We start from the raw sequence: 57,671 nt of genomic DNA, 5'->3' as shown, positions 1-57,671 counted from the left end.
CCGCGACGGTGACGTTACCGCTGGTGGCGCCGGCGGCGATGGTGATCACCGCGCCGTTGCTCAGGGTCACGGTCACCGGAGTGCCGGCGGCATTAGTCAGGGTCGCGGTGTAGACAATCGAACCGCCTTCAGCGACCGAGTCAGTCGCGCTCAGGCTGAGGGTCGTGGTGTCTGGTGTGTCGGTAACCGAGGTGTCAGCCGGTTTGCCATCGACCTCCAGCTTCTCGTAGTTACCGCCCTTGGCGTCGTCAATCTTGACGCTCAGGGAGCCGCCGCCCGCCAAGGCATCGTTCGGTGCAACGAAATTCACGCTGCCGCTGCTCGCGCCGACCGGGATGGTGATGGTCTGGCCGTTGGACAGGGTGACGACGACAGGCGAATCGGTGACTGGCGCGCTGACGGATGCGGTGTAGACGACGGTACCACCCTCGGCGACGGTCGACGTCGCGGTCAGCGACACGGTGCTGGTGTCGATGGTGTCGGTGACCGTGGTCACTGCTGGCGCCGGGTCGTTAACCAGGTTTTCGAAGTTGCCACCGGTGGCATCTTTAATGGTGGTTTCGACTTTGCCGGCATCTTTGTAGACGTCGTCTTTCGGTGCATCGACGGTCACGGAACCGCTGGTGGCACCGGCGGCGATGGTGATGACGGCGCCGTTGCTCAGGGTCACGGTCACTGGTGCGCCAGCGGCGTTGGTCAAACTGGCGGTGTAGACAATCGAGCCGCCTTCAGCCACGGAATCCGTCGCGCTCAGGCTGAGGGTCGTGGTGTCCGGGGTGTCGGTGACGGTGGTGCTGACAGGTGTTTTGTCAGCGACCAGGTTTTCGTAGTTGCCACCGCTCACATTGGTGATCGAGTTGGTCAACGGCGCGTGGCCATTGAGCACGTCGTTCGGGGCAACAGCGTTGACCGTGCCGGTGGTTTTACCGATGTCGATGGTGATCGTCTGACCGTTGGCCAGGGTCACGACGACTGGGGCGCCAGTTACTGGAGCGCCAACCGATGCGGTGTACACGACAGTGCCGCCTTCGGCCACGCTGTCGGTGGCAGTCAGTTTGACGGTCGAGGTGTCGATGGTGTCGGAGACATTGGTCACTGCTGGAACGGTGCTTGGCACCAGGTTCTCGAAGTTGCCACCGGTGGTGTTGGAAATGGTTGCTTCGACTTTACCGGCGTCTTTGTAAACGTCATCGGCCGGGGCGGCGACGGTGACGGTGCCGGTGGTTTTGCCAGCCTCGATGGTGATCACGGCGCCGTTGCTCAAGGTCACGGTCACAGGTGTGCCGGCCGCATTGGTCAGGGTCGCGGTGTAAGTGATCTGGCCACCTTCAGCCACGGAGTCGGTAGCGCTCAGGCTGAGGTTCGTGGTGTCTGGTGTGTCAGTAACCGAGGTGTCAGCCGGTTTGCCATCGACCTCCAGCTTCTCGTAGTTACCGCCCTTGGCGTCGTCAATCTTGACGCTCAGGGAGCCGCCGCCCGCCAACGCATCGTTTGGCGCAACAAAGTTCACGGAACCGCTGCTCGCGCCGACCGGGATGGTGATGGTCTGGCCGTTGGACAGGGTGACGACCACGGGTTCGCCAGTGACCGGTGCAGAAACAGAAGCGGTGTAAACCACCGTGCCGCCTTCAGCCACGGTGCTGGTGGCCGTCAGGTTGACGGTCGAGGTGTCGACGGTATCCGTTACATCAGTCACCGCTGGCGCTGGATTGGTGACCAGATTTTCGAAGTTGCCGCCTGCTGCATCCTTGACGGTCACTTCGACTTTGCCGGCATCTTTATAGACGTCATCGGCCGGGGCGGCGACGGTCACGGAACCGCTGGTGGCGCCGGCGGCGATGGTGATCACCGCGCCGTTGCTCAGGGTCACGGTCACAGGCGTGCCAGCGGCGTTGGTCAAATTGGCGGTGTAAACGATTGAACCGCCCTCGGCGACCGAGTCGGTAGCCGACAGACTCAGGGTCGTGGTGTCCGGGGTGTCGGTGACGGCAGTGCTGACCGGAGTTTTATCGGCCACGAGATTTTCGTAGTTGCCACCGCTCACGTCGGTGATCGACGTGGTCAACGGCGCGTGGCCATTGAGGACATCGTTCGGGGCAACGGCGTTAACGGTGCCGCTGCTTTTGCCGATGTCGATGGTGATGGTCTGGCCGTTGGCCAGGGTCACGATGACCGGCGCGCCCGTTACTGGAGCACCGACCGAAGCGGTGTAAACCACTGTGCCGCCTTCAGCAACGGTCGAGGTCGCGGTCAGGGTCACGGTTGACGTGTCGATGGTGTCGGTGACGTTGGTCACCGCTGGCGCCGGGTCAGTGGCCAGGTTTTCAAAGTTGCCACCGGTGGCATCTTTGACCGTGACTTCCACTTTGCCAGCGTCTTTATAGACGTCATCAGCCGGGGCCGCGACGGTGACGTTGCCACTGGTGGCGCCGGCGGCGATGGTGATCACCGCGCCGTTGCTCAGGGTCACGGTCACTGGCGTGCCAGCGGCATTGGTCAGGGTCGCGGTGTAGACGATCGAACCACCCTCAGCCACGGAGTCGGTCGCGCTCAGGCTCAGGGTGGTGGTGTCGGCAGTATCAGTGACCGTGGTCGAAACCGGCGCCTTGTTGGCAACCAGGTTTTCGTAGTTGCCACCGCTTACGTCGGTGATCGAAGTGGTCAGCGGCGCGTGGCCATTGAGGACATCGTTCGGGGCAACGGCGTTAACGGTGCCACTGCTTTTGCCGATGTCGATGGTGATGGTCTGACCATTGGCCAGGGTCACGATGACCGGCGCGCCGGTGACTGGAGCACCGACCGAAGCGGTGTAAACCACTGTGCCGCCTTCGGCAACGGTCGAGGTCGCGGTCAGGGTCACAACCGACGTGTCGATGGTGTCAGTGACGTTGGTCACTGCTGGAGCCGGGTCAGTGGCCAGGTTTTCGAAGTTGCCACCGGTGGCATCTTTGACCGTGACTTCCACTTTGCCAGCGTCTTTATAGACGTCATCAGCCGGGGCCGCGACGGTGACGTTGCCACTGGTGGCGCCGGCGGCGATGGTGATCACCGCGCCGTTGCTCAGGGTCACGGTCACTGGCGTGCCAGCGGCATTGGTCAGGGTGGCGGTGTAAACGATCGAACCACCTTCAGCCACGGAGTCAGTCGCGCTCAGGCTCAGGGTGGTGGTGTCGGCAGTATCAGTGACCGTGGTCGAAACCGGCGCCTTGTTGGCAACCAGGTTTTCGTAATTACCGCCGCTTACGTCGGTGATCGAAGTGGTCAGCGGCGCGTGGCCATTGAGGACATCGTTCGGGGCAACGGCGTTAACGGTGCCACTGCTTTTGCCGATGTCGATGGTGATGGTCTGGCCGTTGGCCAGGGTCACGATGACCGGCGCGCCGGTGACTGGAGCACCGACCGAAGCGGTGTAAACCACGGTGCCGCCTTCGGCAACGGTCGAGGTCGCGGTCAGGGTCACAACCGAGGTGTCGATGGTGTCAGTGACGTTGGTCACCGCTGGAACTGTGCTTGGAACCAGATTCTCGAAATTACCGCCAGTGGCGGTAGAAATCGTCGTTTCGACCTTGCCGGCGTCTTTATAGACGTCATCGGCCGGGGCAGCGACGGTGACGGAGCCAGTGGTGGCGCCCGCCGCGATGGTGATCACTGCACCGTTGCTCAGGGTCACGGTTACCGGAGTGCCGGCGGCGTTGGTCAAATTGGCGGTATAGACAATCGAACCACCTTCAGCCACGGAGTCGGTCGCGCTCAGGCTCAGCGTGGTGGTGTCTTTCGAGTCGGTGATGGTGGTCAGCGCCGGCTCGGTGCTCGGGGTCAGTTGTTCGAAATTGCCGCCGGTGGTGCCGGTGATCGTGGTGCTGACGGTGCTGCCATTGTTATAGACGTCGTTCGCCGGGGTCTCGACGATAACGCTGCCGGTGGTCTTGCCCGCTTCGATGGTAATGACCGAGCCATTGCTCAAGGTCACGGTCATCGGCGTGCCGGCCGGGTTGGTCAGGGTCGCGGTGTAGGTGATCTGGCCACCTTCGACCACGGTGCCGGTGGCGGAGAGGCTCAGGCCGGTGTTGTCGATCGAATCGGTAATGGTCGTAACCGCTGGTGCTGGATTCGGCACCAGGTTCTCGAAGTTGCCGCCGGTTGCGCCGGTAATCGAAGTGCTGACGGTGCTGCCGTTTTGATAGACGTCATTGGCTGGGGTCGCAACGTCCACCGAGCCAGTGGTCTTGCCGGCTTCAATGGTGATGGTCGAACCGTTGGACAGGGTGACGGTAACCGGCGTCTGCGCCGGGTTGGTCAATGTCGCGGTGTAGGTGATCTGCCCGCCTTCAGTAACGGTGTTGCCTGCTGTCAGGGTAACGGTGGTGGTGTCGACCGAATCAGTGATGGTCGTGACCGCTGGCGCTGGATTCGGCACCAGGTTCTCGAAATTGCCGCCAGTAGTGCCGGTGATCGTGGTGGTGACGGTGCTGCCATTGTTGTAGACGTCATTGGCTGGCGTCGGAACGTCCACCGAGCCAGTGGTCTTGCCGGCTTCGATGGTGATGGTCGAACCGTTGGACAGGGTGACGGTAACTGGCGTCTGCGCCGCATTGGTCAATGTCGCGGTGTAGGTGATCTGCCCGCCTTCAGTGACGGTGGAGCCCGCTGTCAGGGTGACGGTGGTGGTGTCGACCGAATCAGTGATGGTCGTGACCGCTGGCGCTGGATTCGGCACCAGGTTCTCGAAGTTGCCGCCGGTAGTGCCGGTGATCGTGGTGGTGACGGTGCTGCCGTTTTGATAGACGTCATTGGCTGGCGTCGGAACGTCCACCGAACCGGTGGTTTTACCGGCTTCAATGGTGATAGTCGAACCGTTGGACAGGGTGACGGTAACTGGCGTTTGCGCCGGGTTGGTCAGCGTCGCGGTGTAAGTGATCTGCCCGCCTTCAGTGACGGTGCCGCCCGCCGTCAGGGTGACGGTGGTGGTGTCGATGGTGTCGGTGACTTGAGTCGTCGCCGGTACGGTCGGCTGCGTAACAATGATGCCGGCGCCGCCAGTGGTGCCGGTGACGGTGACGTCGATTTGGGTCGGGTCGTTATAGACGGTGTCGTTCGGCGCCAGTGGCACGTTGACGGTGCCGGTGGTTTGGCCAGCCTGGATCACGATCACCGAGCCGTTGGACAGGGTGATGGTCAGGTCGCTGGTCGGTGCCTGGGTCAGGGTCGCGGTGTAAACCAGTACGCCGCCGGCTTCGGTGATGGTCGGCGTGGCACTGAGGCTCAGGGTCGACGCCTGCACGATAGTGGCGTTATTGGTGGTCTGGCCGCCAACGGTGTTCTGGGTGGTCGCCCCGGCAGAGCCGATGCCCGCGGTCGGGAAACCAATGGTCGGGTCTACCCGGCCAGCGGTTGCGTCCAGCATGACGAAACTGTGGCCACCACCGGCCGCGCCATCGCCGCCTGCTGCGGTCGGGCCTGCTGCGGTGGCTTCGAGGTCTTTGGTCGGGTCGGCGCCGGCCGCGATGGCTTGCTGCAGTTCTTCAACCGATGGCGCGGCTTGTGCAGTGGCTTCTGCCAGATCGGTGCTGGAGTCCGGCGCGCTGCCACTCCACTGAGTGTCGCGGCCCAGGTCCAGGGTGCGGCCATCGGCCAGTTCGAGCGTGACGGCACCAGCGGCACCGGTGTCTACCTGATCGCCGACAAACAGCCGGTCGCCTTCAACGAGTACGCGGCGGACGCCCTCTGGGGACACCGCGAAAACTTGACCAACAATGCTTTTGACGATGGCAACAACACTGCTCATTGAAGACTCTCCGGGTGTCACGTTCAGTTGACTTCCATGGACCTGATGGCGAATTCGCCAAAGCAGTCTGGACGTACATTTTAAAATTTAGTGCATAAGCTTGACGCTGCAATCCGTCAATAATTTGGCTATATTTTTTCGCTATTTAGTTTATGCCAAACTATTGACCTTATGGGTGCCATCCTAAACAATCGCCCCAGTAATGTCACATTGATATTTAAGCGGCGACCTGTCCTACAGCGTGTGATCCAGTTCCTGTTTTGAACTTTCCGACATACGGTCATTCCGGTTGCCATCATCCGACGCAGCGCCCCTATTTGCTGTGACTCAAGACAAGAAGTTCTGGGATATTTCTTACATGCGTTCCTACTTGTTCAAGGCCTTACCTTTCGCCCTCGCCGCTAGTTTTGTCCAAGCTCAAAGCCTTCCTGAAGCCATGCAACAAGCGCTGGATGTCCATCCGGAGATCCAGGCTGCGGTCAATAGTCGATTGGCCGCGGATTATCAGTTAAAGGCCGCCAAAGGTGGATACCTGCCACGGGTCGATCTGCTGGGCGGTTATGGTCGTGAAGGCACGGATAACGTCACCACCCGTGCCGATACCGGTAACAATCACTGGGAAACCCTGAACCGCAGCGAGTCAAGTTTGCGTCTGTCGCAAATGGTTTTTGACGGTTTTGCGACGTCCAGCGAAGTGGGGCGTCAACAAGCCACCGTTAACTCCCGCGCCTATTCCCTGCTGGGAACTTCGGAGCGCACCGCGCTGACCGTGGCCCAGGTGTACCTCGATGTGCTGACCCGTCGCGAATTCGTGCGCCTGGCCGAAGAAAACCTGAAGAGCCACGAACGGATTTTCGACCAGATCAAACTGCGCACCTCCCGCGGTGTAGGCAGCGGTGCTGACCTTGATCAGGCCGAAGCCCGTATGGCCCAGGCCCGCAACAACCTGATCACCGAACAGACCAACCTGGCCGACGCCGAAACCAACTTCCTCAGCGCCGTGGGCCAGATGCCCGATCAGCTCGAGCGTCCTGCGCCGTTCCTGGCACTGCTGCCGGCCAACTTGAATGAAGCTCGCTCGCAGATGCTGGAAAACAGCCCGATCCTGCGTTCTGCCGAATCCGATATTTCCGCGGCGGAAAAACAGTACGAAGCCGCCAAGTCTTCGTTCTACCCACGTTTTGACGCCGAACTGGGTCGCTCTGCCGACAACGATGTCGACGGCCAGAATGGCCACAGCAACGAATGGCAGGCCATGCTGCGCATGCGCTTCAACCTGTTCGCCGGTGGCAGCAACAAGGCGGACCTGGAATCCAAGTCCTACCTGTCCAACCAGGCGCTGGATATCCGCAACAACGCCTTGCGCGTGTTGAACGAAGAGCTGGGCCTGGCCTGGAACGCCCTGAACAACGCCAACGCCCAAGTGCCGATCGCCCAGCAATATGTTGATCGCAGCACCGCCGTGCGCACGGCTTATCAGAAGCAGTTCAGCCTCGGCCAGCGCACCTTGCTCGACTTGCTCGACAGTGAAAACGAACTGTTTACTGCGTCCCGTCGTTTGGCGGACATCAAAAACATTCAGTTATTTACTCAGTACCGAATCAAGGCGACCATGGGCGAGTTGCTCAAGAGCCAGGGAGTGGTCGCACCGTTGGCATCCGTTGTGCAGAACGACGTGAAGCCAAAGGTCCAATTGCCCGGCATGAATTGAGCAGGACCTTCATTGTTCAATTGTTAGCCAAGAGTGCCGAGCGTGGAATCAGAAGTCAGTCGAGTTCATCTCATTAATGATCCACGCGCGCTGCACGACGATCCGTTACTGGATGGCCTGCTCGCCCTGTGCACGCTGCATCAGAAACCGGCCAGTGCCGCGATGCTGACCACCGGCCTGCCGTTGCCCAAGCAACGCCTGAGCGTCGAGTTGCTGCCCCGCGCAGCCGCTCGCGCCGGTCTGCAAGGCCGGGTGCTGCAACGCAAGCTGGAAGATATTCCGGCGATTGCGATGCCGGCGCTGTTGCTGCTCAAGGACGGTCGCAGTGCCGTGCTGCTTGGCTGGCAGGGCGACGACCAGGCCCGCGTGCTGCTCAGCGAAACCGATGGCGGCGAAAGTGTCGTCAGCCGCGAACTGCTGGCCGACGACTACATCGGCAAAGTGTTCTTCGCCCAACCCCAACACAAATTCGACGTCAACCACGGCACGCTGATCCCCCGTGCGCGTTCGTGGTTCCGTGACACCCTCAAGCGTTCGCGTTGGCTGTACGCCGACGCCATCGCCGCCAGTTTCCTGATCAACATCATCGCCATGGCCGCGCCGCTGTTCGTGATGAACGTCTACGACCGCGTGGTGCCGAACCAGGCGGAATCGACCCTGTGGGTGTTGGCGATCGGCATTACCGGCGCTTACCTGTTCGACCTGATCCTCAAGAGCTTGCGCAGCCTGTGCCTGGATTTGGCCGGCAAGAAAACCGACCTGATCATCTCGGCCACGCTGTTCGAGCGCATTGTCGGCATGTCCATGAAGTACCGCCCGGCTCGGGTCGGCAGCTTCGCCCAGAATATCCACGAATTTCAGAGCCTGCGGGATTTCCTCGCGTCGCTGACCCTCACCAGCCTGATCGACCTGCCGTTTACCCTGCTGATCTTCCTGGTCATCGCGATCCTCGGCGGGCATCTGGTGTGGATTCCAGTGCTGGCGTTCCCGATTGCGCTGTTGATCGGCTACGCGCTGCAAAAGCCACTCGTGGCGACCATGGAACGCACCATGGCCCTCGGCGCCGAGCGTCAGTCGAGCCTGATTGAAACCCTCGCCGGCCTCGATGCGGTGAAGGTCAACAACGCTGAAAGTGAGCGTCAGTACCAGTGGGAACAGACCATCGGCACCCTCAGCCGCCTCGAGCTGCGGGTGAAAATGCTCTCCGGCCTGGCGATGAACATCACGCTGCTGATCCAGCAACTGGCCGGGGTGATCATGATCGTCTTCGGCGTGTACCAGATCATCGACGGTCACTTGAGCATGGGCGGTCTGATTGCCTGCTACATGCTCAGCGGCCGTGCCCTCAGCCCGTTGGCCTCGTTGTCCGGCCTGCTGACCCGTTACCAGCAAGCGAAGGTGACGATGGTTTCGGTGGACCAGATGATGGAATTGCCGCAAGAGCGCAATTTCGACGAGCGCCCACTGAGCCGCAAGGTGCTGCAAGGCGCCATCGAGTGCCGTCAACTGAACTTCACCTACCCGAACCAGCAGAACCCGGCGCTGAAGAACATCAACCTGGTGATCAAGCCTGGCGAAAAAATCGGCATCATCGGTCGCAGCGGCTCGGGCAAAAGCTCCCTGGCCAAATTGCTGGTAGGCCTTTATCAACCGGACGACGGCGCCTTGCTGGTGGATGGCGTTGATATCCGTCAGATCGATGTCAGCGAATTGCGCCACAACATCGGCTACGTGCCCCAGGACATTCAATTGCTCGCGGGTACGCTGCGTGACAATTTGGTATCCGGTGCGCGCTATGTAGAAGATGAACTGGTGCTGCAAGCCGCGGAACTGGCCGGCGTGCACGAATTTGCCCGTTTGCACCCGCAAGGTTATGAACTGCAAGTGGGCGAGCGCGGGCAGAACCTGTCCGGTGGCCAGCGCCAGAACGTAGCCCTGGCCCGTGCGCTGCTGCTCAATCCGCCGATCCTGCTGCTCGACGAACCGACCAGCGCGATGGACAACACCGGCGAAGAACGCCTCAAGCAACGCCTGGCGGCGGTGGTCGAAAACAAAACCGTGGTGCTGGTGACGCACCGGGCGTCGCTGCTGTCGCTGGTGGATCGCCTGCTGGTGATCGACCGTGGCCAGATACTCGCCGATGGCCCGAAAGCCGCCGTGATGGAAGCGTTGAAGAAGGGGCAGATCAGTGTTGCTTAAGTCGGGTATCAAGGACTCTGTCCGTCGTTACTTCAAGGGCTCCGCGTCGCTGCAAGGCCAGCCGTTGCCGGAAGTGAACAAAGCGCTGATCGAAGATGCGCCGCGCGTGGTGCGGCTGACCATCTGGGCGATCATCGGCTTTTTCGTGTTCCTGATGCTCTGGGCCAACTTCGCCGTCATCGACGAAGTCACCAAGGGCGACGGCAAGGCGATTCCGTCGTCGAAGATCCAGAAAATCCAGAACCTTGAGGGCGGTATCGTCTCCGAACTGTTCGTCAAGGAAGGGCAGATCGTCGAGGCCGGCGCACCGCTGATTCGCCTGGACGACACGCGGTTCGCCTCCAACGTCGGCGAAACCGAAGCAGATCGCCTGTCGATGCTGCTGCGGGTCGAGCGCTTGAGCGCCGAGGTCGATGACCGTCCGCTGAATTTCCCGGCCGATGTGCTCAAAGCCGTTCCAGGCCAGGCTGCCAGCGAAGAGTCGCTGTACACCAGCCGTCGTCAGCAGTTGCACGATGAAATCGGTGGCTTGCAGGAGCAGTTGATCCAGCGTCAACAAGAGCTGCGCGAATTCACCTCCAAACAGTCCCAGTACCGCAATGGCCTGGCGCTGCAACGCCAGGAAATCAACATGTCTGAGCCGCTGGTGGCTCAGGGCGCGGTGTCACCAGTGGAAGTGCTGCGACTCAAACGCGCCGAAGTGGAAACCCGCGGGCAACTGGACGCGACCACCTTGGCGATTCCTCGCGCCGAGTCGGCGATCAAGGAAGTGCAGCGCAAGATCGACGAAACCCGCGGCAAATTCCGCAGCGAAGCCCTGACTCAACTCAACGAAGCCCGCACCGACCTGAACAAGGCCCAGGCCACCGGCAAGGCGCTGGAAGACCGAGTCAGCCGCACGCTGGTGACTTCGCCAGTGCGCGGCATCGTCAACAAGCTGCTGGTGAACACCATTGGCGGCGTGATTCAGCCGGGCGTCGACCTGGTGGAAATCGTGCCGTTAGACGACACCTTGCTGGTGGAAGCCAAGGTTCGCCCGCAAGACATCGCGTTCCTGCATCCGGGGCAAGAGGCGACGGTGAAATTCACCGCGTACGACTACACCATTTATGGTGGGCTCAAAGCCAAGCTTGAGCAGATCGGCGCCGACACCATCACCGATGAAGACAAGAAAACCACGTACTACATCATCAAGCTGCGTACCGACCGCAGTCACCTCGGGACGGATGAAAAGCCGTTGCTGATCATTCCGGGGATGGTGGCGTCGGTGGACATCATTACCGGCAAGAAGACCGTGCTCAGCTATTTGCTCAAGCCGATTATTCGGGCGCGGGCTGAGGCTTTGCACGAGCGATAGTCTTCGGTGCTGCTTCTGGCCTCTTCGCGGGCAAGCCTCGCTCCTACAAGGTTTGTGTCGTTCGCATCATGTGTGTACGACGCGGACCTGTAGGAGCGAGGCTTGCCCGCGAAGCCGTCCTCAAAAACACCACTTACTGATCGTTCCCACGCTCTGCGTGGGAATGCCGCCATGGACGCTCCGCGTCCACTATGACGCAGAGCGTCACGGGATGTATTCCCACGCAGGAGTGTGGGAACAATCGGTGGTATATCGTTATTCACTAACGGTATTTAAATTTCAATTCTTATACCTATAAAGTCACTCTCCTGCGTACCTGCCGACCATTCGGCGCGCCGCACGACACGAACCAACACGGGACCTCCGTGAGTTTCTGATCGACGCGCGCGCCCTTGAGCGTGCCGTGCGTGGGAGTGATTTAAATGTCAGCCGTCTCTGCATCTCAAAGCATCGCGCCGCAAACCTTCGACATCCGCCCATTCAGCGGCGCCGTCGGTGCCGAAATCATCGGCCTGGACCTGTCCCGCCCGATCAATGACCAGGATTTCGCGCGCATCCACCGCGCACACCTGGATCATCACGTCGTTGTCTTCCGCGACCAACGCATTACCCCCGACCAGCATATCGACTTCAGCCGCCGCTTCGGCGTGTTGCAAATCCATGTGCTCAAACAATTCCTGCTGGCCGGCCACCCGGAAATTCTCATCGTGTCTAACATCATCGAAAACGGCGTCTCCGTCGGCCTCGGTGATGCCGGCAAGTTCTGGCATTCCGACCTTTCCTATAAAGAATTGCCAAGTCTGGGCTCGATGCTGCACGCCCAGGAGCTACCGTCGGAGGGCGGCGACACCCTGTTCGCCGACATGCACAAAGCCTGGGACGGCCTGCCCGACGCACTGCGTAAAGCCGTTGAAGGCCGATCCGCCGCGCACTCCTACACCGCGCGTTACAGCGAAACCAAATTCGAAGGCAACTGGCGCCCGACCCTGACCCCGGAACAACTGGCCCAGGTCGCCGAAGTCGTGCACCCGATCGTGCGCACTCACCCGGAAAACGGCCGCAAGGCGTTGTTCGTCAGCGAAGGTTTCACCACCCGCATCGTTGGCCTGCCTACAGATGAGAGCCAGCAACTGCTGGCCGAGCTCTACGCCCACAGCGTGTTGCCGCAAAACATCTACCGCCATCAGTGGCAGCCCCACGATTTGGTGTTCTGGGACAACCGTTCGCTGATTCACCTTGCCGCCGGTTGCCCGAGCTACCTGCGCCGCAAGTTGTTTCGCACCACCATCCAGGGCGACGCGCCTTTCTGATTTGTCGGAGATTCATCATGTCCAAACGTCTTTCATTGGCACCGCTGGCCGCGGCCATCGGCCTGGGTTTCAGCCTGATCGCCGGCAGCCTGGTGGCGCCGACCGTGGCCCAGGCCGAGGGTGAAATCCGCATCGCCGAGCAGTTCGGCATTGTTTACCTGTTGCTCAACGTGGTCCGCGATCAAAACCTGATCGAGAAGTACGGCAAGCAGGAAGGCATCGACATTAAGGTCGACTGGACTCAGCTCTCCGGCGGTGCGGCGGTCAACGATGCGCTGCTCTCCGGTTCCATCGACATTGCCGGGGCCGGCGTCGGTCCGCTGCTGACCATTTGGGACCGCACCCACGGCAAGCAAAACGTCAAAGCCGTGGCTTCCCTGGGCAACTTCCCGTACTACCTGGTGAGCAACAATCCCAAGGTCAAAACCATCGCCGACTTCACCGAGAAGGACCGCATCGCGGTGCCGGCGGTCGGGGTGTCGGTGCAGTCGCGCTTCCTGCAATACGCGGCCGCCAAGCAGTGGGGCGACAAGGAATTCAATCGTCTCGACAAGTACACCATCGCTCTGCCGCACCCGGACGCTACCGCTGCGCTGATCGCGGGCGGCACCGAGTTGACCGGGCATTTCTCCAACCCGCCGTTCCAGGATCAGGCACTGGAAAACCCGAACGTGCACGTGGTGCTGAATACCTATGACCTGCTCGGCCCGAACTCGCCGACGGTGCTGTTCGCCACCGAAAAATTCCGCGACGAGAACCCGAAAACCTACAAGGCGTTCGTCGAGGCGCTGGCCGAAGCGGCGCAATTCGCCCAGAACGATAAAGGCGCGGCGGCGGACACTTACATCCGCGTGACCAAGGCCAAAATCGACCGCGCGGCGCTGCTGAAAATAATCGACAACCCGCAGTTCGAATTCAGCGTCACTCCGAAAAATACCTACCCGTTGGCCGAATTTCTCTACCGCGTCGGCGCGATCAAGAACAAACCGGATTCGTGGAAGGACTACTTCTTCCAGGACGCCAAACCGCTGCAAGGGAGCTGATCGACATGAACGCCCCTTTGCAAGGCCACACGGCCAGCAACCCGATCTCAGCAACCCAGGCATTGCTGTCTGTCGATCAAGTCAGCCTGGAATACCGCACGCCGCAGCGGGTGGTTCGGGCCACCCATCAGGTCAGTTTCGAAATTGATCCGGCGGATCGCTTTGTGCTGCTCGGCCCGTCCGGGTGCGGCAAATCGACGTTGCTCAAGGCCGTGGCCGGGTTCATCCAGCCGTGCGAGGGCGAGATTCGTCTTCAGGGGCAAACCGTCAATGCGCCGGGCCCGGATCGAATCGTGGTGTTCCAGGAGTTCGATCAACTGCCGCCGTGGAAAACGGTGAAGCAGAACGTGATGTTTCCGCTGCTGGCCTCGAAAACCCTCAAGCGTAAAGAGGCCGAAGAACGGGCGCTGCATTATCTGGACAAGGTCGGGTTGGCGGCGTTTGCCGATGCCTATCCGCACACCTTGTCTGGCGGCATGAAGGCGCGAGTCGCGATTGCTCGGGCCTTGGCGATGCAGCCGAAAATCCTCCTGATGGACGAACCCTTCGCCGCCCTCGACGCACTGACCCGGCGCAAGATGCAGGAAGAATTGCTGCTGCTCTGGGAAGAGGTGCGCTTCACGCTGTTGTTCGTGACGCATTCCATCGAAGAGGCGCTGGTGGTGGGCAATCGCATCCTGCTGCTGTCGCCGCATCCGGGTCGGGTGCGGGCGGAAGTCCACAGCCATCAATACGACTTGCACAGTCTGGGTGGCGTGGCGTTCCAGGAATCGGCGCGGCGAATTCACCGGTTGTTGTTCGATGAAGGCCAGTCCCCGGAAACCGAGCGCGAGCTGGATTTCGCTGACATTCGCATCGCTTATTGAGCCATTGAGAGGATTGCCCGATGAGCCAGTTGTCATCTGCGCGTAAAGAATTCGAAACCGTATTAGAGCCCCTGACGAGTGTACCGCTGGAGCGAGAATTGCCCCTTGGCCAGCGTGTATGGCAACAGGGTTGGGTTCGTAAAAGCCTGATCCTGATATTGCTGGCGGTGCTGTGGGAAGTCGTCGCTCGAATTCAGAACAACGACCTGCTGCTGCCGAGTTTTCTGCAAACCGCCAGCGCGTTGTACGACGGCCTGCTCAGTGGTGAGTTGCTGGGCAAGGTGTGGATTTCCCTGGTGGTTTTGCTCAAGGGTTACTTGATCGGCATTGTCCTGGCCTTTGCCCTGACCACGCTGGCGGTTTCGACACAGTTCGGTCGTGACCTGCTGAGTACGCTGACCTCGATGTTCAATCCGTTGCCGGCGATTGCGCTGTTGCCGCTGGCGCTGCTGTGGTTTGGGCTGGGGCAGAACAGCTTGATTTTCGTGTTAGTGCATTCGGTGCTCTGGGCCTTGGCCTTGAACACCTATGCCGGTTTTCTCGGCGTGTCGGAAACCCTGCGCATGGCCGGTCGCAACTATGGCCTCAAGGGCATGCGTTTCGTGCTGTTCATCCTGATTCCGGCGGCGCTGCCGTCGATTCTTGCCGGGCTGAAAATCGGCTGGGCGTTTGCCTGGCGCACGTTGATCGCGGCCGAGTTGGTGTTTGGTGCGACCAGCGGCAAGGGCGGGTTGGGTTGGTACATTTTTCAGAATCGTAATGAGCTGTACACCGACAAGGTGTTTGCCGGGTTGGCGGTGGTGATTCTGATTGGGTTGCTGGTGGAGAACCTGGTGTTCGACACGCTGGAGCGGGTGACGGTGAAGCGCTGGGGGATGCAGCGCTAAAACACCACACCCCGTAGGAGCAAAGCTTGCTCGCGATTGAGACGCCGCGGAGTATCAGGTAGACCGCGTCATCGTTCATCGCGAGCAAGCTTTGCTCCTACGGGGTGGATTCGCTGCTAGCATTGCGCCTGAATCAATCCTGATCAGCCAAGAGTGCTCAGCATGCAACTCCCGGACATGAACTTGCTGGTCGCCCTCGACGCCTTGCTCGACGAGGGCAGTGTGGTGGGCGCCGCGCGGCGGATGAACCTCAGCCCGGCGGCCATGAGCCGAACGCTGACCCGCATCCGCGAAGCCATCGGCGACCCGATCCTGGTGCGCGCCGGACGTGGCCTGGTGCCAACCCCCAAGGCATTAGCGTTGCGCGAGCAGGTGCGCGATGTCGTGGAGCAAGCCGCGCTGTTGTTCCGCTCCGCTGATGTGGTGGAACTGGGCACCTTGCGCCGTCGCTTCAGCATTCGCGCGAATGATTTTTTCGTCGGTGTGTATGGCGGCAAGTTGTTCGACACCATGGAGCGTCAGGCCCCGCATTGTGAACTGCGTTTTGTCCCGGAAGGCGATGGCGATGATGAGGCGCTACGCGAAGGGCGGATCGACCTGAGCGTCAGCAACAATCGCCCGTCGATGCCGGAAGTGAAGATCCAGAACCTGTTCTCCACCCACTTCGTCGGCCTGGCCCGGGAAGATCATCCGCTGTTTGCCGAAGAAATCACCGCCGAGCGCTATGCCGGTTTTTCCCATATCAGCATGTCCCGACGCGGGATCGCCCGTGGGCCGATCGACACGGCATTGGAAGCCTTGGGATTGGAGCGGCGGGTGGCGGTGATTGCCCCGAGTTTCCATGCGGCGAAGTTTGCCCTGCCCGATTCCGACCTGCTGCTGCCGGTGCCCAAGGAAGCGCTCCTGAGCGTGCGGCGCCTGGGTTTGAAACTGCGCTCATTCACCCTGCCGATTCCGTTGCCGATGCTGATGCTGACCCAGGCCTGGCATCCTCGCTACGACAAAGACCCGGCGCACCGCTGGATGCGCGAAACCCTCAAGGCGTGCTGCGATGAGACTTGGTTGGCTGCACAGCCAACCTCAAGCGACTGAAGTCCCCTGTGGGAGCGAGCTTGCTCGCGATAGCGGTGTGTCAGTCAGCGGTAATGTTGGAGTGATGGCCCTATCGCGAGCAAGCTCGCTCCCACAGGGTTGTATTCAGGGTTCTCTATCGTTGCGTATGACGCACTTATAACCTGCTAACAAGTCAATTTTCGTAACGCCCCACCCTCCATAAAATGCCCCGGTATTTCCCATTCCGGAGCTCGTCCATGACTTCCCTCACGGTCCCAGCCCCTCTCGCTGCGGCCAGTTCTGCCGCCATCACACCTCCGGTCTTCGGTCTGCGGATCATCATCGGTCTGGTGGGTGTATTGCTGGCGGTGCTGGTGTCCGGCCTGAACGAGATGGTGACCAAGGTCGCCCTGGCCGACATTCGCGGTGCGTTGGCCATCGGTTACGACGAAGGCACCTGGCTGGTTGCCAGCTACACCGCGACCTCCGTGGCGGCGATGGCCTTCGCGCCATGGTGCTCGGTGACGTTCTCGTTGCGCCGCTTCACCCTCTACGCCATCGGCGCTTTCACGCTGTTGGGCGTGCTGTGCCCGTTCGCGCCGAACTACGAAAGCCTGCTGCTGATGCGCATCGTCCAGGGCCTGGCGGGCGGGGCATTGCCGCCGATGCTGATGACCGTCGCCCTGCGTTTCCTGCCAGCCAACGTCAAACTCTACGGTCTGGCCGGATATGCCCTGACCGCGACCTTCGGCCCCGGCCTCGGCACGCCGCTGGCCGGGTTGTGGACCGAGTACGTCGGCTGGCAATGGACCTTTTGGCAAATCATCGTGCCGTGCCTGATCGCCATGGCGGCAGTGGCTTACGGCTTGCCCCAGGACCCGCTGCGCCTGGAGCGCCTCAAGCAATTCAACTGGCGTGGTGTGCTGCTGGGTTTTCCAGCGATTTGCATGCTGGTGATCGGCATCCTGCAAGGCAATCGGCTGGACTGGTTTGAATCGAGCCTGATCTGCTTTTTGCTCGGCGGCGGGTTGTTATTGCTGGTGCTGTTTTTGATCAACGAATGGTCGCAGCCGATTCCGTTCTTCAAGTTGCAGATGCTCGGCATCCGTAACCTGTCGTTCGCCTTGATGACCCTGGCCGGGGTGTTGGTGGTGTTGTTGGCGGTGGTGGTCATTCCGTCGAGTTACCTGGCACAAGTCCAGGGTTATCGGCCGATTCAGACGGCGCCGATCATGCTGATCGCGGCATTGCCGCAGTTGATCGCGCTGCCGCTGGTGGCGGCGTTGTGCAACCTGCGCTGGGTCGATTGCCGTTGGGTGCTGGGGCTTGGCTTGAGCATGTTGGTGCTGTCCTGCTTCGGTGGTTCGCAGCTGACGTCGGTGTGGATTCGCGATGATTTCTACGTGCTGCAACTGCTGCAAATCTTCGGACAACCCATGGCGGTGCTGCCGCTGCTGATGCTTGCCACCGGCAGCATCACGCCGATGGAAGGGCCGTTCGCCTCGGCCTGGTTCAATACGGTCAAAGGCCTGGCCGCGGTGATCGCCACCGGCATCATCGATGCGTTGACCACTGCACGCCTGCATTTCCACTCGACCATGTTGGTGGACCGCCTCGGCAATTCGCCCCTGGTCGACAGCGACAGCGCGGGCCTTGCCCACCGACTGCATGAGCAAGCCGTGGTGCTGACCGCTTCCGATCTTTATCTGTGTATGGCGGGTGTCGCTGTCGCGCTGATCCTGCTGATTTTCTGGCTGCCGACGCGGATCTTTCCGCCCCGGGCGCCGACCTGAACGCATCACTGAAACTGAAGGTTTTTATGACGACTTTTACCAAGCAAAAAGTGGCTGTCGGCGTTGCCGCAGCGATCGCGGTCGGTGTGCTGATTTACCTGATCGCGCCGGGACTGTTCGGCAAACGCACGCAGCAGACCACTAACGACGCCTTTGTTTCGGCGGACTTCACCCTGGTCGTACCGCGAGTGGCCGGGTTTATCAAAGAGGTGTTGGTGGAGGACAACCAGCAGGTCAAGGCCGGGCAGTTACTGGCGTTGATCGATGATCGTGACCTGCGCGCCGCCGCCCAGGCTGCCGATGCCGAAACCCTGGTGGCCAGGGCGCAACTGCAAAACGCGCGAGCGACCCTTGAGCGCCAGACCTCGGTGATCGCCCAGGCCCAAGCCACGGTGGTCTCGGCCAAGGCGGAAATGGCCTTCGCCGAGCATGAATTGAACCGCTATGACCACCTCGCTGGCGTCGGCGCCGGTACGGTGCAGAACGCGCAACAGGCACGGACGCGCATCGATCAGGCGACCGCGCGGCTGGCCAATGCCACAGCGGTGTTGGCGGCAGAACGCAAGCAAGTGGACATCCTCACCGCCCAACGGGATGCGGCGGAAGGTGGGTTGAAACGTTCGCAAGCGGCGCTGGAAATTGCCAGTTACGAGTTGTCCTACACACGGATCGTCGCGCCCCAGGACGGCATGGTCGGTGAGCGGGCGGTGCGGGTGGGCGCCTACGTCACGCCGGGCAGCAAGATCCTCGCCGTGGTGCCGCTGGCCCAGGCTTATGTGATGGCCAATTTCCAGGAGACGCAGTTGACGAATGTGCAGCCGGGGCAAGACGTGCAGGTTCGCGTCGATAGCCTGGGTGGCGAGATGTTGAGTGGTCGCGTCGAAAGCATCGCACCGGCCACCGGGGTGACGTTTGCCTCGGTCAAACCGGACAACGCCACTGGCAACTTCACCAAGGTGGTGCAGCGGATTCCGGTGAAGATTGTGCTGGATGCGGGGCAGCCGTTGGCGCAGCGGTTGCGGGTGGGGATGTCGGTGGAGGCGAAGATTGATACGGCCAGCGCTGAGAAACATGAGGTGGTGCAGCGATGAAAACCTTCGTTGATCGTGCTGACGCCATCGCGAGCAAGCTCGCTCCCACAGGGGAACGCATTCCAATGTGGGAGCGAGCTTGCTCGCGAAGAGGCCAGTGGCCTCAACTGACTGTCTACGCCGTGCTCACCATGGCTCTTTCGGCCTGCACCGTCGGCCCGGACTTCCACAAACCCGAGCCGCAACAGGTCACCGAATGGTCAAAACCGCAAAAGGCTGCCGAAAGCCAAGCCGTCGCCCAAACCATGGACGAACGCTGGTGGGAAGTCTTCCACGACCCAAAACTCTCGACCCTGAGCCAGCGCGCCCTGACCGATAACCTCGACCTCAAACTCGCCAGCAGCCGCTTGCAGCAAAGTCGCGCCGCACGCCAGGTCATCACCGCCGATCGCTACCCGACGACCGCCGCCACCGGCAGCTACGGTCGTGAACGCAACAGCGGCGAAGGCCTGAGCGATCCCTCAGGCAAAAACGGCCGCTCCGCGTTCAACCTCTGGGACGCCGGTTTTTCCGCCTCCTGGGAATTGGATTTCTGGGGCCGCGTGCGCCGCGAAACCGAAGCCGCTGACGCCACCCTCGAAGTCGCCGAAAACGACCGTCGCGGGGTGCTGCTGTCGGTGTTGGCCGAAACCGCCCAGGACTACATCCAGCTGCGCGGCGTGCAGAACACCCGGGCTGTCACCGAGCAGAACCTGGACGTCGCCCGGCACAGTCTGAAGCTCTCGCAATTGCGCCTGGCCGACGGCGTTGCCACGGACCTGGACGTCGCCGAAGCTGCCGCGCAAGTGGCGGCCATCGAATCGCGCCTGCCAGCGCTGGAGCAGCGTCAATCACAACTGATCAACGCCCTGAGCCTGTTGATGGGCGAACCACCGCAAGCGTTGCACGCCGAGTTATCCACAGACGCCCCGGTGCCGCAGACCCCGCGCCAGGTTGCCATCGGGCTGCCGTCGCAACTGGCCGAACGCCGCCCCGACATTCGTCAGGCCGAAGCCCGTTTGCATGCCGCCACAGCAAGCATCGGTGTGGCCAAGGGCGATTTTTATCCGCGGATCACGCTGTCGGGCAACATCGGTTCCCAGGCCATGCAACTGAGCGATTTCGGCTCCTGGGGCTCACGCTCGTTCGGCATCGGCCCGCAATTCAGTCTGCCGCTGTTCGACGGCGGTCGCCTGCGTGGCATGCTCAACCTGCGCGAAGCCCAGCAGCAGGAAGCGGCCATCGCCTATCAGCAAACCGTGCTGCGCGCCTGGCATGAAATCGACGACCAACTGACCGCTTACAACGCCAGCCAACTACGCCGCGACAGCCTCGCCGAAGCCGTACGCCAAAACCAGATCGCCCTGCGCACCGCGCAACAGCAATACGTCGAAGGTGTGGTGGATTTCGTCAACGTACTGACCGTGCAAGGCGAGTTGTTGGCGACCCAGCAGCAATGGGTTGAGAGTTCGACGGGCGTGTCGTTGGCGATGGTGGGGTTGTACAAGGCTTTGGGTGGGGGATGGGAGTCGGTTTATCCGGAGACGGAACAGTTCTGAGTGAAATTGAGAACCTTAAAGTAGGAATGGTCCTGTTTTTTTTGTGTAGGCACTATCGAAGATCATCAGGCGTTAGCATTTCGGCCCTCAATGACCACGGCTGCGCTCTACTATGATTGCTCCCTCTGATTCGCCCGCGACTGTTGAATTTTTGGACGCTGCGGCAGCATCTCGCGATTTTTATGTCGTGGGTAAAAGCAAGCTGGCATTGCTATTCGTTTCGACTAGCGGTTTTTTCTTTATTTATTGGTTTTATCGAAATTGGAAGCTTTATCGCGCAGCCACGGGTAATAAGGTTTTTCCCTTGTTTCGCGCCATCCTGGGTGTGTTTTTCGTGTACTCCCTGTTCACCAAAATCGATCACCGAATAGGTGCTGCAGACCTAAAGTACCGTTGGTACCCGCGCAGTCTGGCATTGGCTTTCATCCTGCTGGCGTGCACCGGTTCAGCGTTGATGTGGTTACCAGATGTGCAAATTCGATTTGCGTTGAGCCTTTTGGTTTTACTCCTGCAAACCTGCTGTTTGTTGCGTGTACAGAATGCAATCAACTATTTGGCGGGAGATGTCGATGGGCTTGGTAATTCGAAGCTGACTTTTGCCAACGGAATCTGGGTAGCGCTGGGCTTGTGCTGGTGGGGGCTGGCGATTATCGGTTTTTACGTTCTTTAGCAGGATAAGAGCGCCATTAGCCCCAATCTTTGCGGTCTTACGGAACTGAGAAGGTGGGCAACGCTGGGCTGGTGTCGTAGTGAGCAGCCAGGGAGGCCGCTCAACCAGCGAAATTTTCGATCTTGATTTGGCCGTCTGGAAACGTCGCAATTATTTCGAGCTCACCGCCCATAGCGCGGATGTAGTTACGCAAGGTGCTGATGTACATATCCGTACGGCGTTCCATTTTAGAAATGGCGGCCTGGTTGATATGGAGCGTTTCGGCAAGCGTGGCTTGACTCAGCGCTTTGGCCTGACGCAACTCATGCAGTGGCATTTCCTTTATGTGTTGTTCATAAATCGAATCGGCGAGTGCCCGGGATTCGGGTGTCATCCGCGCTTCGAGTTCGGCAAATTTCTTAGCCATCGTTGTGACCCTCTTTGCGCAATGTGTCGAGATGTTCATCGTACAGCTGATCGGCCAACGGTACATTGACTTCATACCATCGATCCTGACCGGTTTTGTCTCCTCCTATCAATAGCAAGGCGCAGCGTCTCGGATCGAATGCATACAAAACGCGATAAGGGCGACCTGCATGCTGAACGCGTAGTTCGCGAAGATGTCCATGTCGCGATCCGTTGATTCCACTGCTATGAGGAAAGCGTAAGCCTGGGCCGAACTGCCCAAGTAGTTTTACGCTCGCAGCGACAGAGCTCTGCTCGCTTTCGCTCAGATCCGTCCACCAGTCGCCGAACTCGTCGGTGTATTCAATATCCCAGTTCATGGGAGCTGAATATGCACGTTATGGAATATTCCTTCAAGGTTATATTTTTGATCGATTGAGTTCGTCCTATGGGTCAGCATTTTTCTTGATACGTGGCTTTTCCAAAACGTGCTGGCTATTCGCTTGACGCAACCCCCCGCTGTCGTAGACTCCGGTCATCCGTCAGGGAGTCACGGTTATGCCGCGTTTTGGAAGTTGGGTTGTTGGATTAGCCTTTGTAACGTGCGCAGTACAGGCTCAAACGCCTGCGCCAGACGATCCGTTGCTGGAAAACAGCGCGGTCGGTGGCAGTGGTCAGGCCAGCAGCGAGGCTCGTGGTGTGCTGCGGGCTCGGGATCAAGCGGTGCTCGCCAGTGAGTTGCCGGGTCGGATTGTCGAGTTGCCGTTCAGCGAGGGTGAGTCGTTCAAGAAGGGCGATACCCTGGCGAAGTTCGATTGCTCAGGCTTTCAGGCCCAGCTCAATGCCGCGCAGGCCGCGAGCCGTGGGGCCAGTGAAGAGCTGTCGCACAACAAGCAATTGGCCGCTTTGAATTCGGTCGGGCGTTTTGAAGTGGCGCGGGCCGAGGCCAAGGTCAGCGAGACTCAGGCGCAATCCCAGGTTTATCAGGTGCAGGTCAAACGCTGCAGCGTGCTCGCGCCGTTTGACGGCCAGGTTGTCGAGCGCAAGGTCCAGCGTTATGAAAGCGTGGCGGCTGGCGCGCCGTTGCTGGATGTCGTCGATAACCGCACCCTGGAAATTCATTTGCTGATTCCGTCGCGCTGGATGGGCAAGCTCAAGCCCGGCCAGACCTTCAGTTTTGTACCCGATGAAACCGGTCAGCCGTTGGATGCCACGGTCAAGCGCCTCGGTGCGCGGATCGATGAAGGCAGCCAGACCTTGCTGTTGGTCGCGACTCTGCCCAATGCTACGGGCCTGTTGGCCGGTATGAGCGGAACGGCGCGCTTCGCGGAGCTCAAGTGAACGCTCCGATCAGTGGCGGCGCTGAACAGGTTTTCGCCCGGTTTCTTGACCTCGAACGTCAGACTCGCGCCGCGCGTACCCCGGCGCAACTGGCCTATAGCCTGGTCAATGACAGCCAGGCACTGTTCGGTTTTCGCCATGCGGCGCTGTTGATTGCCGGCAAGGTGCAGGCCGTGACCGGCGTGAGTGCGGTGGACCCGAACGCGCCGTTCGTGGCGTTTGTCGAGCAAGCGGTGGCGCAGCTGTTCAAACGCGACGTGCTGAAACAGGCGCGGGTGATTCCGCATGATGGGCTCAGCGAATCGATTCGTGCGGACTGGCAAAGCCTTTCCGCCGCCCAGGTGTTTTGGCTGCCACTGATCGATCACCAGGGCGAAGTGTTCGGCGGTTTGTGGTTGGCCCGGGACACTCCCTGGAACCCTTCCGAACAAGTTCTACTCTCGCAATTGGGCGACACTTACAGCCATGCCTGGCTAGCCCTGCAACCGCGCAAACCGTGGCGGCTGCGCTGGACCCGTAAACGTCAGGTGGCGCTGGTCGCGGTGGCGCTGCTCGCCCTGTTGATCCCGGTGCGCCAATCAGTGCTGGCCCCCGCCGAAGTGGTACCGCTAGGCGGCCGAGTCGTGGCTGCGCCGCTGGACGGGGTGATTGCCGAGTTTCTGGTCAAACCCAATCAGACGGTGAAAACCGGCGACCTGCTGCTGCGCTTCGAAAACACCACCCTCACGGCTCAGGCCGATGTGTCACAGCGCGCCTTGGGCGTGGCCGAAGCCGAACTCAAAGCCAATTCCCAACGCTCGTTCGCCGACGCGGAATCCAGCTCGAAAATCGACTTGCTGGCGGCACGGGTCGAACAAAAACGTGCCGAACGGGATTACGCCCGCGAACTGCTCAAACGCAGCGAAGTGCGCGCCGAGCGTGACGGCATCGCCGTGTTTGCCGACGCCGAACGCTGGACCGGCAAACCGGTGCAGACCGGTGAGCGGCTGATGGAAATCGCTGACCCGAACCAGGCCGAATTGCGCATCGAACTGGCGGTGGGCGATGCGATTGCCCTGGAGCCGGGGGCCGAGGTTTCGCTGTTTCTCGACAGCGATCCGTTGCAACGGCATCTGGCCAAACTCGAACGCTCAGCCTATGAAGCGCAGCCCACCGCTGGCGGACAGTTGGCTTATCGATTGGACGCGAATTTCGACGCGGCGCCGCCACGCATCGGCTTGCGCGGCACGGCGAAAATCTTTGGCGACCGCGCGCCGCTGGCGTTGTACCTGTTGCGTCGGCCACTGGCCGGGTTGCGTCAAAGCGTGGGCCTGTAGATGAGCCTGCCGAGCCTGCGGGCAGATCTGCAACTGCAAGCGGCGGCCCCGGCCCTCGACGGTTCGCCACGCTGGACCCTCGCCGATCCGGTGCGCGGGCGGTATTTCAAACTGGGTGCGGCAGCGATGCGTCTGTTGCGTCATTGGTCCCTGGGCGACCCCGACAAGGTGTTGCAAGCGGCGAACCGTGAGCCGGGATTGCCGCTGGACGGCGCCGAGCTGGAGCAATTGCTGAATTTCCTGCGCGGCCATGACTTGATCACCGCCCTCGATCCGCAACAGCGCGCCAGTTATAGCCTCAAGGCTGCGGCCCAGCGTCAGTCGCTGTGGCAGATCCTGTTGCACCAATACCTGTTTTTCCGCATTCCGCTGTGGCGCCCGGACGCGTTTCTCAATCGCGCCTGGCCCTGGCTGGAGCGTATCGGTCCGAATGCATTGCGCTTCGGGTTGCCGGCTACCCTGATGCTCGGTGTGTTTCTGGTGTCCCGGGACTGGCAGCGCTTTATCGCCACGTTTCCACATCTGTTCAGCCTCGGCGGCGCGCTGGCGTTTGGCGTGGCGCTGTTTTTTGCCAAGCTGTGCCACGAGTTTGGTCACGCTTTCATGGCCAAGCGCGCCGGTTGCCGGGTGCAAAGCATGGGCGTGGCGTTCATGGTGATGCTGCCGATGTTTTATACCGATGTCAGCGATGCCTGGCGGGTCAATGATCGACGTGCGCGGTTGCTGATCGGTGCCGGCGGCGTGCTGGCGGAACTGGTGCTGGCGTGTATCGCGTTGCTGGCCTGGTCGCTGTTGCCTGACGGTCCCGGCCGCACCGCGGCGTTTATGCTCGCCAGTGCGACCTGGATCACCACGCTGGTGATCAACCTCAACCCGTTCATGCGCTTCGATGGTTACTTTTTGCTCAGTGATTTCTGGGAAGTCGATAACCTCCAGGGCCGGGCCTTTGCCCTGTGCCGTTGGCGGTTGCGCGAGGTCTTGTTCGGCTACGGCGCACCGGCACCGGAGCCCTGGTCGCCGTCGATGCAGCGGCGTTTGCTGATCTGGGGCTACGGCTCGTGGTTATGGCGCGCGGTACTGTTTTTCGGGATTGCCCTGGCGGTGTATCACCTGTTCTTCAAGCTGTTGGGCATCTTCCTGATGCTGGTGGAATTGGTGTGGTTCATCTTCCTGCCGATCGTGCGCGAATGGCGCGAGTGGTGGACCCGCCGCGAGCAGGCCCACGCCCCTCGGGTGTTGCTGAGTACCCTGGGGCTGGTGGCGATTGTTCTGCTGCTGGCGGTGCCGTGGCGCAGTGCGGTGGAGTTGCCGGTGATGCTGGAGGCAGGACGCGTCAGCACCTTGCATGCGCCGGTGGCGGCGCGGGTCAAGCAGGTGAATGTCCGTGATGGTCAGTTGGTGGCCCAGGGCGACGTCTTGATTGAACTGGAGTCGCCAGACCTCGATTCGCGCCAGGCCATCGTCCGGCGGGAAATCCAGATCCAGCAATTGCAGATGCGCCGTCAGGCCAGCCGCAGTGAAACCGTGGCCGATGCCGGGATTGTCGAGCAGCGTCTGGCCGAGGCCGTGGCCGAGTATCGCGGCTTGGCTGCGCAGCGCGAGCGCTTGCTGATTCGGGCACCGCAGACTGGCAAGGTACGGGACCTGTTGCCGCAATTGAATGCCGGACGCTGGTTGTCGCCCAAGGAAGCGCTGGCCAGGGTCGTCGAGGAGGGCGCGCGATTGCGTGGTTACCTGGCCGAGGCCGAGCTGTGGCGGGTCGCGACCGGGGCTCACGGGCGATTTATCGCCGAAGACCCGATGCACCCGGCCGTCGCCGTGCAACTGAGTGAAATCGACGCGAATGGCGCCGGGTTCATTGAGCAGGAAGCGCTGACGTCCGACCACCATGGGCCGATTGCCGTGCGCCGCGACCAGAGCCAGCGGCCGGAGCCGGTCCAGGCCCAGTACGCGGTGCGCCTGACTACACTGGACAGCATCGCCACCCCGACCCAGCCGTTGCGCGGCGTGGTGGTGGTGCAAGGTCGCAGTGAATCATTGCTGGGAACGGCCTGGCGCCGGATGGCGGCGTTGGGTGTGAGGGAGAGTGGTTTTTAGCGCAGGGAGAGATCGCAATGCTGAACAACAATTCCAATGACGTGGGTGATCTGGTGGTGCGTCCGTCCGGTGCCACCGACGGACCGTTTTTGCACAACCTTTATCACGCTGCACGGCCCGATCTGCAATGGATCGACGGCGAGCAAGAACTGGTGGAAGAGGTGATCGCCCAGCAATTCAAGGTGCAAGAACAGGGCACCGGGGAGTCCTATCCCAACGCCATGCACTTCGTGGTGGAGAAACTGGGCACGCCGATTGGTGCGTTGACGGCGGATTTCGGCACCAACGAAATTCGCGTGCTGTACCTGGCGTTTATCCCGGCCGCCCGGGGCAAGGGCTATGGCCGCACGGTGTTGCAAGGTGTGCAGAAAGCCGCTGAACAGGTGCGTTGCCCGGTGGCGACGGTGGTCTGGACCAACAATCCCCATGCGCGCCGACACTATCTGGCGCTGGGGTTTCAGGTCGAGGAAAGCAACGTGGCGGCCGAACGGCTGGTCTGGTATCCGGGCCAGCCGCAGTCGGCGGTGGTCAGTTGACGGTGATGTCGAAGTAGATGTGGCTGGCGTCGCGCCCAAGCTCCGGGGTGCGCGAAACAACGATACCTTCGATCCGGCCCAGCTCCGGCAGCTCGATGGCACAGGGACCGTCGATGAAGGTCGTCTGAACCGCGCTGCTCAGTTCAACGCCAAACGGCATGCGTCCGGTGGCCGACATGCGGGCATTGGGCTTGTCCACCACGGACACGATCACCACCGGTATCTCGCTGCCATCGCTGAGGTACAGCGGCTTGGAGGTGCCGAGCAACAGGCGGAAGTGGTCGCCGGTAATCTGATCAAGCATGAATCTGCTCCCTGAAAAAAATAGAAGGTCGGGGCCATTAGGCCCCGACACTTGGGTCAGTTGCGCGAAGGGAAAAGCCCTTGCAGGGCGACACAGAAGTTCACCACCAGAACCGGGTTGACGATGCCCAGCGGTGAGCCGCTGCCGATGGTCTGCGCGGTGGCGGTCACGTTGACGGTGCCGCCCACGGTGCTGTTGACGCCTTTGAGCGCGATCGGATTGGCGCCCTGCGCGGTCGAGAAAATCGCGGCGGAGGTCGGTCCCGAGGCAATAGAGGCGCCAATGTAGGCATTGTCATTCGACGGCGCGGTAGTGGGGGTGCTGGCGACACTGGCGAGGTTGACCGTGGTGCTGGCGGTCAGGGCCGAGGTGGCGGTGGCGGTGATGACGGGGGCGTGAGGCGGCAGGTTAGCCAACAAAACGCTGGTGTTTTCCGTGCCGATGACTTCACCGATGGTCCGGTTCGTCAGATTGACGCCTTGTCCCTGGTGCATCGGCAGGCGCCCGCACAGGTTGGGCAGCATGAAAGTTTGCTGCCCGTTACCGCCATAGATCACACCCAGTAAAGCGAACAGCGCGTTGTACTGGTTGACCGGCAGCGTCTGCCCGTTGGCTTGCATCCAACCGCTGGGAGCATAGGGGAAGCCGAAGGGAAGAATGGTTCCGAGAAACACGTCCATAGTTATTTCATCCATGTGGTTTTTGGAGGAGACCGTACTGGCTCGACGCTACTGTCCGGGCCACTCCTCAGCGTAGACGCTGATGTAAAAGTCGCTGGATTGCGTTCTCACAAAGATGGGGGCAGCATCGAGCGAACTCCCGGGCGTGCTGAGGGCTCCAAGAGTGATCAGATTTTTTTGACCAGGCGGGGAATGCATGAAGTACCGCAGGGAAACAGAACTGACCGGCCGGCCGGATGGACGTGCCGGTCGCACCCAATCCACCGCGTTTTCGCCGCTGCCGCAATGGCTGGCTGATTACGGGTTCTGGCTGATTCTGGTGTTGGCCGCGGCTGTACGTTTTTACTACCTCACCGCCGCCGCCATTTGGGGCGACGAAGGCTCAAGCCTGTTGATGAGCCAGTATTCATTGGGCGATATCTGGTTTCACGCCGCCCATGACGTGCACCCGCCGCTGTATTTCATGGTGTTGCACGGCTGGATCGAAGTATTCGGCAACGGCATTTTCTCAATCCGCAGCCTGAGTGCATTGCCGGGTATTGCCACGGTGGCGCTGGGTTTCTGGCTGGTGCGGCTGATGGCCAATCCCCGTGCCGCGCTGCTGGCCGGTCTGTTGCTGGCCTTACTGCCCACGGCGGTGCGCTACAGCCAGGAAGTACGGATGTACTCGCTGCTGGGGCTGTGGTTGCTCGGCGCGACGATTGCGCTGGTGTACTGGGTCAAGCAGCCCCGGCATACGCGACATCTGGTGATCTACGCCCTGTTGATGGCGGCGGGGTTCTACACCCACTACTTCACGGCCCTTTGCGTGATTGTGCATTGGGCGTACCTGCTGGTCTTGCGTTTGCACCCGACTCATCCGATGAAGCACATCACCCGGCCGCCCTGGTGGCTGGCCAACGTCGCGATTGTGGTGCTGTTCCTGCCCTGGTTGCCTGGCCTGATCGATTTGATTCAGCACATGGATGCGCTCAAAGCCAATGGTGACGTGGGCTGGGAGCTGCCCGTCAGCCTGAGTTCGCTGCCATCGATGATCTGGGACTATATGATCCAGGACGATGGCGATAACTTGCCGTGGCTGATGTTCGCCGCTCTGCCAGCGCTCTTGCTCGTGGTGATTGTGCTGACGGTGGTCCGTGATCGCAGCCTCTATCGCTGGAGTGCCTTGCTGGCGCTGTACACCCTGGTCCCGCTGCTGCTGGTGTTCGGCGTGTCGTTTATCTCGCCGGTGTTTATCGAGCGCTACCTGACCGCTTTTGCCCTGGGGTTGCCGTTGATCCTGGGGCTGGCCATCGATCGGCTGCTGGACGGCTTTCGCGTGGTGGCGCTGGCATTGCTGGTGCTGTTGCTCGGCACTGAACTGGTGGGACTCAAGACCAACGCCACGGTGGATGTGAATGACCAGACCAGCGTGATGGTCGAGTTCGTCAATCAGCATTACGTCGAGGGCGACCGGATCGTTATCAGCGACCTGCTCTGGTACATGCCCTATGTCTATTACAACCACACCAACGCCGCGCCATTGCTCTACACGCCGCCCTCGGCCGAGGGTGCTTCCAGCCGCCCGAATGCCTACGGGTTTGGCACGCTGGTCGATGACAACGCGCAAAAAATCTACCTCGATCGCCTCAGTGAACTACCTTCAGGTACAGGACGTGTGTGGTTGATCAGTACCGCCGACCAGCCCGATGAATTCGCCCCGCTGCCCGCAGGCTGGCAAAAAGTCAGTGAAACGGCAGCAGGCAATAACCGGGCGCGGTTGTTTTTGATGGGACACGGGGACCGGGACAAATAATTTCAGTGGCCTGATTAAACGTTTCACCACGTCTGGCGCGCTACTTTCAAAGGAAAGCTGGCTTTTTAGCTTCGAATTGATATCAAAACACCACTAGTCGCTCTACGTTGCAATGGATTACGCTCGACCTACAAAGGGACTTTTGACTATGGTGAAGGGATTGCAGCAGTTCCACTTTATCTCCGGTTTGCCGCGCTCAGGTTCCACCCTGCTGTCGGCTATTCTTCTGCAGAACCCGCGTTTTCATGCGGGCATGAGCAGCCCGGTCGGCACACTCTTCACCAGTGTTCTGGAACAATGCAGCGCCGGCAGCGAGTTCGGTGCTGTGATCGACAAGCCTATGCGGCGTCGTCTGTTGCGCGGGTTGTTCGACTCCTACTACGCCGAGCAGGCCGACAAACCCGTCATCTTCGATACCAATCGTCAGTGGTGCGCACGCTTGCCCGCGTTGCAGGACCTGTTTCCCCAAGCCAAAACCATTGCCTGTGTGCGCAACGTCGCCTGGGTGATGGACAGCCTTGAGCGCTTGTACCGCGCTAACCCGTTCGAGAACACCAAGCTGTTCAACGACGAAATCGAGCGCAACACCGTCTATAGCCGTTGTGAAACCCTGGCCCAGCGCAATCGCCTGGTGGGTTTTGCCTGGACCGCACTCAAAGAAGCCTATTACGGCGAAAACGCCGACTCCTTGCTGATTATCGATTACGACCTGCTCAGCCAGGCGCCCGAGAGGGTACTTCGACTGGTCTACGAATTCATCGGCGAGCCGTGGTTCGAGCATGATTTCGACAACCTCGTCTACGACGCGCCGGAGTTTGACCAGGCCCTGGGCGTCTCGGGGTTGCATCGGGTCAAACCCAAGGTCGCCTTGCAGTCCCGGCGAACGATCCTGCCGCCGGACCTCTTCGACAAATACGCAGAGTTATCCTTTTGGCACGATGGATCATCCAGCGCCGCCAATGTCATCCGTATGAAATCAGACGCCGCGATCAATTGATCGCGGCTTTTTATTGGCTGTCATAAAAGTTCGATTTCGGTGAGCAGCATGTGGTGGAACAACGGCAAATCGCACAAGGCCCAGGGCGCTCGCGTACTGGCATCGCCGATGATCATGTCCCTGGAACCGCGCATGCTGTTCGACGGCGCCGTCGCGGCCACCGTGGCCGATGCGGCCCAACCGGACAGTCACCCCACGGCTGATGCCGCCAAGCCGCCCGCTGCCGACCACCCGACGGCGAGCAAAGACACCCACGGCCAGGCAGACAACGCCTCCGCCGCGACTCCCGCGCCGGCGGCCACACCCACTGCCGTACCTGGGCAGAGCGTGGTGTTCGTCGATTCGCGCATCAAAGACACCGACAGCCTGCTCAAAGGCGTGGCACCGGGCACCGAAGTGGTGACGCTGGACGCGACCAAGGACGGCTTGCAGCAGATTGCCGCTTACCTCGACACCCATCAGGGCGTGAGTTCGGTGCAGATCATCGCCCACGGCAATGCCGGCGACCTATGGCTGGGTAACAGCTACCTGTCGGCGGACAACGTTGCCGAGCGCAGCGATGTGCTGGCGCAGATCGGCAAGGATATGAACGTCGGTGGCGACATCCTGATCTACGCCTGTAATACCGGCGCCGATGAACGCGGCGTGAGTTTTGTCGACTCGCTGGCGCAGCTCACCGGGCGCGACATCGCCGCGTCCACCAACCGCACCGGCGTGGGCGGCGACTGGAACCTGGAAATCGCCACCGGCAGTATTGAAAGCCGCAGCGTGTTGTCATCCGAGTCCATGGCCGGTTACCAGTACAGCCTGGCGACGCTGACCGTGGTCAACAACGCCGACAGCGGCGTGGGTTCGTTGCGTACCGCCCTGTCCAGTGCCGTGGCCGGTGACACCGTCACCTTCAGTACCAGCATGATCATTGGCCTGAACTCGCAACTGACCGTCACCAAGAACGTCACCATTGACGGCGACCTGAATAACGACGGCGTTGCCGATATCACCCTGAACGGCCAGTACAAAACCCGCGTGATACAGGTTAACTCCGGGATCACGGCGACCTTCGACGGCTTGGTCATCAAGCAGGGCATGGTGGCCGGTGTGGGTGCGGCGGCGGGCACCGACGGTGCCGGGGCGATGGGTGGCGGGATTCTCAACTCCGGCAACCTGACCCTCAGAAACGTCACCGTGACCGATAACGCAGCCTCGGGCGGCGGTGGCGGCGGTGGCGTTACCGCGCCTTATGTCGGCGGTGCGGTCGGCGGTGGCGGTGGTGGTGGCGGTGCGCTGGGCGGTCAAACCGGTGGTCATGGTGGCACTGCCGGTTTCGGCACTGGCGTGTATGCCGGTACGGCCGGCGGGGCGGGCAGTGGCGGGAATGGCGGCACCTACAACGTCAACTACATGGGCGGCAAAGGCGGGACCACCGTCGGCGGTGCCGGCGGCATCGGCGCGTCCAATTACAGTAGCGGCGGCAGCGGCGGCACGGCGACCAACGGCACGGTGTCCATCGGTGGCGGTGGCGGTGGTTCCGGTTGGGACCATGCCGGTCGGGCCGGTTCTTCGGCGTCTGGCGGTATCTACAACGCCTCCACCGGCACCCTGACGGTGGTCGGTACGTCCGTCATCTCCAACAACGTCGCGGCCGGTGGCGGTGGCGGCGGTGGCGGTGGGCTGGGGGGCTCCTCTGACAACGGTGGCGCGGCCGGCAAAGGCGTGGGCGCGATCTGGAACAAAGGCACGCTGTTGATGACGGCGGCCAACTTTGGCGCCCTGGCCGGCAACGCCGGCGGCAGCGGCGCGGGTGGCTTGGCGGTGGGCGGCGGCAGTACGGGCAGCGTCCCGGCGGCGGTGAACAACATCTTCAACGACGGCGGTGTGGTCAATACCAACTACCTGCCGGACGTGACGCCGCCGACGGTGTCCAGCATCGTGGTCGGCACCACCAACCTGAACTCCGGTGGTACCTCGCTGGTGACCATCACCTTCAGCGAGGCCGTGAATAATTTCACCAACGCCGACCTGACCGTGGCCAACGGCACACTGTCGGCCGTGAGCAGCAGCGACGGCGGCATCACCTGGACCGCGACCCTGACGGCGGCGGGCAATATCAATGCATCGACCAACAGCATCACCCTCGACACTACGGGTGTGCAGGATTTGTCGGGCAACGTCGGCACCGGTTCCGGCACCTCCAACAACTACGTGATCCACGACACAGTGGCGCCGACGGCGACCATTGTCGTCGCGGACAACGCGCTCAATAGCAGCGAAACCTCGTTGGTGACCATCACCTTCAGTGAAGCCGTGACCGGTTTCACCAACGCCGACCTGACCATCGCCAACGGCACACTCACGGCGGTGACCAGCGGCGACGGCGGCGTCACCTGGACGGCGACCTTCACGCCGACCGCCGGCCTGACCGACAGCACCAACCTCATCACCCTGGACAAGACCGGCGTGCAAGACCTGTCCGGCAACGCCGGCGTCGGCGTGACCAACTCGAACAACTACGCCATCGACACCCAGCGCCCGACGGCGACCATCGTGATGGCGGACACCGCGTTGAAAATCGGCGACACCTCGCTGGTGACCATCACCTTCAGCGAAGCGGTCAGCGGTTTCACCAACGCCGACCTGACCCTCGCCAACGGCACCATGACGGCGGTGAGCAGCGCCGATGGCGGCATCACCTGGACGGGCACGTTCACGCCATCCACCAGCATCACCGACACGACCAACGTCATCACCCTGGACAACACCGGCGTGCAGGATTTGGCAGGCAACGCCGGCACTGGCACCACCAATTCCGCCAACTACACGGTCGACACCGCACGTCCAACCGCGACCATCGTGGTCGCCGACACCAATTTGAGTGCCGGTGAAACCTCGCTGGTGACCATCACCTTCAGCGAAGCCGTGAGCGGTTTCACCAACGCCGATCTGTCTATCGCCAACGGCACGCTGACCGCAGTGACCAGCGGCGACGGCGGCATCACCTGGACCGCGACCTTCACCCCGACCGCCAGCGTCAGCGATACAACCAACGTCATCACCCTGGCCAACACCGGCGTGGCTGACCTGCAAGGCAATGCCGGCAGCGGCACCACCAACTCGAACAACTACATCGTCGACACCGTGCGCCCGACCGCGACCATTGTATTGGCCGACACCGCGCTGAAAATCGGCGATACGTCCTTGGTGACCATCACCTTCAGCCAGGCCGTCACCGGTTTCACCAACGCCGACCTGACCCTTGCCAACGGCACGTTGACCGCCGTGAGCAGCAGCGATGGCGGGATTACCTGGACCGCGACGTTCACGCCGACCACCAGCATCAACGACGCGACCAACATCATCACGCTGGACAACACCGGTATTCAGGCGACCAGCTCCGGCAACGTCGGCACAGGCGTCACCAACTCCGGCAACTACACCGTCGACACCGTGCGCCCGACGGCCTCGATTGTGTTGGCGGACACCGCGCTGAAAATCGGCGACACCTCGCTGGTGACCATCACCTTCAGTGAAGCGGTCAGCGGTTTTACCAACGCCGACCTGACCATTGCCAACGGCACATTGACGGCGGTGAGCAGCGCCGATGGCGGCATTACCTGGACCGCGACCTTCACACCGAGCGCCAGCATCACCGACGCGACCAACGTGATCACCCTGGACAACACCGGTGTGCAGGATTTGGCGGGCAACGCTGGCAGCGGCACTACCGACTCCAGCAACTACGTGATCGACACCCAGCGCCCGACGGCGACCATCGTCCTCGCCGACCCGGCCCTGAGCGTCGGTGAAACCTCGTTGGTGACCATCACCTTCTCTGAGGCGGTCAGCGGTTTCACCAACGCCGACCTGGCGATTGCCAACGGCACATTGACTGCCGTCAGCAGCAGCGACGGCGGCATCACCTGGACCGCGACTTTCACCCCGACCGCTGGCGTCAAAGACACGACCAACATCATTACCCTGGCCAACACCGGCATCGCCGACCTGGCCGGTAACGCGGGCACGGGCACCACCAACTCTGGCAATTACACCGTCGACACCGTGGCGCCGACCGCGACCATCGTGGTTGCCGACAATGCGCTGAGCATTGGCGAAACCTCAGTGGTGACCATCACCTTCTCCGAAGCCGTGACCGGATTCACCAACGCTGACTTGACCATCGCCAACGGCACATTGACGGCAGTCAGCAGCAGCGACGGCGGGATTACCTGGACCGCGACCTTCACCCCGACCAGCGCCATCACCGATGCGAGCAACCTGGTCACCCTGGACAACACCGGCGTACAAGCCACTGTCTCCGGCAACGTCGGCGTCGGCAGCACCGATTCGAACAACTACGCCATCGACACCCAGCGCCCTACCGCGACCATCGTCGTTGCCGATCCGACCCTGGCCCTCGGCCAAACCTCGGTGGTGACCATTACCTTCAACGAAGCGGTGACCGGCCTGACCCTCGCCGACTTCACGGTGGAAAACGGCAGTCTGAGTGGCCTGACCACCAGCGACAACATCACCTACACCGCGACCTTCACCCCGAGCGGCAGCGTCAACGATGCGACCAACATCATTACGCTGAACAACACCGGGGTCGCGGACGTGGCCGGCAACGCTGGCGCGGGCACCACCGATTCCAACAACTACGTGATCGACAGCCTGCGTCCGACCGCCACTATCGTGGTCGCCGACCCAACCCTGAGTGCCGGCGAAACCTCGCTGGTGACCATCACCTTCAGCGAGGCGGTCAGCGGATTTGACAACAGCGACTTGAGCATTCCGAACGGCACCTTGAGCGCGGTCAGCAGCAGCGATGGCGGCATCACTTGGACCGCGACCTTCACGCCGACGGTTGGCGTGCGCGAAACCACCAACCTGATCAGCCTGAACAACGGCGGCGTGGCCGATCTCGCCGGCAACGCCGGGGTCGGCATCACCAACTCGGCCAACTTCACCATCGACACCGTGCTGCCGACCGCCACCATTGTGGTCGCCGACAACGCGCTGAACATCGGTGAAACCTCGCTGGTGACCATTACCTTCAGCGAGGCCGTGACCGGTTTCAGCAACGCCGACCTGACCATCGCCAACGGCACACTCACCGCAGTGAGCAGCAGCGATGGCGGCATCACCTGGACGGCGACCTTCACCCCGACCACCGCCATCACCGACGCGAGCAACCTGATCACCCTGGATAACACCGGCGTGCAGAACGCCTCGGGTAACGCCGGCACCGGCACCACCGATTCGAACAACTACGCCATCGATACCGTGCGGCCGACCGCGACCATCGTCGTCGCCGATCCGACATTGGCACTGGGCCAGACTTCGCTGGTGACCATCACGTTCAGCGAGGCGGTCAGCGGTTTTACCAACGCCGACCTGAGCATTGCCAACGGTACGCTCACCGCAGTGAGCAGCGCCGACGGCGGCATTACGTGGACCGCGACCTTCACGCCGACCACCAGCGTCAACGACGCGACCAACGTCATCACCCTGGACAACACCGGTGTGCAGGATTTGGCGAGCAACGCCGGCTCGGGCACCACCGACTCCAACAACTACGTGATCGACAGCCTGCGTCCGACCGCCACTATCGTGGTCGCCGACCCTACCCTGAGTGCCGGCGAAACCTCCTTGGTGACCATCACCTTCAGCGAGGCGGTCAGCGGTTTCGATAACAGCGACTTGAGTGTCCCGAATGGCACGTTGAGCGCGGTCAGCAGCAGCGATGGCGGCATCACTTGGACTGGCACCTTTACGCCGACAGTTGGTGTCAGGGACACCACTAACCTGATCACTCTGAACAACGGCGGCGTGGCTGACCTTGCCGGTAACGCCGGGACCGGCGTCACCAACTCGGCCAACTTCACCATCGACACCGTGTTGCCGACGGCCACTATCGTAGTCGCCGACAACGCGCTGAACATCGGTGAAACCTCGCTGGTGACCATCACCTTCTCCGAAGCCGTGACCGGTTTCAGTAACGCCGACCTGACAATTGCCAACGGCACGCTGAGTGCGGTGAGCAGTAGCGACGGCGGCATCACCTGGACGGCCACGTTCACGCCGACCAGCGCCGTCACCGATGCGAGCAACCTGATTACCCTGGACAACAGCGGTGTGCAAAATGCCTCGGGTAACGCCGGCACCGGCACCACCGACTCCAACAATTACGCCATCGACACCCAGCGTCCGACCGCCACCATCGTGGTCGCCGATGCGGCCCTGGGCGTCGGCCAGACTACCCAAGTGACCATCACGTTCAGCGAGGCGGTCAGCGGTTTCGACAACAGCGATCTGACCATCGACAACGGCACGTTGAGCAACGTCACCAGCAGCGACGGCGGGATCACCTGGACCGCGACCCTGACGCCATTGGCCGGCATCACCGACACCAGCAACATTGTGCGGCTGGACAATACCGGCGTTCAGGATCTGTCCGGCAACACCGGCAGCGGCACCACCGATTCCAACAACTACGCCATCGACAGCCAACGCCCGACCGCCACCATCGTGTTGAGCGACACCACCCTGAAACCCGGCGAAACCTCGCTGGTGACCATTACCTTCAGCGAAGCGGTCAGCGGTTTCGACAACAGCGACCTGAGCATCGCCAACGGCACTTTGAGCGCCGTGAGCAGCAGCGACGGCGGCATCACCTGGACCGCGACCTTCACCCCGACCCTCGGTGTGACTGACGCGACTAACGTGATCACCCTGAACAACACCGGCGTCGCGGATGTGGCCGGCAACGCGGGCGCGGGCACCACCGACTCTGCCAACTACGTAGTGGAAACCCAAGTGCCGACCGCGACCATCGTGGTGGCCGACAACGCCCTCAAGGCGGGTGAAACCTCGCTGGTGACCATCACCTTCAGCGAAGCGGTGAGCGGTTTCACCAATGCCGACCTGACCCTGGCCAACGGCACCTTAAGCAATGTGGCGTCGAGCGATGGCGGTATCACCTGGACCGCGACCTTCACCCCAACCGTCAACGTGACCGACACCACCAACCTGATCAGCCTCGACAACAGCGGCGTGGTCAACGGTTCGGGTAATAGCGGTGTGGGCGTGACCGATTCCAATAACTACGCCATCGACACCGCGCGGCCGACCGCGACCATCGTCGTGACGGATAACCGCTTGGGTATCGGCGAGACCACCACGGTCACCATCACCTTCACTGAAGCGGTATCGGGTTTTGACCTGTCGGACCTCAGCGTCGCCAATGGCAACCTGTCCAATCTGCTCAGCAGTGACGGCGGCAAAACCTGGACGGCGACCCTGACCCCGACCGCCAACATCAACGACACCACTAACCTGATCCTGCTCGACAACAGCAACGTGGCAGACGCCGCAGGCAATGCCGGCGCCGGGATCGCGATCTCCAACAACTACGCCCTTGATGCCACGCGGCCGACGGCAACCATCGTGGTCGCCAACCCGAACCTGGGCATGGGCCAGACCACGCTGGTGACGATCACCTTCAGCGAAGTGGTGAACAACTTCGACCTGTCGGACCTCAGCGTCACCAACGGCGAGCTGACCAACCTGGCCAGCAGCGACGGCGGCAAGACCTGGACCGCGACCTTCACACCGACCGCCAACATCACCGACCCGAGCAACTTCATTGCGCTGGACACCAGCAACGTCAGCGACCTGGCGGGCAACCTCGGCGATGGCGTGGCGGTGTCCAACAACTACGTGATCGACGGCGAGCGTCCGAGCGCCACGGTGGTGGTCGCCAACCCGAACCTGGGTGTGGGCCAGACGTCACTGGTGACCTTCAGCTTCAACGAAGCGGTAAGCGGTTTCGACCTGTCCGACGTCAGCGTGGCCAATGGCACCTTGTCCAATCTGTCGAGCAACGACGGCGGCAAAACCTGGACCGCAACGCTGACGCCGACCAGCAACCTGAGCAACGCCAATAACGCGATCAGTCTGAACGTCGCGGGCGTCACGGACGGTTCGGGTAACGCCGGCAGCGGCACCAGCCAATCCAACGGCTACGCGATCAACACCGTGCCGGCACCGACGGCGACGGTCGTGGTGGTGTCGCCGGATCCGGAGTTCCGCGTCTCGCAACCGGTGGTCGTACCCGATCAACCGCACCTGCCGCTGCAACCGGTGATCTTCGCCGCGCCAACCGGGACACTGGCCTCGCCACTGACTTTTGCGCCGTTGTTTGAAGACCGGGTGCTGGGCGACGGTATCCGGCCATTGGGGGACATCTTCATCAACCGTGGCGCTCTGGCACCGAGCTTCATTGCTCAGGTCTTTGCCAGCAGCGACAGCGGCGCTGGCGATGGCTCGGGCCACGGTTTCCTCGGGTTTGGTGGCGGCGATGGCGGGGTGTTTGGTAGCAGTACGCTGTCGAGTCTGTTCAATCAGGACACCGGCGCCGAGCGCGATTCGCTGAACAGTTTCGGCAATCATTCGATCCGCGGCGGGGACGCTTCCCAAGGACTGCGCGGGGTGTTCGGCGCGCCGACCCTGGGCCAGCAATTACAAGAACTCAAAGACACCGAGCAACGGCAGGTCAACAGCCTGGCCGCCGCTTTGCAACAAGTCGGCATCAGCGAAATGCAGGCTTGAACACACCACATAATTCAGTGCGGCACCTAAGGGCGATCCAGGGATGAAAAGAAGTCATAAGTTATTCGGTGCCAGCCTGCTGGCGCTTGCAATCAGCGGATGTGCAGTCAAAAGTGAGCCGATTGAACGTAGCGTCAGTGAGCAACGTGCCAAAAGCGATATGCAGACCATGTACACCGGCCAGGAGCCGCTCAACGGCCCGTTGACCTTGCACCAGGCGATGGCCCGCGCGGTGAAGTACAACCTCGAAGGCCGGCTCAAGATCATGGAAGAGGCCCTGGCCAAGCGCCAACTCGACCTCGCCAGTTTCGACATGCTGCCGCGCATGGCCCTGGACGCAGGCTATGTCGGGCGCAACAACCAGGGTGCCTCCAGCAGCCAGAGCGTGCTCACCGGCACCCAGTCTCTGGAACCTTCGACTTCCCAGGACCGTGACCGCAAAGTGGCCGACCTGACCATGGTGTGGAACGTCCTCGACTTCGGCGTCAGCTACATCAGCGCCAAGCAGCAAGGCGACCAGCGCCTGATCGTTCAGGAACGCCGGCGCAAGGTGATCAACACCATCGTCCAGGACGTGCGCTCGGCTTATTGGCGCGCGGTGGCTGCCGAGCGTCTGCTGACACAAATCGACAGCCTGACGGCGCGGGTCGATACGGCGCGCAAAAACAGCCAGAGCATGAGCGATCAACGCATCGGCGATCCGGTGGTGTCGTTGGGTTACCAGCGCTCGCTGATCGAAGCGACCCGTCAGTTGCAAGAGCAACGCCGCGCGTTGTCCCTGGCCAAGACCGAACTGTCGACCCTGATCAACCTGCCGATGGGTACCGATCTGAAACTGGCGACCCCGGACGACTACACGATTCCGCAACTGAAAGTCGGCATGGCCAGCCTCGAACACGAAGCCCTGGCCAGCCGTCCAGAACTGCGCGAGCAGGATTACCAGACCCGCATCAGCACTGCCGAAACCCGTAAAGCCATGCTGCGGTTGTTGCCGGGGCTGGAGTTTTCGGCGGGCGGGCATTACGACAGCAACTCGTTTTTGGTCAACGACAAGTGGGCCGATTACGGGGTGAAGTTGACCTGGAACCTGTTTAACGTGATTTCCGCTCCGGCGGCGATCAACGTCGCCAAGGCTGGCGAAGAAGTCGCCAAGGCACGCCGTCAGGCGATGTCCATCGCGGTGCTGGCGCAGCTCTACGTGGCCAACGCCAATTACCAGGAAGCGCTGCATCAGTTCCAGACCAACCAGGAACTGTCGAGCATCGACGGGCAGATTCTCGGGCAGTTGCGTAACCGTCATCAGGCGGCCGGCATTGGCGAACTGGACTTGATCCAGGGCGAACTGAACACCTTGCAGGCGGATTTGCGTCGGGACTTGTCCTACGCCGATCTGCGTAACGCCTACGGCCAGATCTTCGCCAGCGCCGGTCTCGACCCGATGCCGGATGAAGTGCAATCCACCGAAGTCCAGTCCATCGCCACCGCGTTGGCCAATCGTGAAGCGGCGTGGGCGTCGGGCAACATTGCGGTGCCGGTGGCGGTGCATGACCCAGCGCAATAACCTGCGGGCGCCGACCGCCAGCATCAGCCGTGCCCAACGGGAGGCCCGCAATGGCCATCGCGGCACGGCGATTTTGCTGACCGGTTTACCGGCGGCGGGCAAGTCGACCCTGGCCCAGGCGCTGCACGCCGCGTTGTTCGAACGTGGCGTGCAAAGCGTGGTGCTCGATGGCGACGGGCTGCGGGTCGGGCTCAATCGCGATTTGGGGTTTACCGACAGTGATCGTCAGGAAAACATTCGCCGTGCCAGTGAACTGGCCACGTTACTGGTGGAGAACGGGCAGATTGTGATCCTGGCGATGATTGCGCCGCTGGTGGAGCTGCGGGAGATATTTGCCCAGCGCCTGGGCGAGGATTACCGCGAAGTCTGGTGCAGCGCCTCCCTGGCGGTGTGCGAGCAACGCGACCCGAAAGGTCATTACGCCCGCGCCCGTCGCGGTGATCTGGCGGGTTTCACCGGCGTCTCCGCGCCTTACGAATCGCCGCCGTCCGCGTCGCTGGTGCTCGACACCGGCGTGCAATCGGTCGAGGCGTGTCTCGATCGCTTGCTGACCTGGCTCGGCGAATGCGCGGTGCTGCCGCCACGATGAACCGAGCCGCGTTCTCGCGCCTGCCGGTGACGGTGGATCTGCCGTTGCTGTTACAGGCGTTGGCGGCGATTGGCGAGGATGCGTGGCACGGTCATTTCAACACGGCTTACTTCGCCGGTGATTGGAGCGGCGTGGCGCTGATTTCGGCAGCGGATGCGCTGACTGAGTTGTCGCCGGGGCTGGGTGAACCACTCTTGCGTGCGCCGTGGTTACGGGATGGGCGGTGGCAACAAGGCTTGCGTGACCTGCCGTTGGAGATCGTCTCGGCACGCCTGTTGCGGCTTGGGCCGGGCGGGCACATCCATGAACATCGCGACTATGACCTGGGCGAGCCGGACGCGGATTTGCGTCTGCACATTCCGCTTTTAAGCCCGCCTCACGTGGACTTTATGCTGGATGGTCAACGCATGCCGATGGCAGCGGGAGAATGCTGGTTTCTTGATTTATCGCGGCCGCATCGAGTGGACAATCGTGATCATTCGGCGCGGGTGCATTTGGTTCTCGACTGTCGGCCCAGCGCTTGGCTGGAGCAGGCGATTATTGAGGGGTTACCGACCACACCTGCGCCTGATGTCGGGGCCGGTGCCTTGCTGCAATTTCAGCGGTTAGTGGCTGGCGATGTTGAGCTGTCGAAGACGTTGCAGGGCCTGGCGGACACCGAGGTTTTTATCACCCGCACGCTGGAACTGGCGGCTGAGCGAGGCTTGGTGTTATCCCGCGAAGAACTGCGTGCGGCGATGCGCAACGGCCGGCGCCAATGGAATGAACAATGGAACGCCTGAACCTGGAAGGTTGGTTGCCGATTCGGGTCTGGCAGCAGGCCGGCGAGTGGCAGGTGGATTGGTGCTGGTTTGGTGATACGCCGCTGCATCAGCCGTTTTTTCGCGAGGCCGTGGACGATGCGCTGCGGTTGCCGTTCAACCAGGCGTTTCGCCGGCAAACGCCGTTGGCCGTTCTCGGTGACTGGCGGGCCGAGAGTCCTGGGTTAGCGCCGAGCGCGTTTATCTTTCATGCTTCGCGGTGTGGTTCGACGTTGATCAGTCAAATGCTGGCTCAACTCGATGATCACATCGTCATCAGCGAGCCACCGCCCCTGGATGCGTTGCTGCGCAGTGATTTGCCAACCGTCGAACGGCGTGCCGCCCTCGCAGGACTGCTGTCCGCTTATGGCCAGCGTCGTGTGGGGGCGGAGCAGCGGCTGGTGATCAAACTCGATGCGTGGAACATCGCTGAGCTGCCCCTGTTGCGCGCGTGCTTTCCCGACACGCCTTGGCTGTTTGTTTATCGCGATCCCTTGGAAATTGCCGTTTCCCACCAACGCCTCCCGGGCATGCACATGGTGCCGGGGATGATCGGGGCGAGCGGGCTGGACGATGATCAGCCATTCGACAGTCGCGAGGATTTCATTGCGCGGCGGTTGGGGCGGTTACTGGATCTGGGGTTGGCGCAATGCCGCGAGTTTGGCGGGTTGGCGGTGAATTACAGCGAATTGCCGGGGGCCATGGCCGGGCGATTGGCCGGGGTTTTCGGGTTGAATGATGGGCAGCGCGAGCAAGTGTTTGCGGCGGTGGGACGGCATGCCAAACAGCCGACGGAAGTGTTTGTCGGGGACAGTGATGGCAAACGGCGAGAGGCTTCGGCGTTGTTGATCGAGCGGGTGGAGCGTTGGGCGCGATCGCCGTACAAGGCGCTGGAAGAATTACTCGTCGCAGCAGGCCTGGCCCACTGATCGTTCCCACGCTCCGCGTGGGAATGCAGCCCGGGACGCTCTGCGTCCCATTCGAGAGCTGGAACGCGGAGCGTCCCTTGAGGCATTCCCACGCAGAGCGTGGGAACGATCAGGTGGCGGTAGTCCATTCAGCAACAATCTACCGGGCTAAACCTTGGTCTGAGCCTGCATCATCTTCAACGCCTCCCAATCATCCAGCGCTCGCTCGACCAGCGCTTGCACGCCATCGGCCATGCGGCTGACTGCCAGGGCCACCGAGCGCTGATTGCCATCCACATCGTCTGCCAGGTTGGCGGCGATGGCGCTGATGGACAGCAGGTCTTCGGAGGCATTGGCCAGTACGGCTTCGGTGTCGATGTCGATGTCGGGGGAAACGGCAAAGAGTTTGCCTCTGCGGCGCTTGGCTGGTTTTTCGTCAGTCGGGGGGAAGTAGTGGGCGAAGGCGCGGTCGGCGGCTTCTTTCATTCTTTTGGCGTCGAGCGCTTCGGGGGAATCGGTTCCAGAGTTATCTGGAGGATTAGGAGTAATTTTGTGCATATAAAAAATCCTAAACAGTAAGTGAGAGCCGTCACCGTTCGCTTGCACGCGAATGGGGTGGCGGCCGAGCGCAGGTGTGCAAGACCGGGACTGTTTAGGACACCCAGCAGATCCGAGGATCTCCTGCGCGCAGCCGCCATAAAGCAGCGAGCCAATAAATGCTCATGGCAGTTGCAACCTAAACAGTTTCGTCGGACTTGCACGTCCGTGTCACCGAATATTCAGTGACAAACCCAGACTAGGCCTGGGCTCAGGCCGGAACAAGTTCACCAACACCACTACAACTTGAAGGAAATCTCCGACGGAGCTACCAGACGTTGGCTTCCTCAAGGTTTCGAAGACAAATCCGCCATCCCCTTGAGCAACTCAATCGGCAACGGAAAGACAATCGTCGAACTCTTGTCCCCGGCAATCGAACTCAAGGTCTGCATATACCGCAACTGCATCGCCCCAGGCTGGCGCCCGAGCATTTCCGCGGCTTGCATGAGTTTTTCCGAGGCCTGCAATTCGCCTTCGGCGTGAATCACCTTGGCCCGCCGTTCCCGCTCGGCTTCGGCCTGTTTAGCGATGGCGCGCACCATCGACTCGTTAAGGTCCACGTGCTTGATTTCTACGTTGGCGACCTTAATCCCCCAGTTGTCGGTCTGGGCATCGAGCACTTGCTGGATATCGACATTCAACCGTTCCCGCTCGGCCAGCAACTCATCCAGTTCATGCTTACCCAGCACCGCCCGCAAGGTGGTTTGGGCCAATTGGCTGGTGGCCATCAGGAAGTCTTCGACCTGAATGATGGCTTTCTGCGGATCGAGCACGCGGAAGTACAGCACGGCGTTGACCTTCACCGAGACGTTGTCCCGGGTGATCACGTCCTGGGGCGGGACATCGAGGACGATGGTCCGCAGGTCGACGCGGACCATTTGCTGCACCGCCGGAATCAGCAGGATCAGGCCGGGGCCCTTGACCTGCCAAAAGCGTCCGAGCTGGAACACCACGCCACGCTCATATTCGCGCAAGATGCGAAAGGTCGACCCCGCCAGTGCAATCACCAACAGCAGCAGCGCGGCAAAACCCAGTTGCAGGCCCATGGTTATTCTCCAGCCGGCGCCGCGTCAGCCGCGGCCACTTGTAGCAGTAATCCCTTGCGCCCCACGACTCGCACGTTCTGGCCCGGTTGCAGCGGTGTGGCGCTCAACACCTGCCACTGTTCACCTTGCAGATGCACCCAACCGTTGTAGGCACTGTCGGCCTGCAACGACATCACCGGCGTCACGCTGCCCACCAGTCCGGCATCGCCACTGACGGTGCGGCGCGGTCGGGTTTTCAGGGCGTGGAGGACCAGGAAAACCAGCAACAGCGCACTGATCAATCCCAGACCGATCATCAGCGGCACCGGCACTTGGGTGTTGGTCAGGATCACCGCGCCGGCGACGAACATCACCAGGCCACCGAGGCCGATCACGCCGTAATTGGGCATGGTCGCCTCGGCCACCAGGAACGCGATGCCGAACACGATCAGCCACAGGCCAAGGGGATCGGCCATGAACAGCACAACGCCGTCCGCCGCGAAAACTGATCCGCTCAAGGCCAACAGCAGCGCCACTGCACAGCAACGAATGTTCACGTGACCCTCCGGGAGAGTCGGGGTGGTTCTGTATAGAGTCTAGCTGAGCTGTGAGTTGTACGAATTTTGACCGGTTTTTTCCGTGATTCCGGCGGGCAGATTTCCCGCGCGATGGCGCCGGCGGGCCTAGACTTTCAGAGGAGAGAAAAAGGTTTAACCATCGTCCGTTTGTCGTTGCAACGGACACCGAGGTGCATCATGCGTATGGCAAGAACCGTGCAGGACAGCCTCACCAAGGCTCAATGCGAATTTGACATCGTCACCCACCCGCACTCGGCCAGCAGCCTGGAAACGGCTCGCGTGGCGAATATTCCTGCCGAACGGGTGGCCAAATCGGTGATCCTCGACGACCACCACGGGCATTACCTGATGGCCGTGCTACCCGCCAGCCGTCACCTGGACCTGAGCAAAGTACGCGGCAGCGGCGAATGGCAAATCACCCGGGAAAGCACCCTGGCGCACCTGTTCAACGACTGCGAACGCGGCGCGGTGCCTGCGCTGGGCGAGTCCTATGGCATGGACATGGTCATCGACCCGCTGCTGACTCGGCAGAAAGACATCTACCTGGAGGCCGGCAACCACAACAACCTGCTGCACATGAGCATGCCGGAGTATTTGAGGATGGTGCCGCATGCGGAGGTTTGCGAGTTGAGTCATTAGGTTTTTCGGCGTCAGTGACATAGCCTTCGCGGGCAAGCCTCGCTCCTACAGGGGACCGCAGATAACCTGTAGGAGCGAGGCTTGCCCGCGAATAATTTTCAGCCACCCAGGAGCCCAACATGGAATCCCCAACCCACAGCCTGCCGTCCCTGTTCAAACAACTCGGCCTGGACAGCGACCCGGTCAGCATCGATAAATTCATCGCTACCCATTCACCGCTCAAGCCTGAATTGCATCTGGCGGATGCGTTTTTCTGGAGCGAGAGCCAAGCGGCATTTTTGCGGGATGAGATTCTGGATGACGCGGATTGGGCGGAGGTGGTGGATCAGTTGGATGTGTTGATGAGGAAGGGGCGGGGGGTGTGAAAAATCGTGTCTGACTTGAAGAAAAATTCTTCAGCGGTAAAGAAAGGCGCACCTGATGAGCCTGTGGAAGTGGCTCCGGCCGATGTTCGCGAGTGTGTGATGGAGCGCCTCGATGACTTTGAATTGGCGGAAATTGTTCGCACCCGCAGGCATGAAACACCGATCCCGGTAAATCTTGAGGACCTATAGGCTGGGGTTCCTGCGAATATTCAGTTCGATTTCCCACTGAATGCGATGCGAAATTTGGCGGCTTCAATGGGATCGGAGGCCGGAATCGGAAAGTGCTCGTTTTCATACTTTTCTACCAACATGGCCAACACCTCAAGTTCATCCCCTTCAGTTGAATTCGATGCCGCTCCCCACAACTGGTCAATGCGCAAAAGTGCATTGTTGAGGTCCTCAGCGATTCGGATGGGTTTGGTGTTCATTACACAATCTCCGTATTGATCTGATCACGTTGAGCATGCGCGATAAGGCCCCTGTCGTTGATCGCCGATCTGTTTCAAAACTTGACCATCATTCCCCAGGGTGGATGTGTCGTTGAGGAAGGGCTGGGGTGTAAAAAAATCTGTGGGAAAAGTCTGAAATGTAAAAAAATCTGGTGAGCAGTAAAAAAATCTAGGCTTTAATCGCCTAAGTGAATTTTTTCTGTGGACGCTCCCCATGCCTTTTGTTGGATACGCCTACCTGCGTGACGCGCTGAGCCTTAAGGCTTTCGCACCCCAACGCGCTGCGATGATCAAGCCGGTTACTCGTATCACATTGATCGGTGATTGCTTGGCTGTCCCCCAGTCAGTGGCTCCGGCTCAAGGCTCGATGCTTGAGCATATTCTTTTTGCCCTCAAGCACGAGGGCATCAACCTTTGCATTCTTGCCCAGGCACTTGAAGCTGTTTCTGCTAAGCAATTGCTGGATGAGTTGGCCAAATCACCGAATGGCGTATTCATCCGCAAAGCCTGCTTTTTGTGGGAAAGCTTCACCGGTCAAAAACTTGAGTATTCGATACCGGTTCGGGGCAGCGTTGTGGCGCTATTCGACCCCAAGCGTTATGTAACGGGCCCTGCCCTGCGCAATAGCCGCTGGCGCGTCGATTTTAATGGCTTGGGATCTCTGCGCTATTGCGCCACCGTAGAACGAACCCCCGAACTCGAAGCTCTGCTCAGTCTCGACATCCTCGGTCGAGCCAAAGCCTTCATGGCTACCTTGCCGCCAGAAATGATGGACCGCGCCATCAACTGGGCTTACCTGCACGAAACCCGCGATTCCTTCGCCATCGAGAAAGAAGAACCCAGCGAGGAAAAATCTCGCCGCTTTGTGCAACTGCTGCGCCAGGCACACGAAGGGCGCGAGTTGAGCGAAGACTATTTGGTCGAACTGCAAAACAGCACCGTTTCCAATCCTTTCGACAAAGCCGTCCTGTTTCGCCACGAACAGAATCATCTGCATAACGGTTTGCGTGGTGCCGCTGGCGTCAGTTACGTACCGCCCGCTCCAGACCTGTGTCGTGAACTGATGGAAGAGCTGATGAGCTTCGCCAATCAGTCTTCAAAACAAATCGACCCGTTGGTGGCGGCTGCTGTGACGGCCTTCGGGTTTGCCTTCCTTCATCCGTTCATGGATGGCAATGGTCGACTTTCACGTTTCCTGATCCATCAAACGCTTTGTCATTCCGGCGCATTGGAAAACGGTTTGTTGCTGCCCGTTTCCGTGGCTATGAAACACGAGGAGGCAAACTACCTTGAAGCGCTGAAGGACTTCTCTAAACCCGCCCGTGATTTCTGGAACGTCACCTGGCTGGACGCTGACCAAATGGCATTCGAGTTCGTTGGGCATCCTTCGATTTATCGCTTCTGGGACGCCACTCGCTGCGTCGAATTCACCTTGCGCATGGCACGGCGTGCCCTGGAGGTTGAACTGCGGGAGGAAACCGAGTTTCTGGACCGTTACGACAGAGTGATCAAAGCGGTGAATGAGCGTTTCGACGTGCGCGGCAGCGATCTATCGAAACTTGTGATGATGTGTCTGGACAACGACGGCAAAGTCTCGAAGCACCGGCGCAAGCAATTTCAGTACAGCGTGCCGGAGGAGGTTTTTGCATTTATTGAGGAGGAGGCCGGGAGATTGATGACGGACGAATAACCGTCAGTCTCATTTCCAGCAACGAATTTGTTTCAAAACTTGACCGCCCTTTCCCTCGAATGCGATATTGATAGTTAGCAAACTAACAGTGTGTCATTCCCCCGTGCCAAAAAACCTCGACGCTCTCCAGATGAACATCAGCAGTGCCATGGTGGTGGCCGCCAGGCATTGGCGGAAGATCTGCCAGACCACGCTGGTCAATTATGGAATCTCCGAAGCCTGCGCCGTCCCGTTGTTGATGATCGGTCGATTGGGGGAGGGTGTGCGGCAGGTGACGGTGGCGCAGGCGGCGGGGATGGAGAGTCCGTCGTTGGTGCGTTTGCTCGATCAGTTGTGCAACTCCGGCTACGTGCGCCGCACGGAAGACGCCCATGACCGGCGCGCCAAATGCTTGAGCCTGACCGACACCGGTCGCGAGTTGGTGCAAGCGGTTGAGGTCGAGCTGGTGCGTCTGCGCAATGAAGTGCTCGAAGGCATCGACCAGAGTGATTTGGAAGCGGCGCTGCGGGTGCTCAGGGCCTTTGAAGCCGCCAATCCACCGCTGGTGATCCACCCTTGAGCGGTTTCTGGACAGGCGTTCCCCCGGCGCGGGACTGGTTCTACGGTGTGCGTACTTTCGCCGCGTCGATGATCGCGTTGTACATCGCCATGCTGATGCAGATGCCGCGTCCGTATTGGGCGATGGCCACGGTGTATATCGTTTCCAGCCCGTTTGTCGGCCCGACCAGTTCCAAGGCGCTGTACCGCGCGGTCGGTACGTTCATGGGCGCGGCGGCGGCGGTGTTTTTTGTGCCGATGTTTGTCCAGAGCCCGTGGGTATTGGTGGTGATCATCGCGCTGTGGACCGGGACGTTGCTGTTCCTGTCCCTGCACCTACGCACCGCCAACAGCTACGCCTTGATGCTCGCCGGTTACACCTTGCCGCTGATCGCTTTGCCGGTGCTGGATAATCCGCTGGCGGTGTGGGACATCGCCGAGGCGCGGACTGAAGAAATCTTCCTTGGCATCGCCGTCGCTGCAGTGGTCGGCGCCATGTTCTGGCCGCGACGGCTGGCGCCGGTGTTCAACGATTCGGTGAATAAATGGTTCACCGACGCCTCGACCTACAGCCTGCGCTTCCTCACTCGCGAGGTGAAACCCGAAGAAGTCAGCGCGCTGCGTTCGGCCATGGTCACGACCTTCAACAGCCTTGAACTGATGATCGGACAGTTGCCCCACGAAGGCGCGCGGCCGCAAACGGTGCGCAATACCAAGGAACTGCGCGGACGAATGATTCACCTGCTGCCAGTGATCGATGCCCTGGACGACGCGCTCTACGCCCTGGAGCGCCGCACCCCGGAGCTTGTGGATAAGTTTGCGCCGCTGCTGACCGCGACCACTGAATGGCTCAATTACAAAGACGCCGACCTCAACCGTTGGCAGGCGCTGAAAGACCAGCTCGAAGCCCTGCAACCAAGTGCCGAGGCCCTGGATGATCGCAAGCAGTTGCTGTTTTCCAACGCCTTGTATCGCCTCGGCGAGTGGATCGATTTGTGGCAAGACTGCCGCAGCCTGCAATACGCCATCCAGTGCGAAAGCCAGGACAACTGGCGCGCGGTGTATCGGCATTGGCGCCTCGGTCGCCTGACGCCGTTTCTCGATCGCGGGTTGATGCTCTATTCGGCGTTGTCGACGGTCAGCGCGATCATCGTCGCCTCGGTGCTGTGGATTCTGCTCGGCTGGACCGACGGCGGCAGCGCGGTGATTCTGGCGGCGGTGGCGTGCAGTTTCTTCGCCTCGATGGACGACCCGGCGCCGCAGATTTTCCGGTTCTTTTTCTGGACGGCGATGTCGGTGTTGTTCGCCAGTCTTTATCTGTTTTTGGTCCTGCCAAATCTGCATGACTTCCCGATGCTGGTGCTGGCGTTTGCCGTGCCGTTCATCTGCATCGGCACGCTGACGGTCAAGCCGCAGTTTTACCTCGGCATGCTGCTGACGCTGGTGAACACCTCGTCCTTTATCAGCATCCAGGGCGCTTACGACGCGGATTTCCTCAGCTTCTCCAACTCCAACCTGGCTGGGCCGATTGGCTTGCTGTTCGCGTTTGTCTGGACCCTGATTGCCCGACCGTTCGGCGCGGAACTGGCGGCCAAGCGCCTGACCCGTTTCAGTTGGCGCGACATCGTCAGCCTCACCGAACCGGCCACGCTGTCCGAACACCGCAAATTGGGCGTGCAGATGCTTGATCGCCTGATGCAGCACTTGCCGCGTCTGGGCCTGATCGGCCAGGACACCGGCGTCGCCCTGCGGGAAGTGCGCGTGGCCCTGAACCTGCTCGACCTGCTCGCCTACACCCCGCGAGTGCTCGGTGTGCCGCAAGTGCTGCTGCATCAAGTGGTGGCTGAAGTCGGCGAGTACTTCAAGGCCTGCCTCAAGGCTGGCGAGCGTTTGCCGGCGCCGAGTCCGTTGCTGATGACCATGGACCGCGCCCGTCGCGCCCTCAACATCGAGTGCGATGACGGCGCCCGGCTACATTTGCTGCACGCCTTGAGCGGACTGCGCCTGGCGTTGCTACCCGGGGTTGAATTCGTCGGCACGCCACAACTCGAAGAACCACTGCCCCATGGCATCGATGGAGCGCCTTTATGATCGGTGATCTGGATATCAGCGGGGTGTTCCTGCCCACGCTGCTGGTGCTGATGGGCATTACCTACCTGTTTTACCTGTTGGTGCACGGGGTGCTCACGCGCCTGCACTTTTACCGTCTGGTCTGGCACCGGGCATTGTTCAACGTGGCTCTCTACGCTTTGCTCCTCGGCGCCGTGGACTCACTCAGTCGATACCTGATGACATGAAAAAACCTTTTTTGACCATTGGTCGCGTGCTGCTGACCCTGCTGATCGTGAGTTTCGCCGTCGTCGTGGTCTGGCGCATGGTGATGTATTACATGTTCGCGCCCTGGACCCGGGACGGCCACATCCGTGCCGACATCGTGCAAATCGCGCCGGACGTGTCCGGGCTGATCCAGCAAGTGCAAGTGCGCGACAACCAGTTGGTGCAACGCGGCCAGGTGCTGTTCAGCATCGACCAGGACCGTTTCAAACTGGCTCTGCGCCAGGCGAAAGCCGCCGTGGCCGACCGCGAAGAAACCCTGGCCCAGGCCCAGCGCGAAGCCAAGCGTAACCGCGGCCTCGGCAATCTGGTGCCGGGCGAGCAACTGGAAGAAAGCCTGTCGAAAGTTGCCCGTGCGCAGTCGGCCTTGTCCGAAGCGCTGGTGACCGTGGACAGTGCCCAGCTCAACCTTGACCGCTCGACCATCCGCAGCCCGGTGGACGGCTACATCAACGACCGTGCGCCCCGCGCCCAGGAATTCGTCACCGCCGGGCGGCCAGTGTTGTCGGTGGTGGACAGCAACTCTTTTCACATCGACGGCTATTTCGAAGAAACCAAACTCGACGGCATTCACGTTGGCCAAGGCGTGGATATCCGGGTGATCGGCGACCGCGCTCGCTTGCGCGGCCATGTCGAAAGCATCGTCGCCGGCATCGAGGACCGCGACCGCAGCAGCGGCAGCAACTTGTTGCCCAACGTTAACCCGGCGTTCAGTTGGGTGCGGCTGGCCCAGCGGATTCCGGTGCGGATTGCTTTCGACGACGTACCCGCAGATTTCCGCATGATCGCCGGGCGTACCGCGACGGTGTCGATCATTGACGATAAAACCGAGGAGCCCGCGAAATGAGCAAAGCCTCGGCTTTGGCGGTGGCCGGGTTCGGCCTGTTGCTGTCGGCGTGTCAGGTGGTCGGGCCGGATTATCACTTGCCGGATGACGCCGCTGTGCACCGCGAAGATTTGCAGGGCAACCTGGCGGCGAACGGCAAAGATGTCGTGTCGGCACCGGTGCCCACCGATTGGTGGCGTTTGTACCAGGATCCGCGACTTGATCAATTGGTGGAGCAGGCCATGGCCTCCAACACCGATTTGCGCGTGGCGGCGGCGAACCTGTCCCGGGCTCGGGCGCAGGTTGATGAAGCGCAAGCGGCGGGCGGCTGGAGCGGCGGCGTGAAGATGGGCGCCCAGCGTTTGCAGGAATCCGGCGAAGCGTTCCTGCTGCCGGAAAAAGTGCCGGTGGCCAACGTTGGCGACATTGGCATCACCACGTCTTATCAATTCGACCTGTTCGGCACCTTGCAGCGCGGCATCGAAGCGGCCAAGGCCAACGCCGATGCAACCCAGGCAGCGGCGGACACGGCGCGCATCACTCTGGTGGCCGATGTGGTCCGGGCTTACACACAAGTCTGTGCGGCCAATGAAGAGCGGGAAATCGCCCAGCACTCCCTCGACCTGCAAGCCCAGAGCACGACGTTGACCCAGCGTCTGCGTGATGCCGGGCGTGGCGATGAAACCCAGGTCACCCGCTCGCAAACCCAATTCAAATCCTTGCGCGCTGACATGCCGCGATATGAGGCATCGCGTCAGGCCGGGTTGTTCCGCTTGTCGATGTTGCTGGCAAAGCCGCTGGATCAACTGCCGGCCGGCACCGACAGCTGCGCCGAACTGCCGAAGATTGCGCAATTGTTGCCGGTCGGTGACGGCGCCACGCTGCTCAAGCGCCGCCCGGATGTGCGTCAGGCTGAACGTCGTTTGGCCGCTGCGACCGCCGGTATCGGTATCGCCACCGGCGAGTTGTACCCGGACATCAGCATCGGCGCGTCCATCGGCACCGTCGGCACCCTGGAAAACCTCGGCAAGCCGCAGACCAATCGCTGGGGCTTCGGCCCGTTGCTGAGCTGGACCGTGCCGTCCAACGGCTCCCGCGCGCGAATCCGCGAAGCTGAAGCCTCGACCCAAGGCGCGCTGGCCCACTTCGATGGCGTGGTGCTCAACGCGATCCGCGAAACCCAGACCGGCCTCGCCCAGTACTCGGCGCTGCTGCAACGCCGCGATGCCCTGGCCGATGCCGAGCAATCGGCAAAACTGGCGGCGGACCAGACCCACCGCTTCTTCCAGGCCGGCCGCGCGTCATTCCTGGCGGACCTGCAAGCCACCCGCACCTACACCGATGTCACGGCGCAACTGGCCTCGGCCAACACTCAGGTCGCGATGAGCCAGATCGATTTGTTCCTCGCGTTGGGCGGCGGTTGGGAAAGCGGACGAACGCAAGCGTCACAGCCCGGCAAACCCTGAGGCCGTTGCTATGCTTTGAGTTGATGAGGTCGCGTGACGAACTCATCAATCAAGGCTCGCGTTGGTCATGGGGACTCTAATAATGAAAAACCCTTATGCTCCCGGCTTCTGGTGCGCTATTGCGGCATTGGTGTTGCTGTCGGCCACCTATTTCTACGGCATCATGCTCGCCCACCAGATCGACAAGGCGCTGGTGTTCCTCGATAGCGCCTCGGCACTGATTGCCGTGATGTCCATCGTGGTGGTGGCCTGGGCGTCGGTCCAGGGCACGCGGATCAAACGAAGACACCTCGAACAAGGCAAGACCCTGGTACTGATTTGGGACACTAAAGTCGCGCTGCGTCGGGTCGAAACCGTGTTCGACCGGTATTTCTGGGGCAGTTACTGGCAACCGGGGCGCACGTTCCAGGAAGTTATGGGCGAACTCACCGGCACCCCGCTGGAAAAAAGCCTCGAAGCCTTGAAAACCCAATGCCTGGCCCTGGATAAACAGGTCACGGAAGAGGGCTGGCACTGGCTCAACAACGCCCGCGAACTCTCCGATGTCGCCAACGCCATGGCCCGCGAACGCTATCAACTGGACTTCTGCGACCCACGTGCGGAAATCACGGGCGGGGCGGTGATCAATCGGGATTTTGAAGTGCTGGTCTATACGTGGACGGCGCGGCTTAAGAGCTTTGATCATCAGTTGGATGAGATTGAAGTGCAGTATTCGTGAATCGTTGTTGCCTGAGCTGACGCCATCGCGGGCAAGCCTTGCTCCTACAGGACGATGCGATCCTGTGTAGGAGCAAGGCTTGCCCGCGATGGCGATTTTACGGCCTCTGAAACTCTCGACCCCCGCCACCTGTCCATAGACACTCTTTCACCTTTAATCATTAAGCCCTCTCGCCCCGCAAATGCTAATCTCCATCGCACTTTTGCGCAGTCGTGACCACGACCCGTCATGGGTTCAGGGAAGACGACCACATTTTTCAACAACGGACATTGATCGGGTAATTCATGAATAAATCAGCAGGCGTGCTTCTTGGAATTGTCGTTGCCATTGGTGCAATCAGCGCCGGTGGTGCCTGGTACACCGGCACTAAACTGGAAGGCGTGCTGAACGCCTCCGTCGTAGACGCCAACAAAGAACTGCAAGCCGCGCTGGTGGGTTCCAACGGCACGGCGTCCCTGGAACTGGTGTCCGTGGAGCGTGGTGTTTTCAGTAGCACCGCCCATTACCGCCTCAAGGGCGAAGGCGAGATGTTCGGTGAAGCACCGGTCGAGTTGCTCTTCGTCGATCACGTCGAACACGGCCCGCTGCCGTTTTCGCGCCTGGCTTCGTTGAAATGGTTGCCGGTCATGGCCACCAATCACTTCGAGCTGGAAAAGACCCCGACCACGGAAAAATGGTTCGCTGCCGCCAACGGCCTGTCGCCGGTCAAAGGCGTGGTCAACATTGGCTACGACAACTCCACCAACGGCACTTTCGAATTGCTGCCGCTGGAAGTGGCACTGGATGACAAGTCCAGCCTGAAATTTTCCGGGCTGAACATGGACATCGCCGCCAGCGCCGAGGCCAAGAAGGTCAAGGCCGACGGCTACATGGACAGCCTGAAACTGACCACCGTGTCTGAAGATCAGGCGCCAGTGACCGTCGAGCTGAATGGCCTGACCCTGGCCAGCAATCTGGTGAAAAGCACCTACGGCTATTACACCGGCGAAAACACCCTCGAGCTGACCAGCAGCAAGACCACCTTCGGTCCCAAGCAGTCGATCGTGGGCGTGAACAAATTTGAAATGAAGAACCAGACCGAAGAATCCGGCACCAGCGCTTCCGGGCGTGCGGATTACAAGGTCGGTGAAGTGTCGTTCAACGGCAAAACCGTCGGTTCGGCACAAATGGCCATGAGCCTGAAAAACCTCGACATCCCGTCGACCATGTCGCTGATGCAGATTTATCAGACCAAGCTGCAACCCTACGAACAGGCCGCCGCCAAAGCCGCTGCCGCCGGTGAGCCAGCACCCGAGCTGAACCTGACGCCGGAAGAAGAGACGCAGGTGAAGGCCGGTCTGGAAAAATTGCTGGCCGCCGGTCCACAGTTGGCGCTGGAAAACCTGTCGTTCAACACGGCCAATGGTGAAAGCCGCGCCAACCTGGTGCTGGACCTGACCAAACCGGCCTCCATGGACCTGCCGCCCGACCAATTGGTCCGTCAGTTGATCGCCCTGCTGGACATCAACATCAAAGTGTCCAAGCCAATGCTCGTTGACCTGCTCAGCGTTCAGGCGCAAGCGGATGGCCAGACCGACGCCAAGACCATCGTCGATCAGGCAACTGCCACCAGCGACATGTTCAGCAGCATGGCCGTGGGCACTCAGTTGGCCACGCTGGACGGCACCAATGTCGTGACAAAACTGCATTACGCCAACAATCAGGTGGAATTCAACGGCCAGAAAATGACCGTCGAACAGTTTGTCGGCTTCGTGATGGGCAAACTCGGCGGCGCCGGGCAAGTCCAGTAACACCAAAGGCTGCACCCCGAACGCCCGGCCTCTGCGCAACGCAGACGCCGGGCGTTTTGCTGTCCGGGGTTTGATCACGGCCAAGTGATATTACGAATCTGAATAAATATTGCGTTCTTAATAGCGGCCTACATACGCGTGCAAGACTGCGCCCCGACAAGCTGGCTGGGTCCTGTCGATCCGGCTTTCCGTTACGAATGGGCAAGGGGCATTGCACCCCGAATGGCCATGTAAGGATGCTGACGAATGCCGCGTTTTGCAGGTCCCACTATTCATCGTGGCTTACGCCCCTTGTTGCGCGTTGCGCTGTGCAGCCAGTTGCTCTGGCCGGCGCTGGCGTTTGCCGACACGCCTTATGACCAAATGGTGCGCGATGCCCGTGCGGGCAATTACGCGCCGGCGCTGACCGTGCTGCGCCAAGTGCCGGTGAGCCAAGCCACCACCGGTCAGGTCAGCGATCATTTGCAGATCGCCAGTTGGGCTGGCCTGGACGCCGAAGTGGTGCAGGTTTATGAAACCCAGGGGCGCAACCGCGTGCTGCCGGTTCAGGCGTTGACCGCCACGGCGCGGGCCTATCGCAACCTCAAGCGCTGGGATTCGGCGACCGAGGTCTACAACAAGGCGCTGGCGCTGGAGCCACAGAACCCGGACCTGCAACTCGGTCTGGCCATGACCCAGGCCGACGCCGGCAAACCCGACGAAGCGGTAATTCGCACTAAAGCGTTGGTCGCCGCCAAACCGGACGATCCGTCCCGTCGCTTGGCATTGGCCTATGCCTTGACCCGCGCGGGCAACCACTACGACGCATTGTTTGAATACGACCAGGCCTTTACCCGCGCCGGCAGCAAACCCGACGTCGCCCGGGAATACGTGTTTGCTCTGCAACGTGCACGCCTGCCGGAACCGGCCCTGCGCCTGGCCCATCAACGGCCCGGCCTGATTGATCCGGTGCAGCTGCGCCGCATCGAAGGTGACCTCGCCGCCGAGCGCGTGCGCCTGGCGGAACTGGCCACCCGCAGTGAAAAAGAACGCTACGTGATCGCTGATCGGGCACTGGCCGACTACGACCGATTGCTCGCCACCTGGACCCCGGACCCGGCGGCCCACGCCGACGTCACCCGTTGGCGCATCGACCGCATGGGCGCGCTTAAGGCCCGTGCGCGCACCGCCGACGTGATCAGCGAATACCAGCAGTTAGTCAGCGAAGGAGTGAAGATTCCGACTTACGCCCTGCGCTGGGTCGCGTCGTCCTACCTGGACCAGCGTCAGCCGGAATTCGCCACCGACCTCTATCGCCAGGTGCTGGTGGCGCCGGATGCGGATGTCGGTGATCGCCTGGAAGACAGCACGGCGCTCTATTACTCGCTGCTCGAAAGCGACAAGGCGGATGAAGCACGCAAAGTCGCCGAGGACTTGGCAAAAGCCCAGAAACCTCGGGT

The 57,671-nt window shown here is 61.0% G+C and carries 43 protein-coding genes and 1 pseudogene (2 of these 44 cut by a window edge); 35 read left to right on the top strand and 9 right to left on the bottom strand.

The window, feature by feature from the left end; all coding sequences use genetic code 11:
- Positions 1–5,785, bottom strand: the 5' portion of a protein-coding gene (locus BK667_RS28200; RefSeq protein ID WP_123599540.1) for a LapA family giant adhesin. It extends 11,045 nt beyond the left edge of the window; the window shows 5,785 of its 16,830 coding nt (coding positions 1–5,785); it begins with the start codon at positions 5,783–5,785; the stop codon falls past the left edge of the window.
- A 358-nt stretch (positions 5,786–6,143) separates the two neighbouring features.
- On the opposite strand from BK667_RS28200, the gene BK667_RS28195 reads away from it, so the two are divergent.
- The 12 genes from BK667_RS28195 (at position 6,144) to BK667_RS28135 (ending at position 21,303) form a co-directional block, all read left to right on the top strand.
- A complete protein-coding gene (locus BK667_RS28195) occupies positions 6,144–7,496 on the top strand; it encodes a TolC family outer membrane protein (protein WP_123599539.1) in 1,353 nt (450 codons plus the stop codon).
- Positions 7,497–7,538: 42 nt separating this feature from the next.
- Positions 7,539–9,695 (top strand): type I secretion system permease/ATPase, encoded by a 2,157-nt coding sequence (locus tag BK667_RS28190; RefSeq protein ID WP_123516069.1) that lies wholly within the window; start codon positions 7,539–7,541, stop codon positions 9,693–9,695.
- Positions 9,685–11,052 carry an HlyD family type I secretion periplasmic adaptor subunit gene (locus BK667_RS28185; RefSeq protein WP_123516067.1) on the top strand — a complete coding sequence of 456 codons (1,368 nt, stop codon included), beginning with the start codon at positions 9,685–9,687 and terminating at the stop codon, positions 11,050–11,052. The genes BK667_RS28190 and BK667_RS28185 overlap by 11 nt, the downstream gene beginning before the upstream one ends.
- Before the next feature lie 422 nt (positions 11,053–11,474).
- Entirely contained in the window at positions 11,475–12,362 is an 888-nt protein-coding gene (locus tag BK667_RS28175) for a TauD/TfdA dioxygenase family protein (protein ID WP_123599537.1), read from the top strand.
- A gap of 17 nt (positions 12,363–12,379) precedes the next feature.
- Positions 12,380–13,405: an ABC transporter substrate-binding protein gene (locus BK667_RS28170; protein ID WP_123516063.1), complete on the top strand. Its 1,026-nt coding sequence runs from the start codon at positions 12,380–12,382 to the stop codon at positions 13,403–13,405.
- Between the two features lie 5 nt (positions 13,406–13,410).
- Positions 13,411–14,271, top strand: a complete 861-nt coding sequence (locus tag BK667_RS28165; protein ID WP_123516061.1) for an ABC transporter ATP-binding protein — start codon at positions 13,411–13,413, stop codon at positions 14,269–14,271.
- A 20-nt stretch (positions 14,272–14,291) separates the two neighbouring features.
- Entirely contained in the window at positions 14,292–15,158 is an 867-nt protein-coding gene (locus BK667_RS28160; protein WP_123516059.1) for an ABC transporter permease, read from the top strand.
- 162 nt (positions 15,159–15,320) lie between these two features.
- Positions 15,321–16,250 carry a LysR family transcriptional regulator gene (locus BK667_RS28155; protein WP_123599536.1) on the top strand — a complete coding sequence of 310 codons (930 nt, stop codon included), beginning with the start codon at positions 15,321–15,323 and terminating at the stop codon, positions 16,248–16,250.
- A gap of 218 nt (positions 16,251–16,468) precedes the next feature.
- A complete protein-coding gene (locus BK667_RS28150; protein ID WP_123599535.1) occupies positions 16,469–18,004 on the top strand; it encodes an MFS transporter in 1,536 nt (511 codons plus the stop codon).
- 26 nt (positions 18,005–18,030) lie between these two features.
- The gene (locus BK667_RS28145) at positions 18,031–19,095 is read left to right on the top strand and encodes an HlyD family secretion protein (RefSeq protein ID WP_123599534.1); all 1,065 of its coding nucleotides are present in this window, start codon (positions 18,031–18,033) and stop codon (positions 19,093–19,095) included.
- Complete coding sequence (locus BK667_RS28140) at positions 19,092–20,633, top strand: efflux transporter outer membrane subunit (protein WP_123599533.1); 1,542 nt, start codon at positions 19,092–19,094, stop codon at positions 20,631–20,633. Before BK667_RS28145 ends, BK667_RS28140 begins: the two co-directional genes overlap by 4 nt.
- A gap of 112 nt (positions 20,634–20,745) precedes the next feature.
- Complete coding sequence (locus BK667_RS28135) at positions 20,746–21,303, top strand: hypothetical protein (protein ID WP_123599532.1); 558 nt, start codon at positions 20,746–20,748, stop codon at positions 21,301–21,303.
- 100 nt (positions 21,304–21,403) lie between these two features.
- On the opposite strand, the gene BK667_RS28130 is transcribed toward BK667_RS28135, so the two are convergent.
- Positions 21,404–21,709 carry an XRE family transcriptional regulator gene (locus BK667_RS28130; RefSeq protein ID WP_054616609.1) on the bottom strand — a complete coding sequence of 102 codons (306 nt, stop codon included), beginning with the start codon at positions 21,707–21,709 and terminating at the stop codon, positions 21,404–21,406.
- Positions 21,702–22,067, bottom strand: coding sequence for a type II toxin-antitoxin system RelE/ParE family toxin (locus BK667_RS28125; protein WP_123516046.1), 366 nt, complete (start codon positions 22,065–22,067; stop codon positions 21,702–21,704). Before BK667_RS28125 ends, BK667_RS28130 begins: the two co-directional genes overlap by 8 nt.
- A 178-nt stretch (positions 22,068–22,245) precedes the next feature.
- Here BK667_RS28125 and BK667_RS28120 point away from each other — a divergent pair, with 178 nt between their 5' ends.
- The 4 genes from BK667_RS28120 to BK667_RS28105 are packed head-to-tail and all read left to right on the top strand — an operon-like array spanning position 22,246 to position 26,977.
- The gene (locus BK667_RS28120; RefSeq protein WP_123516044.1) at positions 22,246–23,028 is read left to right on the top strand and encodes an efflux RND transporter periplasmic adaptor subunit; all 783 of its coding nucleotides are present in this window, start codon (positions 22,246–22,248) and stop codon (positions 23,026–23,028) included.
- Complete coding sequence (locus BK667_RS28115) at positions 23,025–24,344, top strand: efflux RND transporter periplasmic adaptor subunit (protein WP_123599531.1); 1,320 nt, start codon at positions 23,025–23,027, stop codon at positions 24,342–24,344. The genes BK667_RS28120 and BK667_RS28115 overlap by 4 nt, the downstream gene beginning before the upstream one ends.
- Positions 24,345–26,441: a site-2 protease family protein gene (locus tag BK667_RS28110; RefSeq protein ID WP_123599530.1), complete on the top strand. Its 2,097-nt coding sequence runs from the start codon at positions 24,345–24,347 to the stop codon at positions 26,439–26,441.
- A gap of 17 nt (positions 26,442–26,458) precedes the next feature.
- A complete protein-coding gene (locus BK667_RS28105; RefSeq protein WP_123599529.1) occupies positions 26,459–26,977 on the top strand; it encodes a GNAT family N-acetyltransferase in 519 nt (172 codons plus the stop codon).
- On the opposite strand, the gene BK667_RS28100 is transcribed toward BK667_RS28105, so the two are convergent.
- Entirely contained in the window at positions 26,970–27,281 is a 312-nt protein-coding gene (locus BK667_RS28100) for a hypothetical protein (protein ID WP_123599528.1), read from the bottom strand. The two genes, BK667_RS28105 and BK667_RS28100, sit on opposite strands and share 8 nt — an antisense overlap.
- A 56-nt stretch (positions 27,282–27,337) precedes the next feature.
- Positions 27,338–27,961, bottom strand: a complete 624-nt coding sequence (locus BK667_RS28095; protein ID WP_123516034.1) for a phage tail protein — start codon at positions 27,959–27,961, stop codon at positions 27,338–27,340.
- A 196-nt stretch (positions 27,962–28,157) separates the two neighbouring features.
- On the opposite strand from BK667_RS28095, the gene BK667_RS28090 reads away from it, so the two are divergent.
- The 7 genes from BK667_RS28090 (at position 28,158) to BK667_RS28060 (ending at position 43,239) form a co-directional block, all read left to right on the top strand.
- Complete coding sequence (locus BK667_RS28090; RefSeq protein ID WP_123599527.1) at positions 28,158–29,756, top strand: glycosyltransferase family 39 protein; 1,599 nt, start codon at positions 28,158–28,160, stop codon at positions 29,754–29,756.
- A 148-nt stretch (positions 29,757–29,904) separates the two neighbouring features.
- Complete coding sequence (locus BK667_RS28085; RefSeq protein ID WP_259698206.1) at positions 29,905–30,753, top strand: sulfotransferase family protein; 849 nt, start codon at positions 29,905–29,907, stop codon at positions 30,751–30,753.
- 48 nt (positions 30,754–30,801) lie between these two features.
- Positions 30,802–39,360 (top strand): Ig-like domain-containing protein, encoded by an 8,559-nt coding sequence (locus BK667_RS28080; protein ID WP_123599526.1) that lies wholly within the window; start codon positions 30,802–30,804, stop codon positions 39,358–39,360.
- Between the two features lie 43 nt (positions 39,361–39,403).
- Positions 39,404–40,921, top strand: a complete 1,518-nt coding sequence (locus BK667_RS28075) for a TolC family protein (RefSeq protein WP_123599525.1) — start codon at positions 39,404–39,406, stop codon at positions 40,919–40,921.
- A complete protein-coding gene (gene cysC / locus BK667_RS28070; protein ID WP_123599524.1) occupies positions 40,905–41,510 on the top strand; it encodes an adenylyl-sulfate kinase in 606 nt (201 codons plus the stop codon). Before BK667_RS28075 ends, cysC begins: the two co-directional genes overlap by 17 nt.
- Entirely contained in the window at positions 41,507–42,292 is a 786-nt protein-coding gene (locus tag BK667_RS28065) for an aspartyl/asparaginyl beta-hydroxylase domain-containing protein (protein WP_123599650.1), read from the top strand. The genes cysC and BK667_RS28065 overlap by 4 nt, the downstream gene beginning before the upstream one ends.
- Positions 42,280–43,239, top strand: a complete 960-nt coding sequence (locus BK667_RS28060) for a sulfotransferase family protein (protein ID WP_123599523.1) — start codon at positions 42,280–42,282, stop codon at positions 43,237–43,239. The genes BK667_RS28065 and BK667_RS28060 overlap by 13 nt, the downstream gene beginning before the upstream one ends.
- 147 nt (positions 43,240–43,386) lie before the next feature.
- On the opposite strand, the gene BK667_RS28055 is transcribed toward BK667_RS28060, so the two are convergent.
- From BK667_RS28055 to BK667_RS28045, 3 genes are all read right to left on the bottom strand, one after another.
- The gene (locus BK667_RS28055; protein WP_123599522.1) at positions 43,387–43,776 is read right to left on the bottom strand and encodes a DUF6124 family protein; all 390 of its coding nucleotides are present in this window, start codon (positions 43,774–43,776) and stop codon (positions 43,387–43,389) included.
- Positions 43,777–44,102: 326 nt separating this feature from the next.
- A complete protein-coding gene (locus tag BK667_RS28050) occupies positions 44,103–44,861 on the bottom strand; it encodes a slipin family protein (RefSeq protein ID WP_054050285.1) in 759 nt (252 codons plus the stop codon).
- A gap of 2 nt (positions 44,862–44,863) precedes the next feature.
- A complete protein-coding gene (locus BK667_RS28045) occupies positions 44,864–45,397 on the bottom strand; it encodes an NfeD family protein (RefSeq protein WP_123599521.1) in 534 nt (177 codons plus the stop codon).
- Positions 45,398–45,595: 198 nt separating this feature from the next.
- On the opposite strand from BK667_RS28045, the gene BK667_RS28040 reads away from it, so the two are divergent.
- The 3 genes from BK667_RS28040 to BK667_RS28030 all read left to right on the top strand — a co-directional run bounded on the left by BK667_RS28040 (position 45,596) and on the right by BK667_RS28030 (position 46,611).
- The gene (locus BK667_RS28040; RefSeq protein ID WP_123516017.1) at positions 45,596–46,057 is read left to right on the top strand and encodes an aminoacyl-tRNA deacylase; all 462 of its coding nucleotides are present in this window, start codon (positions 45,596–45,598) and stop codon (positions 46,055–46,057) included.
- Positions 46,058–46,176: 119 nt separating this feature from the next.
- Positions 46,177–46,422, top strand: coding sequence for a DUF2789 domain-containing protein (locus BK667_RS28035; protein WP_123599520.1), 246 nt, complete (start codon positions 46,177–46,179; stop codon positions 46,420–46,422).
- 6 nt (positions 46,423–46,428) lie between these two features.
- Complete coding sequence (locus tag BK667_RS28030; protein ID WP_259698205.1) at positions 46,429–46,611, top strand: antitoxin; 183 nt, start codon at positions 46,429–46,431, stop codon at positions 46,609–46,611.
- A 32-nt stretch (positions 46,612–46,643) separates the two neighbouring features.
- Here the strand turns inward: BK667_RS28030 and BK667_RS28025 are convergent.
- Positions 46,644–46,850 (bottom strand): annotated as a pseudogene (locus BK667_RS28025) (helix-turn-helix domain-containing protein); the annotation flags it as partial.
- A 235-nt stretch (positions 46,851–47,085) separates the two neighbouring features.
- On the opposite strand from BK667_RS28025, the gene BK667_RS28020 reads away from it, so the two are divergent.
- The 9 genes from BK667_RS28020 to pgaA form a co-directional block, all read left to right on the top strand.
- Positions 47,086–48,561 (top strand): Fic family protein, encoded by a 1,476-nt coding sequence (locus tag BK667_RS28020; protein WP_123599519.1) that lies wholly within the window; start codon positions 47,086–47,088, stop codon positions 48,559–48,561.
- Positions 48,562–48,691: 130 nt separating this feature from the next.
- Complete coding sequence (locus BK667_RS28015; RefSeq protein ID WP_123409403.1) at positions 48,692–49,120, top strand: MarR family winged helix-turn-helix transcriptional regulator; 429 nt, start codon at positions 48,692–48,694, stop codon at positions 49,118–49,120.
- Positions 49,117–51,189, top strand: a complete 2,073-nt coding sequence (locus tag BK667_RS28010) for an FUSC family protein (RefSeq protein WP_123599518.1) — start codon at positions 49,117–49,119, stop codon at positions 51,187–51,189. The genes BK667_RS28015 and BK667_RS28010 overlap by 4 nt, the downstream gene beginning before the upstream one ends.
- Positions 51,186–51,395, top strand: coding sequence for a DUF1656 domain-containing protein (locus tag BK667_RS28005; RefSeq protein ID WP_054050271.1), 210 nt, complete (start codon positions 51,186–51,188; stop codon positions 51,393–51,395). Before BK667_RS28010 ends, BK667_RS28005 begins: the two co-directional genes overlap by 4 nt.
- Positions 51,392–52,279, top strand: coding sequence for an efflux RND transporter periplasmic adaptor subunit (locus BK667_RS28000; protein WP_123516005.1), 888 nt, complete (start codon positions 51,392–51,394; stop codon positions 52,277–52,279). The genes BK667_RS28005 and BK667_RS28000 overlap by 4 nt, the downstream gene beginning before the upstream one ends.
- A complete protein-coding gene (locus tag BK667_RS27995; protein ID WP_123599517.1) occupies positions 52,276–53,724 on the top strand; it encodes an efflux transporter outer membrane subunit in 1,449 nt (482 codons plus the stop codon). The genes BK667_RS28000 and BK667_RS27995 overlap by 4 nt, the downstream gene beginning before the upstream one ends.
- A gap of 82 nt (positions 53,725–53,806) precedes the next feature.
- A complete protein-coding gene (locus BK667_RS27990; RefSeq protein WP_123516001.1) occupies positions 53,807–54,442 on the top strand; it encodes an NADH:ubiquinone oxidoreductase subunit N in 636 nt (211 codons plus the stop codon).
- A 284-nt stretch (positions 54,443–54,726) separates the two neighbouring features.
- Positions 54,727–56,232 (top strand): YdgA family protein, encoded by a 1,506-nt coding sequence (locus BK667_RS27985; protein ID WP_123599516.1) that lies wholly within the window; start codon positions 54,727–54,729, stop codon positions 56,230–56,232.
- Between the two features lie 246 nt (positions 56,233–56,478).
- Positions 56,479–57,671, top strand: the 5' portion of a protein-coding gene (pgaA, locus tag BK667_RS27980; protein ID WP_123599515.1) for a poly-beta-1,6 N-acetyl-D-glucosamine export porin PgaA. It continues 1,288 nt past the right edge of the window; the window shows 1,193 of its 2,481 coding nt (coding positions 1–1,193); its start codon is at positions 56,479–56,481; the stop codon falls past the right edge of the window.

It is taken from the genome of Pseudomonas frederiksbergensis, from assembly GCF_003732705.1.
Lineage (GTDB): Bacteria > Pseudomonadota > Gammaproteobacteria > Pseudomonadales > Pseudomonadaceae > Aquipseudomonas > Aquipseudomonas frederiksbergensis_F.
The sequence above is the reverse complement of the archived record's forward strand: the minus strand, read 5'-3'. Positions and strand labels throughout refer to the sequence as shown.

What these genes read in the sequence shown, in the direction of transcription:
- BK667_RS28195 (WP_123599539.1), top strand. Translation starts at nt 6,144, where the DNA reads ATGCGTTCCTACTTGTTCAAGGCCTTACCTTTCGCCCTCGCCGCTAGT.
- BK667_RS28175 (WP_123599537.1), top strand. Translation starts at nt 11,475, where the DNA reads ATGTCAGCCGTCTCTGCATCTCAAAGCATCGCGCCGCAAACCTTCGAC.
- BK667_RS28170 (WP_123516063.1), top strand. Translation starts at nt 12,380, where the DNA reads ATGTCCAAACGTCTTTCATTGGCACCGCTGGCCGCGGCCATCGGCCTG.
- BK667_RS28165 (WP_123516061.1), top strand. Translation starts at nt 13,411, where the DNA reads ATGAACGCCCCTTTGCAAGGCCACACGGCCAGCAACCCGATCTCAGCA.
- BK667_RS28160 (WP_123516059.1), top strand. Translation starts at nt 14,292, where the DNA reads ATGAGCCAGTTGTCATCTGCGCGTAAAGAATTCGAAACCGTATTAGAG.
- BK667_RS28155 (WP_123599536.1), top strand. Translation starts at nt 15,321, where the DNA reads ATGCAACTCCCGGACATGAACTTGCTGGTCGCCCTCGACGCCTTGCTC.
- BK667_RS28150 (WP_123599535.1), top strand. Translation starts at nt 16,469, where the DNA reads ATGACTTCCCTCACGGTCCCAGCCCCTCTCGCTGCGGCCAGTTCTGCC.
- BK667_RS28145 (WP_123599534.1), top strand. Translation starts at nt 18,031, where the DNA reads ATGACGACTTTTACCAAGCAAAAAGTGGCTGTCGGCGTTGCCGCAGCG.
- BK667_RS28140 (WP_123599533.1), top strand. Translation starts at nt 19,092, where the DNA reads ATGAAAACCTTCGTTGATCGTGCTGACGCCATCGCGAGCAAGCTCGCT.
- BK667_RS28135 (WP_123599532.1), top strand. Translation starts at nt 20,746, where the DNA reads ATGATTGCTCCCTCTGATTCGCCCGCGACTGTTGAATTTTTGGACGCT.
- BK667_RS28130 (WP_054616609.1), bottom strand. Translation starts at nt 21,709, where the DNA reads ATGGCTAAGAAATTTGCCGAACTCGAAGCGCGGATGACACCCGAATCC.
- BK667_RS28125 (WP_123516046.1), bottom strand. Translation starts at nt 22,067, where the DNA reads ATGAACTGGGATATTGAATACACCGACGAGTTCGGCGACTGGTGGACG.
- BK667_RS28120 (WP_123516044.1), top strand. Translation starts at nt 22,246, where the DNA reads ATGCCGCGTTTTGGAAGTTGGGTTGTTGGATTAGCCTTTGTAACGTGC.
- BK667_RS28110 (WP_123599530.1), top strand. Translation starts at nt 24,345, where the DNA reads ATGAGCCTGCCGAGCCTGCGGGCAGATCTGCAACTGCAAGCGGCGGCC.
- BK667_RS28105 (WP_123599529.1), top strand. Translation starts at nt 26,459, where the DNA reads ATGCTGAACAACAATTCCAATGACGTGGGTGATCTGGTGGTGCGTCCG.
- BK667_RS28100 (WP_123599528.1), bottom strand. Translation starts at nt 27,281, where the DNA reads ATGCTTGATCAGATTACCGGCGACCACTTCCGCCTGTTGCTCGGCACC.
- BK667_RS28095 (WP_123516034.1), bottom strand. Translation starts at nt 27,961, where the DNA reads ATGGACGTGTTTCTCGGAACCATTCTTCCCTTCGGCTTCCCCTATGCT.
- BK667_RS28090 (WP_123599527.1), top strand. Translation starts at nt 28,158, where the DNA reads ATGAAGTACCGCAGGGAAACAGAACTGACCGGCCGGCCGGATGGACGT.
- BK667_RS28085 (WP_259698206.1), top strand. Translation starts at nt 29,905, where the DNA reads ATGGTGAAGGGATTGCAGCAGTTCCACTTTATCTCCGGTTTGCCGCGC.
- BK667_RS28080 (WP_123599526.1), top strand. Translation starts at nt 30,802, where the DNA reads ATGTGGTGGAACAACGGCAAATCGCACAAGGCCCAGGGCGCTCGCGTA.
- BK667_RS28075 (WP_123599525.1), top strand. Translation starts at nt 39,404, where the DNA reads ATGAAAAGAAGTCATAAGTTATTCGGTGCCAGCCTGCTGGCGCTTGCA.
- cysC (WP_123599524.1), top strand. Translation starts at nt 40,905, where the DNA reads ATGACCCAGCGCAATAACCTGCGGGCGCCGACCGCCAGCATCAGCCGT.
- BK667_RS28065 (WP_123599650.1), top strand. Translation starts at nt 41,507, where the DNA reads ATGAACCGAGCCGCGTTCTCGCGCCTGCCGGTGACGGTGGATCTGCCG.
- BK667_RS28060 (WP_123599523.1), top strand. Translation starts at nt 42,280, where the DNA reads ATGGAACGCCTGAACCTGGAAGGTTGGTTGCCGATTCGGGTCTGGCAG.
- BK667_RS28055 (WP_123599522.1), bottom strand. Translation starts at nt 43,776, where the DNA reads ATGCACAAAATTACTCCTAATCCTCCAGATAACTCTGGAACCGATTCC.
- BK667_RS28050 (WP_054050285.1), bottom strand. Translation starts at nt 44,861, where the DNA reads ATGGGCCTGCAACTGGGTTTTGCCGCGCTGCTGCTGTTGGTGATTGCA.
- BK667_RS28040 (WP_123516017.1), top strand. Translation starts at nt 45,596, where the DNA reads ATGCGTATGGCAAGAACCGTGCAGGACAGCCTCACCAAGGCTCAATGC.
- BK667_RS28035 (WP_123599520.1), top strand. Translation starts at nt 46,177, where the DNA reads ATGGAATCCCCAACCCACAGCCTGCCGTCCCTGTTCAAACAACTCGGC.
- BK667_RS28020 (WP_123599519.1), top strand. Translation starts at nt 47,086, where the DNA reads ATGCCTTTTGTTGGATACGCCTACCTGCGTGACGCGCTGAGCCTTAAG.
- BK667_RS28015 (WP_123409403.1), top strand. Translation starts at nt 48,692, where the DNA reads ATGAACATCAGCAGTGCCATGGTGGTGGCCGCCAGGCATTGGCGGAAG.
- BK667_RS28005 (WP_054050271.1), top strand. Translation starts at nt 51,186, where the DNA reads ATGATCGGTGATCTGGATATCAGCGGGGTGTTCCTGCCCACGCTGCTG.
- BK667_RS28000 (WP_123516005.1), top strand. Translation starts at nt 51,392, where the DNA reads ATGAAAAAACCTTTTTTGACCATTGGTCGCGTGCTGCTGACCCTGCTG.
- BK667_RS27995 (WP_123599517.1), top strand. Translation starts at nt 52,276, where the DNA reads ATGAGCAAAGCCTCGGCTTTGGCGGTGGCCGGGTTCGGCCTGTTGCTG.
- BK667_RS27990 (WP_123516001.1), top strand. Translation starts at nt 53,807, where the DNA reads ATGAAAAACCCTTATGCTCCCGGCTTCTGGTGCGCTATTGCGGCATTG.
- BK667_RS27985 (WP_123599516.1), top strand. Translation starts at nt 54,727, where the DNA reads ATGAATAAATCAGCAGGCGTGCTTCTTGGAATTGTCGTTGCCATTGGT.